This is a genomic window from Fibrella forsythiae, assembly GCF_017353175.1.
GTDB classification, from domain to species: Bacteria; Bacteroidota; Bacteroidia; order Cytophagales; family Spirosomataceae; genus Fibrella; species Fibrella forsythiae.
Genome location: NZ_JAFMYW010000007.1, coordinates 402,964 through 460,634, shown reverse-complemented (window position 1 = coordinate 460,634; position 57,671 = coordinate 402,964). Strand labels below are relative to the sequence as shown.

General features: G+C 52.6%; 43 protein-coding genes (2 of these 43 only partly in view). 25 read left to right on the top strand and 18 right to left on the bottom strand.

The window, feature by feature from the left end:
• A protein-coding gene (locus tag J2I46_RS22930; RefSeq protein WP_207331393.1) for a M23 family metallopeptidase crosses the window boundary here: on the top strand, nucleotides 1-677 show its 3' portion. Its footprint begins 676 nt before the window's first position; only the last 677 of its 1,353 coding nucleotides appear in the window; its start codon lies beyond the left edge, outside the window; the stop codon is at nucleotides 675-677.
• On the opposite strand, the gene J2I46_RS22925 is transcribed toward J2I46_RS22930, so the two are convergent.
• From J2I46_RS22925 to atpA, 4 genes are all read right to left on the bottom strand, one after another.
• Nucleotides 671-949: a hypothetical protein gene (locus tag J2I46_RS22925; RefSeq protein ID WP_207331392.1), complete on the bottom strand. Its 279-nt coding sequence runs from the start codon at nucleotides 947-949 to the stop codon at nucleotides 671-673. The genes J2I46_RS22930 and J2I46_RS22925 overlap by 7 nt on opposite strands.
• Nucleotides 950-1,050: 101 nt before the next feature.
• The gene (locus J2I46_RS22920; protein WP_207331391.1) at nucleotides 1,051-1,635 is read right to left on the bottom strand and encodes a DUF4136 domain-containing protein; all 585 of its coding nucleotides are present in this window, start codon (nucleotides 1,633-1,635) and stop codon (nucleotides 1,051-1,053) included.
• Nucleotides 1,636-2,111: 476 nt separating this feature from the next.
• The gene (atpG, locus tag J2I46_RS22915) at nucleotides 2,112-2,996 is read right to left on the bottom strand and encodes an ATP synthase F1 subunit gamma (RefSeq protein WP_207331390.1); all 885 of its coding nucleotides are present in this window, start codon (nucleotides 2,994-2,996) and stop codon (nucleotides 2,112-2,114) included.
• A 108-nt stretch (nucleotides 2,997-3,104) separates the two neighbouring features.
• Nucleotides 3,105-4,679, bottom strand: coding sequence for a F0F1 ATP synthase subunit alpha (atpA, locus tag J2I46_RS22910; RefSeq protein WP_207331389.1), 1,575 nt, complete (start codon nucleotides 4,677-4,679; stop codon nucleotides 3,105-3,107).
• A gap of 449 nt (nucleotides 4,680-5,128) precedes the next feature.
• Between atpA and J2I46_RS22905 the strand changes: the two genes are divergently transcribed.
• The gene (locus J2I46_RS22905) at nucleotides 5,129-5,518 is read left to right on the top strand and encodes a hypothetical protein (RefSeq protein ID WP_207331388.1); all 390 of its coding nucleotides are present in this window, start codon (nucleotides 5,129-5,131) and stop codon (nucleotides 5,516-5,518) included.
• On the opposite strand, the gene J2I46_RS22900 is transcribed toward J2I46_RS22905, so the two are convergent.
• From J2I46_RS22900 to uxuA, 8 genes are all read right to left on the bottom strand, one after another.
• On the bottom strand, nucleotides 5,499-6,329 hold the full coding sequence (locus tag J2I46_RS22900) for a ThuA domain-containing protein (RefSeq protein WP_207331387.1): 831 nt from the start codon (nucleotides 6,327-6,329) through the stop codon (nucleotides 5,499-5,501). The two genes, J2I46_RS22905 and J2I46_RS22900, sit on opposite strands and share 20 nt — an antisense overlap.
• A 278-nt stretch (nucleotides 6,330-6,607) precedes the next feature.
• Nucleotides 6,608-7,405 (bottom strand): alpha/beta fold hydrolase, encoded by a 798-nt coding sequence (locus J2I46_RS22895; RefSeq protein ID WP_207331386.1) that lies wholly within the window; start codon nucleotides 7,403-7,405, stop codon nucleotides 6,608-6,610.
• A 25-nt stretch (nucleotides 7,406-7,430) separates the two neighbouring features.
• Nucleotides 7,431-8,546, bottom strand: coding sequence for a Gfo/Idh/MocA family protein (locus J2I46_RS22890; RefSeq protein WP_207331385.1), 1,116 nt, complete (start codon nucleotides 8,544-8,546; stop codon nucleotides 7,431-7,433).
• A 23-nt stretch (nucleotides 8,547-8,569) separates the two neighbouring features.
• On the bottom strand, nucleotides 8,570-9,940 hold the full coding sequence (locus tag J2I46_RS22885) for a putative oxidoreductase C-terminal domain-containing protein (RefSeq protein WP_207331384.1): 1,371 nt from the start codon (nucleotides 9,938-9,940) through the stop codon (nucleotides 8,570-8,572).
• A gap of 80 nt (nucleotides 9,941-10,020) precedes the next feature.
• A complete protein-coding gene (locus J2I46_RS22880; RefSeq protein WP_207331383.1) occupies nucleotides 10,021-11,430 on the bottom strand; it encodes a Gfo/Idh/MocA family protein in 1,410 nt (469 codons plus the stop codon).
• Between the two features lie 47 nt (nucleotides 11,431-11,477).
• Nucleotides 11,478-12,809, bottom strand: a complete 1,332-nt coding sequence (locus J2I46_RS22875) for an MFS transporter (protein ID WP_207331382.1) — start codon at nucleotides 12,807-12,809, stop codon at nucleotides 11,478-11,480.
• 108 nt (nucleotides 12,810-12,917) lie between these two features.
• Nucleotides 12,918-14,354 (bottom strand): glucuronate isomerase, encoded by a 1,437-nt coding sequence (uxaC, locus tag J2I46_RS22870; RefSeq protein ID WP_207331381.1) that lies wholly within the window; start codon nucleotides 14,352-14,354, stop codon nucleotides 12,918-12,920.
• 21 nt (nucleotides 14,355-14,375) lie between these two features.
• Nucleotides 14,376-15,563 carry a mannonate dehydratase gene (gene uxuA / locus J2I46_RS22865; protein WP_207331380.1) on the bottom strand — a complete coding sequence of 396 codons (1,188 nt, stop codon included), beginning with the start codon at nucleotides 15,561-15,563 and terminating at the stop codon, nucleotides 14,376-14,378.
• 360 nt (nucleotides 15,564-15,923) lie between these two features.
• Between uxuA and J2I46_RS22860 the strand changes: the two genes are divergently transcribed.
• Entirely contained in the window at nucleotides 15,924-16,925 is a 1,002-nt protein-coding gene (locus J2I46_RS22860; protein WP_207331379.1) for a LacI family DNA-binding transcriptional regulator, read from the top strand.
• Between the two features lie 12 nt (nucleotides 16,926-16,937).
• Here J2I46_RS22860 and J2I46_RS22855 read toward each other — a convergent pair whose 3' ends face one another.
• The 3 genes from J2I46_RS22855 to J2I46_RS22845 form a co-directional block, all read right to left on the bottom strand.
• Nucleotides 16,938-17,936 carry a LacI family DNA-binding transcriptional regulator gene (locus J2I46_RS22855; RefSeq protein WP_207331378.1) on the bottom strand — a complete coding sequence of 333 codons (999 nt, stop codon included), beginning with the start codon at nucleotides 17,934-17,936 and terminating at the stop codon, nucleotides 16,938-16,940.
• A gap of 95 nt (nucleotides 17,937-18,031) precedes the next feature.
• Complete coding sequence (locus tag J2I46_RS22850; RefSeq protein WP_207331377.1) at nucleotides 18,032-19,732, bottom strand: RagB/SusD family nutrient uptake outer membrane protein; 1,701 nt, start codon at nucleotides 19,730-19,732, stop codon at nucleotides 18,032-18,034.
• 51 nt (nucleotides 19,733-19,783) lie between these two features.
• Nucleotides 19,784-22,843: a SusC/RagA family TonB-linked outer membrane protein gene (locus J2I46_RS22845; protein ID WP_207331376.1), complete on the bottom strand. Its 3,060-nt coding sequence runs from the start codon at nucleotides 22,841-22,843 to the stop codon at nucleotides 19,784-19,786.
• Between the two features lie 317 nt (nucleotides 22,844-23,160).
• On the opposite strand from J2I46_RS22845, the gene J2I46_RS22840 reads away from it, so the two are divergent.
• Nucleotides 23,161-23,979, top strand: a complete 819-nt coding sequence (locus tag J2I46_RS22840) for an SDR family oxidoreductase (protein ID WP_207331375.1) — start codon at nucleotides 23,161-23,163, stop codon at nucleotides 23,977-23,979.
• A gap of 87 nt (nucleotides 23,980-24,066) precedes the next feature.
• Here J2I46_RS22840 and J2I46_RS22835 read toward each other — a convergent pair whose 3' ends face one another.
• Nucleotides 24,067-26,589: a TonB-dependent receptor gene (locus J2I46_RS22835; protein ID WP_207331374.1), complete on the bottom strand. Its 2,523-nt coding sequence runs from the start codon at nucleotides 26,587-26,589 to the stop codon at nucleotides 24,067-24,069.
• Nucleotides 26,590-27,138: 549 nt separating this feature from the next.
• Here J2I46_RS22835 and J2I46_RS22830 point away from each other — a divergent pair.
• From J2I46_RS22830 to J2I46_RS22780, 11 genes are all read left to right on the top strand, one after another.
• A complete protein-coding gene (locus tag J2I46_RS22830; RefSeq protein WP_207331373.1) occupies nucleotides 27,139-27,762 on the top strand; it encodes an RNA polymerase sigma factor in 624 nt (207 codons plus the stop codon).
• A 152-nt stretch (nucleotides 27,763-27,914) separates the two neighbouring features.
• On the top strand, nucleotides 27,915-28,991 hold the full coding sequence (locus J2I46_RS22825; RefSeq protein ID WP_207331372.1) for a FecR family protein: 1,077 nt from the start codon (nucleotides 27,915-27,917) through the stop codon (nucleotides 28,989-28,991).
• A gap of 95 nt (nucleotides 28,992-29,086) precedes the next feature.
• Nucleotides 29,087-32,608, top strand: coding sequence for a SusC/RagA family TonB-linked outer membrane protein (locus J2I46_RS22820; RefSeq protein ID WP_229379895.1), 3,522 nt, complete (start codon nucleotides 29,087-29,089; stop codon nucleotides 32,606-32,608).
• A 30-nt stretch (nucleotides 32,609-32,638) separates the two neighbouring features.
• Nucleotides 32,639-34,507, top strand: a complete 1,869-nt coding sequence (locus J2I46_RS22815; RefSeq protein WP_207331370.1) for a RagB/SusD family nutrient uptake outer membrane protein — start codon at nucleotides 32,639-32,641, stop codon at nucleotides 34,505-34,507.
• Between the two features lie 31 nt (nucleotides 34,508-34,538).
• Nucleotides 34,539-35,276 (top strand): DUF3823 domain-containing protein, encoded by a 738-nt coding sequence (locus J2I46_RS22810; RefSeq protein ID WP_207331369.1) that lies wholly within the window; start codon nucleotides 34,539-34,541, stop codon nucleotides 35,274-35,276.
• A 73-nt stretch (nucleotides 35,277-35,349) separates the two neighbouring features.
• Nucleotides 35,350-37,428, top strand: coding sequence for a CehA/McbA family metallohydrolase domain-containing protein (locus J2I46_RS22805; RefSeq protein ID WP_207331368.1), 2,079 nt, complete (start codon nucleotides 35,350-35,352; stop codon nucleotides 37,426-37,428).
• A gap of 34 nt (nucleotides 37,429-37,462) precedes the next feature.
• Nucleotides 37,463-41,056, top strand: a complete 3,594-nt coding sequence (locus J2I46_RS22800) for a PVC-type heme-binding CxxCH protein (protein WP_207331367.1) — start codon at nucleotides 37,463-37,465, stop codon at nucleotides 41,054-41,056.
• 135 nt (nucleotides 41,057-41,191) lie between these two features.
• Nucleotides 41,192-41,965, top strand: coding sequence for a ThuA domain-containing protein (locus J2I46_RS22795; RefSeq protein WP_207331366.1), 774 nt, complete (start codon nucleotides 41,192-41,194; stop codon nucleotides 41,963-41,965).
• A gap of 73 nt (nucleotides 41,966-42,038) precedes the next feature.
• Nucleotides 42,039-43,151: a Gfo/Idh/MocA family protein gene (locus J2I46_RS22790; RefSeq protein ID WP_207331365.1), complete on the top strand. Its 1,113-nt coding sequence runs from the start codon at nucleotides 42,039-42,041 to the stop codon at nucleotides 43,149-43,151.
• A 101-nt stretch (nucleotides 43,152-43,252) separates the two neighbouring features.
• Nucleotides 43,253-44,104: a sugar phosphate isomerase/epimerase family protein gene (locus J2I46_RS22785; RefSeq protein ID WP_229379894.1), complete on the top strand. Its 852-nt coding sequence runs from the start codon at nucleotides 43,253-43,255 to the stop codon at nucleotides 44,102-44,104.
• Nucleotides 44,105-44,487: 383 nt separating this feature from the next.
• Entirely contained in the window at nucleotides 44,488-45,108 is a 621-nt protein-coding gene (locus J2I46_RS22780; protein WP_207331364.1) for an HAD family hydrolase, read from the top strand.
• Between the two features lie 182 nt (nucleotides 45,109-45,290).
• On the opposite strand, the gene J2I46_RS22775 is transcribed toward J2I46_RS22780, so the two are convergent.
• On the bottom strand, nucleotides 45,291-46,319 hold the full coding sequence (locus tag J2I46_RS22775) for a LacI family DNA-binding transcriptional regulator (protein WP_207331363.1): 1,029 nt from the start codon (nucleotides 46,317-46,319) through the stop codon (nucleotides 45,291-45,293).
• Nucleotides 46,320-46,648: 329 nt separating this feature from the next.
• Between J2I46_RS22775 and kduI the strand changes: the two genes are divergently transcribed.
• The 4 genes from kduI (at nucleotide 46,649) to J2I46_RS22755 (ending at nucleotide 51,721) form a co-directional block, all read left to right on the top strand.
• Nucleotides 46,649-47,500, top strand: coding sequence for a 5-dehydro-4-deoxy-D-glucuronate isomerase (kduI, locus tag J2I46_RS22770; RefSeq protein ID WP_207331362.1), 852 nt, complete (start codon nucleotides 46,649-46,651; stop codon nucleotides 47,498-47,500).
• Entirely contained in the window at nucleotides 47,501-48,682 is a 1,182-nt protein-coding gene (locus tag J2I46_RS22765; RefSeq protein ID WP_207331361.1) for a glycoside hydrolase family 88 protein, read from the top strand. It abuts the gene before it with no gap.
• Between the two features lie 127 nt (nucleotides 48,683-48,809).
• Nucleotides 48,810-50,690: a heparinase II/III domain-containing protein gene (locus tag J2I46_RS22760; protein ID WP_207331360.1), complete on the top strand. Its 1,881-nt coding sequence runs from the start codon at nucleotides 48,810-48,812 to the stop codon at nucleotides 50,688-50,690.
• 257 nt (nucleotides 50,691-50,947) lie between these two features.
• Entirely contained in the window at nucleotides 50,948-51,721 is a 774-nt protein-coding gene (locus tag J2I46_RS22755; protein WP_207331359.1) for an SDR family NAD(P)-dependent oxidoreductase, read from the top strand.
• Nucleotides 51,722-51,812: 91 nt separating this feature from the next.
• Here J2I46_RS22755 and J2I46_RS22750 read toward each other — a convergent pair whose 3' ends face one another.
• Nucleotides 51,813-52,793, bottom strand: a complete 981-nt coding sequence (locus tag J2I46_RS22750) for a DUF1028 domain-containing protein (protein WP_207331358.1) — start codon at nucleotides 52,791-52,793, stop codon at nucleotides 51,813-51,815.
• Nucleotides 52,794-52,929: 136 nt separating this feature from the next.
• Here J2I46_RS22750 and J2I46_RS22745 point away from each other — a divergent pair, with 136 nt between their 5' ends.
• The 6 genes from J2I46_RS22745 to J2I46_RS22720 all read left to right on the top strand — a co-directional run.
• Nucleotides 52,930-53,889: a nitrilase family protein gene (locus tag J2I46_RS22745; protein WP_207331357.1), complete on the top strand. Its 960-nt coding sequence runs from the start codon at nucleotides 52,930-52,932 to the stop codon at nucleotides 53,887-53,889.
• Between the two features lie 40 nt (nucleotides 53,890-53,929).
• Nucleotides 53,930-54,787, top strand: coding sequence for a dienelactone hydrolase family protein (locus J2I46_RS22740; protein WP_207331356.1), 858 nt, complete (start codon nucleotides 53,930-53,932; stop codon nucleotides 54,785-54,787).
• Nucleotides 54,788-55,098: 311 nt separating this feature from the next.
• Entirely contained in the window at nucleotides 55,099-55,626 is a 528-nt protein-coding gene (locus J2I46_RS22735) for an RICIN domain-containing protein (protein ID WP_207331355.1), read from the top strand.
• 74 nt (nucleotides 55,627-55,700) lie between these two features.
• Nucleotides 55,701-56,702, top strand: a complete 1,002-nt coding sequence (locus J2I46_RS22730; protein WP_229379893.1) for a family 43 glycosylhydrolase — start codon at nucleotides 55,701-55,703, stop codon at nucleotides 56,700-56,702.
• A 109-nt stretch (nucleotides 56,703-56,811) separates the two neighbouring features.
• Nucleotides 56,812-57,216, top strand: coding sequence for a MarR family winged helix-turn-helix transcriptional regulator (locus tag J2I46_RS22725; RefSeq protein WP_207331354.1), 405 nt, complete (start codon nucleotides 56,812-56,814; stop codon nucleotides 57,214-57,216).
• Nucleotides 57,217-57,236: 20 nt separating this feature from the next.
• Nucleotides 57,237-57,671, top strand: the 5' portion of a protein-coding gene (locus tag J2I46_RS22720) for a DinB family protein (protein WP_207331353.1). It continues 21 nt past the right edge of the window; 435 of the gene's 456 nt are visible here — the first part of the coding sequence; the start codon lies at nucleotides 57,237-57,239; its stop codon lies off the right edge, out of view.

Genomic DNA, 57,671 nt, shown 5'->3' with positions numbered 1-57,671 from the left:
CGCGTGTGGGCGTGAATGAACTGGGGGGAAATGTCGTGTTCCTGACGGACGCTGACCGACAACAACGCCTTTACTACGCTCACCTCGACCGATTCAATGTTACTGACGGGCAACGGGTTAGTATTGGCGACACGGTCGGTTTCGTTGGCAACACCGGTAACGCCCGAACGACAGGTCCACATCTTCATTTCGGTATCTATTCGTTCGATGAAGGCGCTGTAGATCCGTTGCCTTATGTACGTCTGGGACCAGGACAGGCCCGGCAGGAGTTTCCTTCAACTAGTTTATTGGGCGACTCTGTGCGGGTGCTAACCACAAAGGGGTTCCTACGACTGGCTCCAAACAGTGATTCCCCAATCTTAACGGAGTTGTCAAGAGAGCAGTTCGTAACTATTCAGGGTGGAACGGCCAAGTGGCTCCGGGTAGCTTTGCCGAACGGACTGGCAGGCTATTTGGCACAGGGAAGTTATGAGCCGATCAGCAAGGCAATTAGACACGAGGCCCTAAACGTACCTACGCCTTTGCTCGACGAGGCCCACCCGCAGGCGGCAGTGATCACCACGCTGAACGCAGGAACAACGATACGGGTACTGGCCCGATTACCAAATTTCCTGCTTGTTCGCGGCGAAAACGGGCAAACAGGCTGGTTAATACGCTCGTCAGGCAAAGCTCAGTGATCCCACCCATCGGAGATCGTTGCTTTGGGCTCTGTAATCTTTACTTTTGGCTTACTTAACAGATTACTGTCTGCGCAACAGTCGCGAAGTTGTCGACGGAGCTGAGCTACATCATGATCACGGCCATTTAAATGAAGACGTAAGTCGTTCAATTCATCGGTGTGCCGTTCAATGCGCCGGTTATCGACCCAGAGCAGAGCTGCGCCACACAGAATAAACAGCCCGAATCCAATCAGTAACGCGTAAATTATTTTAGTCGATGAAGTTGTCATTACCGTTGCAGGCGGCAGTATCCGAGCACTAAGCATATAAAAAAATACCCCTTGCTCTTATGACGAGAACAAGGGGTATCGGTTACTATATGTTACGCTATTTATCTAGCGGCGCCATAATCCTGCCCGGCACTCTGCGGGAAATTCTTCATGATACTGGCGACCGTTTCGCGGAAAGCAAGATCCCGGTTACGTTCGTTCTTCTTCGTATTCAGCTGGCCGGTAGCCCAGCCCTGCCAAACGATGTTGTTGGTGCGGCTATCATAGATGTTGATAACGACCCGATTTTCTTCATACTGGCGTGAATAGACCTGGTTACCATAGCCGTAGCCACCCATACCCCAGCCACCCCAACCGTAGGGGCTACCCATACCAGTCGACTGAACCTGCTGACGGTCTTTCGAATCAGTAAAGAAGCGAACAACCAGGTCTGCACCGATGTCTTCGGTAGGTTTATAACCTAGTCCCTGCAACGATTGGTCCAGGGCTTCGGCAATCCGGCGCTGATTCAGGTTGCTACCCACAATAGGGTCTGCGTTACGCTGCCGGTCAGCCTCAATCCGGTAGGTGCTGAACTGGCGTACATTCACTTTAGGGTCGTAGTCGTACTTAACGGCAATCGACGGTGCACAGGAAGCGAGCAAACCCGCTACGAATAAACCCGCTACTAAGCCTTTGATATGCATGGTTATGTGTTGTTAGAGAATCAGTCGTCTGCCCGACGCAGGGTAAGGTCCCACAGGTAATAACTTCATCGTAGACTACCAATAAACGGTACGCCGGATGTTGCTATTGTGTGGCATTGGTATAACTAAAAAAAGCCGTGTATAGTTCGTATTTCAATAACCAGCAGAGGGATAGGGATTACAGATAACGTACTGAAAATTAATTGTTTATAGTAGTAAACAGCTTGCTGTTTACTAAGTAGTTACACACGTTTCTAATCAAACTATAATCTGGAAAAAGGAAGGTTATTTTAAAGACTCCTTTCCTATCTGATTCAATAGTTGATGGATTGGTTGTAAGCTATTCATGTTTTAATTGACTACTGCCAGCCTCACCACGGGACGTACCTGGGAATCAGGAAATTAACAGAACAACATAAAAAAATCCCACGGCATTATCGCCATGGGATTCGAAGCATATTGGTGTTGTGTACCTGTTATTCGCCAGCAAGTGCTTCTGCACCACCAACGATTTCAAGGATTTCTTTGGTAATAGCCGCCTGCCGAGTCCGGTTGTAGACCAGTTTAAGGTCTTTCAACAACTCACCAGCGTTTTCTGTTGCTTTATCCATAGCGGTCATCCGGGCACCGTGCTCAGATGCATTCGATTCCAGTACAGCTTTGTACAATTGAATCTTCAACGTTTTTGGAATCAGTTCCGTGATGATCTCGTCTTCATTCGGCTCAAACGTATAGTTAACGTTCGTCGTCACGCCAGCCGGAGCGGGCGTCGACACGATTGGCAACATCTGCTCAGCGCGGATAATCTGGGTCGCTACGTTTTTGAATTCGTTGTAGATGATCTCAACTACATCAAATTCGCCGTTAACGAACTGCTCCATTGCTTCTTCAGCCGCTTCGCGAACGGTTGAGAAACTCAGTGAACCAAAGGCATTGACGTGGTTGGTATTCACTTTAAAACCGCGACGTTGCATGGCTTCAGCTCCTTTTTTGCCGATGGCCATCACCTGTACCGTACCCCGCCGAGCCTGCTCAGCATATTGCTCGTTAATACGGATCATGGCTGCCTTCACCACGTTGGTATTGAACGCTCCACAAAGGCCACGGTCAGACGTTACAAGGATCAACAGGACGTTCTGTACGGGCCGAACCTGCTTGTAGGGACTATCGGCGGCGGTTTCGGCACCGGCTGAAACAGTACCGAGCATTTCGCTCAATTTCTGGGCGTATGGACGCATCTGGGTAATAGCATCCTGCGCGCGCCGCAACTTGGCCGCCGCCACCATTTTCATGGCTTTGGTAATTTGCTGCGTCGAGTTTACCGATACAATCCGATTGCGTACTTCCTTTAAACTGGCCATGGGAGTAAAATAAGTCGATAGTCGATAATCGGTAGTCACGTTACTGAAAATCGACTCGTACTACGGCAGCGCGACTATCGACTATCAACTATCGACTATTGACTTATTTTAATATTTCGCTGTCAAATCAGCAACTACTTTGCGGATGGCGGTGGTGGCCGTATCGCTCAGGTTACCTTTCCGAAGGTCGGTTAATGCATCGGCATACTGCGATTGAAGCAGCATGTTGAATTCCGACTCGAATTCTTTCACTTTGTCAACCGGCACTTTATCCAGCAAACCGTTGGTCGACGCGTAGATGATGGCTACCTGCTGCTCAACCGGAACGGGTGAGTATTGGGGCTGCTTCAGCATCTCCTGGTTCCGACGGCCACGGTCGATGGTCAGTTTCGTTGAGGCGTCAAGGTCAGAACCGAACTTGGCGAAGGCCTCCAGTTCGCGGAACTGAGCCTGATCCAGTTTCAACGTACCTGCCACTTTCTTCATCGACTTGATCTGGGCGTTACCACCCACGCGAGATACCGAGATACCTACGTTGATAGCAGGACGGATACCGGCGTTAAACAGGTTCGACTCCAGGAAGATCTGACCGTCGGTGATCGAGATCACGTTGGTTGGAATGTAGGCTGATACGTCACCCGCCTGCGTTTCAATGATCGGCAGGGCCGTCAGTGAGCCACCACCTTTCACTTTACCTTTCAGGCTTGGTGGCAGGTCGTTCATTTCGCGGGCGATGTCGTCGTTCTGGTTGATCTTGGCGGCCCGCTCGAGCAGACGGCTGTGCAGGTAGAATACGTCACCTGGGTAGGCTTCGCGTCCTGGTGGGCGACGCAGCAGCAGCGATACCTCACGGTACGATACGGCTTGCTTAGACAGGTCATCATACACAACCAGGGCAGGGCGACCCGTATCGCGGAAGTACTCACCAATGGCGGCACCTGTAAACGGAGCAAAGAACTGCATGGGCGATGGATCTGATGCCGCAGCGGCTACGATCACCGTGTACTCCATGGCACCCGCTTTGCGCAGCGTAGCTTCGATCTGCTTGATCGTCGAGGCTTTCTGACCGCAGGCAACATAGATACAGTAAACAGGCTCCCCTTTTTCGAAGAACTCGCGCTGGTTAATGATCGTATCGATGGCTACGGCAGTTTTACCTGTCTGACGGTCACCGATGATCAATTCACGCTGACCACGACCGATGGGGATCATGGCGTCGATTGCTTTGATACCCGTCTGGAGGGGTTCAGTTACCGGCTGACGGTAGATAACGCCGGGAGCTTTACGCTCCAGAGGCATCTCAAAGGTCTCGCCCTGAATGGGTCCGTTACCGTCGATGGGTTGGCCAAGGGTGTTAACAACGCGGCCGAGGATGCCTTCGCCTACGTTTACATAGGCAATTTGGCTGGTGCGCTTAACAGTATCGCCTTCTTTTACCTCCGAGTAGTCGCCGAGCAATACAGCTCCGACGTTATCTTCTTCAAGGTTAAGAGCGAGTGCCTGCAAGCCATTGTTGAAGGCGAGCAATTCACCGGCCTGTACTTTAGACAAACCGTAGATACGCGCCACACCGTCGCCGATTTGTAGCACCGTACCCACTTCTTCGAGTTCAGCCTCGGTCTGCGCTCCAGCTAACTGGGCACGAAGGATAGCTGATACCTCATCGGGTCTTACGGACACCATATAGTCTGAGAAATCGTTAGTTAGAGATTAATTTTCGGGCGCAAAGGTACGGTTAAAATTCGATAAAACACGGATTAAGGCTCAACAAAGCGACGATTCCTTAGATTATTCTAAGATTTTACACGTAATCGGTAGCTTATTCGTTTGGGTACGTTGCCAGCAGTATCCCGACCGGCTGAATAGTGTGGAGAGGTATAAAAACAGTACAATATTTCGGATCGTTGCATCTTTCCGAGTCAATATGGTTGCACAGGGTCTATTTTCAGTTTGGCTGATAAGTCTCTCGTTCGAATTGGTATATCTGGTAGGAAGTAGTACGTATGCGCAGCAGCCGTCTGTTGTAATGTACCGTGCACATGTGACTACCTACACGGCTTCTCATTTCCGGGGGGCTCGAAGAAGTAGACAGTGTAGTGATAACTGTAGGCGGTCGATACATTCCTCCTGCATTGGCTCACCAAGGTTGTCATTCGTCGGGAAATAAGAAGAAAGCCCGGATCATAGGCGCAATTGTAGGCGCTGCTGCGCTGACCTATGTCGCTAATCAGGAATTTATAAATAGCCCTTCCCGAAGTGCCGGCGTAACGGTTCGGAAGATGGGGCTGTCGGCCCTGGGTGGCGGGCTTGCTGGTTTACTGGCTGGATCAGCAGTAAGCCATGTGAGTTTTAATGCACGTGTGATCCGGCCAATGGACCGGTCTGGCTCTACAACCAATTTATTTCAACAGCTAAAGCCATTTTCTGTGAAATATCAGCAGGAAATGATCAGCCGAGTAGCTGAAAAGGACCGGCGATTTATACGGCAAGCACTAGTCCGTGTTAGCGTATCGCCTCCGTAGCTGTTTGTGCGTAGGCCTTTGAATAGTTGATCGTTTTTACCTGACCAACAACGTACCTGAGCCCCTGAAAGAGATGGTTAACGAAAGTAGGGTCGGCGTAATCTTTTTTATCATGACCCAGGGCCGTGCACCAGGTATGCCCGCCATCGAACTCGTAATACCAGGCGGCAGGATACAGTTCATTGAATGCGCCGGCTGAGGTCTTGATCTTCTCGGCCTCCTCCGTACCAAGCGTTGTGAGGTCATGGGCCAGCACCACCGTTGGGCCGGGTGATAGCTCTTTCATGAAATAGCATTCATCTGCTTTCGACCAGACTGTAGGTACGTTCGTCATTGATGCATGTTGCGCGGCCAGTACGCGTAGCTTATACGGCTGGAAGCGGGGATGCCATAGAAAGGTGCCGCCCATCATGCGTTTGAACCAGGGCCAGTTACGCTCGGTACCTAATACCGAATGAATACCAACAAAGCCACCGCCCGACTCGATATACCGCCTCAGTGCCAGTCGCTGCGAGTCCGAATCGAACACGTCGTTGTTAGTGCTGGCGAAGATCAGGGCCGTATACTGGCCTAGGTTCGCTTCACTAAACGCATCGGGCTTCGCCGTGGTATCTACTTTAAAGCCGTGTTCCTGCCCCAGTTTCTGGATGCACGCTACCGCAAACGGGATGTTATCATGAACGTACCCTTTGCCATTCTTCGTGTACACCAGCACCTTCACCCGCTTCCAGTTAACACGATCTGACTGGGCGTGGATGTTCGACCAGAGCGATAGGCAGAAGAGCAGAGTGAGCAGGCTGGCTTTGTACATGGTGGGGAAGGGTTTTTATAATTTCTTGCGTAAGGCTTTGGAGAACAGTTGATTATTCCGAATTATGGGTAAACATCCACTGTGTAACCCCGAAGGGGTGATATGTTAATAGCGGTGCTCTGAAAACGGCTTAGTCCCGGCAGGGGCGATATAACCAATTGCCCGTCAGACAAACATATCGCCCCTGCCGGGGCTTTGTGCTTGCTAAGGCGATTTGTTTCTATTGACGTATCACCCCTTCGGGCCTGCAAATTGGATGATCACTGCAAAAACCAGAACTACTTAAATCGAAAGAATTCACTGACCTTATTATTGAATTCGTCGGCACGGTCGATCAGGGTGGCGTGGCCGCAGTTGGGCACGATCCAGAGCCAGGAGTTAGGTAGGTGCTGGGCGATGGCTACGGTATGGGCTGTCACGATCAGGTCACGGTCACCGGCCATAATCAGGGATGGCGACTTTATGGCGTGTAATGCCTGAAGCGGAATGTTTGGTTGAAGTACGTCAAGCGCGAAAACTTTCCAGTCGTTTTTATCTTTCGGGCTGGTGCGGGGCTTGTCTTTCTTCTCGACGTATTCTTTCTGCATCTGCTTCCAGAGCGAAGGCACGAGCGCCGTCGAATCGGGCCATAGATTGGCGCCGGTAGCCACCAGTTTCTTTACTTTTTCGGGATGCTGCATGGCCAGCAACAGGGCGTTGATACCCCCGTCGCTCCACCCGATCACGTAAGCCGAATCGATCCTGAGCGAGGTCAGCAAGGCGGCAAAGTCATCGGCCATCAGCTCGAAAGAGAGCGTATCGCCGGGGTCTATCGATTTGCCGTGAGCGCGGCTATCCACCGCAATCACCCGGTAGTTTCGGGCGAAATAGGGGATGTTCTTGCTGAACGAACTGATGCTGCCACCGTTGCCGTGAATCAGCAACAGCGGTTTACCCTTGCCATAGGTTTCGTAGTATAGCCGAACGCCATTAACCAGTTGGTACTTACCAGCGACGGCATTATTTCCATACGGGATAGCCTGCCCGCGAACAGACAGGCTACACACCAGCAGGAAGAGCATACAGCTCGTCTTCATAGAGCAGTGTCAACGGGGCTAGCCATTAAGCGATAGTCAGCTTCTGGGCGTGCTTCTGGGCTTTCAGGGCCAGCTCGGTCGCCAGGAAACAGTGGGCCTGTGTCATGGCGGTTTCGGTACGGTTCAAAATATCATCGACCAGTTGTGTACCGTAGGGGAGGTCCTGCTTGCTGCAATCAATGTAGCGCGTTTCTTTCTTATCGACCAGAAACAGGTGACTGCCGCCGGTTCGGCCGGCAATATCCACGTTCTTCCGGATCTCGATATAGCCATCTGTTCCCAGAATTGTTAACCGGCCATCGCCCCAGGTGTTGAGCCCGTCGGGGGTGAACCAGTCGACCCGGATGTAGCCCGCGCCTTTATCGCCGCGTAGCGTCAGGTCGCCGAAGTCTTCAAAATTGGGGTACTGCGGGTAATGCACGTTGCCCGTTTGCGACGATAACACTTCGCCTTTGGTTGAGCCCGTGAAGAACAAAAACTGATCGACCTGGTGCGAGGCAATGTCGCAAATGATACCGCCAAAGCGTTTTTTGTCGAAAAACCATTCTGGCCGCGACGTTAAACTAATGCGGTGTGGACCCATTCCGATGGTCTGGATAACCTGCCCGATGGCACCCGCTTTGACCAGTTCACCGGCTTTTACGGTAGCTCTGTTCTCGAACCGTTCGCTGAACATGATCGAATAAATGCGCTTCGTTTCCTGCTGCACCTTGCGTACCTGAGCCAACTGCTCGAGGGTGGTTATGCCCGGCTTGTCAGACATAAAGTCTTTACCGGCTTTCATGGCCCGAATACCCAGCCCCGCCCGTTCGTCGGGGATACCTGACGTCAGAATGAGTTGAGTACTCTTGTCGTTCAGTACTTCATCTTCCGAACGTGCCTGTTTGACTTGTGGATACCGTTTGGCAAAAGCCGCCGCCAGATCAGGTTCTTTGGCATAGAATGAAACCAGTTCGCCACCGCCACGGATCGTTGCTTCAACCTGACTGTATATGTGGCCGTGGTTGATGCCCACGACGGAAAACTTGATCCGTGGAGCCAGATAAGGGCTGGCTTGCAGACTGGGAGCAAGGGCCGACAGAGCAGCAATGCCTGTGGTCTGTTTGAGGAAGGTACGCCGGTTAGATGATAGAAGAGTCATGAGAGAGTTCAGGAAGAAGAGGCCTAACGTACCTGGCTTTTCTTGGCCAGCGCTAACGCCTGAGTGGTTGTATAATATTTGGTCAGCATGTTGGGGACTTCCCAGGCGGGGAGTTTACCTGCTTTCAGGTACGTCAGGTAATTCTGCATAACCCGTCCGAAGTGAGCCTCGTGCCCTTCGTTGTAGTGTTCAGGTACGTTCACGATCCAACCTGTGGCTGTCTGCTTAATATCGACACCCGGAAACTCACGCTGGATGGCGGGCAGCACGTCTTTCAAGGATGTTTCTAATTTATTGCCAGCAACAGGCTCAATGTACAGCGTTGGCTTATACTGCTGTTCGGCGCCCTGACGGATGATCAGGTTGGCTTTTGTGCCGCGCATGATCGAGTAGTGCGTATCACCGCCGCCAGCCGGCGCTGCGTAGGCCCAGATTACCGACACCTTGGCGTGAATGCCTCTCAACTGATAGTTGATTTCGCCGTTGCTGTACACCCGCAATACGCTATCCTGTACCACGTCTTTCTTCAGGTAATCCGGGAAAGCGGGCAGTTTGGTGATGGCTTTAAACTGGCTAAGCCGCATATCGGTGGTCCAGCGGCGGGCCGATGTGAGGCGTACATCTTTCCTGTAATCAAGGGTTTGGTTGGGGAAGCATTCCCACTGCACCAGATCAACCAGGTGGGTTGTTACGTCAACGATACCTTCGCCCTGCTGGGCCACATCCATAAACCAGGCGGGCCGGGTCAGGATGCTGCCCGATACGTTTTTGTAGAAGTGGTGCACACTTTCCTTCGTCACGGCCGGGTTCTCCGGTGTTCCTTTTTCGAGCGTGCCGAATAGAGATGCCTGGCGCGAGAAAGCCCGTTGCAACATGGTCGTGATCTCGTAGCGCTCGGTCATGATGTCGTAGAGCAGCACGTTCTTCTTTGCCGCAGTCGCAAATGATTCCTGCAACTTGCCAAACTCCGACCCGTTGATAACCATTGGTTTATCGGCCAGTACGTTAAAACCTGCGCCAACTGCCTGGTGAATGTAATCGGTTTTCAGCTGGTTGTTTCCCGCCATTACGACCACATTACCCGCCCGCTCAGCCATCATTTTCGCCATAAAGTCAGGGCCACGGTATACCTCCTCCTGCCAGTTCGTTGGCTTATCGCTTCGGGTGTTATAAGTACGTATGCGGTCGAGGTGCATCTGCACATCGGGGCCATCGGGCGCATACACATGCACCTTAGGATCAACACCTTCGTACATCGATTTCTGCACCAGCGCTGCATGAAAATGGCCGGGATCAAGTGTGATCAGTTTGATGGGGCCAATGGCATTGGGCCCGCGAAAAGCAACCAGCAAGGCAACTCCGATGGTAAGGGCAATGGGAAAAGCAATTTTCATATCAAGCAAGTTGTACCGAAGCTCCAGCTTCGGGAGTCAAGGCTCGTTTTGCACTGCCGAAGCTGGAGCTTCGGCGCTACTTACGCTTTCTTTGCCGGCTTCTTTGAGTTTGAGGCGACGATGGCGTACTCTTTTCGTTGTGGACGTGACAGTAGCTTGTTGGCTTCCGGGTCATTGATAAACTGCTCCTTGTCTGGATTCCAGTAAAGCTTCCGGTTCAGTTTCATGGCCGCATGATGGAGCAGACAGGCTGAACACGAGCGGTGGCCAATTTCGACCGGGGCGATGGGCTCTTTACGGCTCACGATGCTATCCAGCCAGTTGCCGTGGTGTTCTTTACTGATAGGCAGGTTTATCTCGTTCGGGCCAATCACCGAGGTAATGATTTTTGGATCGCTGGCGTCGAGTGCTTTAGCTGCATTCTGTTTGGCAATGGGGTCGCTGGCGGTAACCGAGGCATCGCCCCGCGAGACGAAGATCCAGCCTTTGGTGCCTTCGAACTTGATGCCGTTCGGAATCTCATTGCTGACTACCATCTTCACCCCGTTTTTGTAAAGCGCTTCGGTCTGGAAAATACCGTGCACATTCCAAAGGCCGCTCTTCGGAAAATCGGCTTTCCCCCAAATCTCTACGGGGCCAGTGTGTTCCGTATCCATGGCCCAGTGAGCGCAGTCGATGTGGTGTGCACCCCAACCGGTGATCATGCCGGCGCCAAACTGTTCACAACGTAACCAGCCCGGCCGGTCGTAGCCCATCTGTGGATGAACGCGTTTTTCGGTATAATAAACCTCTGGTGTTGTGCCGAGCCACATATCGTAGTTCAGATTTTTTGGAACCGGCATCTGCGGCTCTTCATCCCCTCCGGGATCGCCGGGTAGGCCGACATACACCGTTTTCAAGTCGCCGATCCGGCCATTACGAACCAATTCGGCGGCATACCGGAATTGCTTCGACGATCGCTGCTGACTACCCACCTGCACGATCCGGCCCGATCGTTTTACGGCATCAGCCATCATGCGTCCCTCCGAAATGGTCAACGAAGCCGGCTTCTGCATGTACACGTCTTTGCCCGCTTCAACCGCATGAATAACAATTGGGGCGTGCCAGTGGTCGGGCGTGCTCACAATGACCGCGTCGATGTCTTTATTCGTCAGCAATTCGCGATAGTCGGTATAGACTTTAACGCCGTCATAGTCTTTGCCTGTCTTCTTCGAATAGAAGTCATTGACCAGCTTTTTGGCATCATTGGCGCGGTTACTATCCAGGTCGCAGACCGCCATGATGTTGGCGTTTTCGTATTGCCAAACGCCGGGCATATCGTGCCCACGGGAAATTCGCCCTGTACCAATCGCGCCAATGTTTATCCGGTTACTGGGGGCATTCTTGCCAAATACCGATGCAGGCACAATGGTTGGAAAGCCTACGGCAATCGCCGCTGCTTTGGCCGACAGGTCCAAAAACGTTCTACGGTTAATTGATTGATTCGACATGAGTAAGGTATTTAGGAAGTTCAGACTAGTTTTTCAGGTACGTTGCCTTAAGCCAACCGCGCCTTTTTGCGAGCTGGATTGAACACAAAAATGTAGAGCATCAACCAGGCGCAGAGATAGGCCACGCTGGCAATATTGAACACCACATTGTAACCACCCGGCAAGTCGCCGAGACCTTTGTAATGGTCGAGAATACGGCCAACGATCTGCGGGAAAAGACTGCCACCCAACGTGCCTGCCATTGTACCGAAACCGACCACCAGGCTCAGGCTACGCTTTGGGAAGACGTCGGACGCGACGGTAAACACGTTGGCCGACCAGGCCTGATGCGCGGCTACGGCCAGGCTTAGAATGCCGATAACGGGCCATATGGTATTGAACTGGCTAATCGAGAGTACGGGGACCACACACACGGCAAACAGCAACATAGTATACTGGCGGGCCTTGGTAGGTGACCAGCCCCGGCTGATCAGCTGCGATGACAACCAGCCACCGCCCACACTGCCGATGGTTGCGGCTGTGTAAATGATAATCAGTGGCGCACCCAGTTTTTTAAGGTCGAGGTGATACACGTCTGACAGGTAGGCGGGCAGCCAGAACAGGAAAAACCACCAGATAGGGTCAGTAAAGAGCTTCCCGAACATGAATCCCCAGATAGCCCGTTTACGGAAAATAGACTGCCATCCTTCCCGAATTTCGGGGATCACGTCGTCGGCTGTTTCAACATCGCTGTTAATGTGCGCCAATTCAGCGGCGCTCACGCGTTTGTGTTTGGCTGGAACTTCATAGAAATACCACCAGAAAATGATCCAGATAAAGCCGGTCAGACCCGTAATGATGAATGTCATGCGCCAGCCAACGGCAATGGCCAGGGCGGGCACAACGGCGGGGGCCACCACCGCACCAATGTTGGCGCCTGCGTTGAAAATGCCGGTTGCCAGCGCCCGCTCTTTTTTGGGAAACCATTCGGCAACTGTCTTGATCGAGGCCGGGAAGTTGCCCGATTCACCAATGCCGAGTAAGCCACGGGCAACCATGAAGCCGGTTGTTCCCCCGGCCATTGCGTGTACCATCGCTGCCAGGCTCCACACAATGATCGAGATCGTGTAACCGTTCTTGGTGCCGATCCGGTCGATAACGTACCCGGCCAGCAGCGTGCTGATGCCATAGGCCATGGTAAAGGCCGTAACAATATTGCCGTAGTTCGATTCCGTCCAGCCGAATTCCGCCGTCAGCAATGGTTTGAGTAAGCTGATAACCTGCCTGTCGAGGTAATTAATGGTGGTGGCAAAGAAGAGCAGGGCGGCAATCACCCATCGGTAATTGGTCTGGCCCTGGTTCGTATCCAGCGTAGGAGCAGCGGGAGCGGTATTGAGCATAGGAGTTAACGAATCATTCGTAGTGAGTGGGCTACGCGGTTGGGTGATGGTTGGTTAAGGAATAAGGATCTGGAGGCGAATAGCTATCTGTACGAGCAGCGCCCCAATTTATTTAATGGTCCAGCCGAAGTAATCTACTGTATTATAGTACGATATATTAGCCGCCAGTTGCCCCAGCCAGGGCAGGTCGTTTGGCACTAGTCCGCGCTGAATATCCTGGCCGATCACGTTGCAGAGGATGCGGCGGAAATAATCGTGACGGGAGAACGAGAGGAAACTGCGCGAATCGGTCACCATCCCGATGAAGCGGCTCATCAGCCCCATATTCGAGAGTGTGTTCAGTTGTTTCTCCATCCCGTCTTTCTGATCGAGAAACCACCAGCCGGAGCCCCACTGAATTTTGCCCGGCACACTCCCGTCCTGAAAGTTGCCAATCATGGTGGCAAACGTCTCGTTGTCGGCCGGATTCAGGTTATATAGTACCGTTTTGGCCAATTGTCCGTCCTGATCAAGCGCGTCGAGGAAACGAGCCAGTCGTTGTGTCTGGCTCCAGTCGCCCATCGAATCACCGCCAACGTTTACACCCAACTGGTTGTAGAGGCGGGTACTGATATTCCGTAGGGCACCGAGGTGGAACTGCTGAACCCAGCCGCGTTTCGCGTATTGACGACACAGTTCGAGCAGGACGTACCCCTGCAACAGATCAATCGTTTGGGCATCGGGTGCAGTTTCGCCAGCCAGTAATTGTTTACAGGCCGTTTCCAGGGCAACCGTCCGCAAGGAAACCGGTGGCAGGCGTTCCAGACCGTGATCAGATGCCCGGCAACCCAGCTCATGAAAGGCGTCGATTCGGCTAACCAGGGCTTCGAGCAGTGAATCGAGGTCGGTTACCGCAATGCCCGAGACGGCTACCAGCCTGGCAACCTGCTGCCGCCAGGCGTCAGTATTGGCAGGAAGCAGCGTGTCGGGCCGAAAAGTCGGGTACATTTTCAGGGCCTTACCCTCTGCTGCGTATTGGCTGTGATACTGCAAATCGTCGGTTGGGTCGTCGGTAGTACAAACGACCTGTACTTTATGCGCCTCCAGCAGGGCGCGGGCTGTTAGCTTGTTCTGAAGCTGTTCGTTGCAGGAATCATAGATGGCCCGTGCATTTTGTTCGGTCAGCAGATCGTCGATCCCGAACGGGTGCTTCAGTTCCATCTGGGTCCAGTGCTGAAGCGGGTTACGCATGGTGTAGGGAACCGTCTTCGACCAGGCCAGAAACTTCTCCCAATCATTACGATGACCCGTGATCAGTTCTTCGGGCACGCCGTTTGCCCGCATGGCCCGCCATTTATAGTGGTCGCCTTTGAGCCATATTTCGGTCATGTTGGCGTACCGTTTATCCTCGGCTATTTCATTGGGAGGCAGGTGATTGTGGTAGTCTACAATCGGCAGATCGCGAACGAAGTCGAAATACAGTGCCCGGGCGGGGTCGCTTTCAAGAACAAAGTTTTCCGAAATGAACGGTTCGGTGATTGTATTGGCTTGATAATCAGTGTACATAGTGTTAGTGTTGTTGTCGGTTTATGATTGCCAGCCTTCGGCCCGGCTGATGCCCAGCTCGAGCCCCCGCAACTCGGCCAGCCCACGTAACCGGCCAATGCAGGAGTAGCCGGGATTGGTGCTTTTGTGCAGGTCGTCGAGCATCTGATGGCCGTGGTCGGGCCGGAAGGGGATGGGTTCGGCAACGCGTTGTTGAATGGCCAGCACTTCACGCATGACGGCATACATATCTACATCACCATCGAGGTGATCAGCTTCGTAGAAATTGCCATGCTCATCTTTCCGAACGTTGCGCAAGTGAACAAAATGAATTTTCTCGCCAATCCGACGGGCTAATGCTGGCAAATCGTTGGCCGGATTGGCCCCCAGTGAGCCGGTACAGAAACAAACACCGTTGCTGTCATTGGGTACTTTCGTCAGCATGTAGTCGTAATCGTCGGCCCGCGACATGATACGTGGTAAGCCAAAGATCGGAAATGGCGGATCGTCGGGGTGGATGGCCAGTTTGATACCCAACTCGTCGGCAAGAGGGGCTACGTCGGCCAGAAAATCGGTCAGGTTCGAGCGAAGGGCATTGGCGTCAATGTCGGCGTAGGTAGCCAGTTTGGCCCGCATGCCTTCAAGCGTCTGTTTGGCTTCGCCGGGAATACCGAACATCACGATATCGGCCAGGTGTTCGCATTCTTCCTGGCTGTACAACGCAAACCGGCGTTCGGCTTCGGCCTGAACGGCAGGCAGATAATCGCCGGCGGCGTTGGGGCGTTTCAACAGGTGAATATCAAAAACAGCCAGATCGAACCAGTTGAAATAAAGCGCTTTAGAACCATCAGCCATGGGGTAGTTCAGATTTGTGCGCGTCCAATCGTTGACCGGCATGAAATTGTACGTCACAACCTTGAGGCCACACTCAGCCAGATTGCGCAGGCTCTGTTTGTAATCCTCTATATGTTGGCGGAATGCGCCTGTTCGGGTTTTAATGCTCTCTGAAACGGTCAGGCTTTCCACTACGGCCCAGTGCAGGGGAGAGGCACCCGGTGCAGCGGCAGAAATTTCGGCCTGGCGGGCTTTAATAGCCTCAACGGGCCACACCTCTCCGTGCGGAATCTGATGCAGTGCAGAAACAATACCGCTGGCGCCTGTCTGACGTATATCGGCGAGAGTTACCGGATCATCTGGCCCAAACCAGCGCCATGATTGAAGTAGATTCATTACTATAAAAGTTGACAGTATAGACTTGGCAATGCTTTTCTACAATGTAGGAGGAGGGCTATATCCTACTCACTTGTTTGTCTTTCATTGCCATTTTCATTTTTCATTACAGTCTGTTCGTGGATCATTCCTACTTGGTGTGTTGGGCGGGTACTGACCCTAGTCGGGTCAAAATGAGTTAGTCACGCATCGGAAGGGTGAAAATGTACGTACCATGAGTACCGGTTGAACGGGAAAATCGGTTTTGTGCATCAATACTGTTGTCTGTGAACAAATTTGTGGCCCTTTAACTGATTAACTACTTTCATCATTTTGAACTTTATCAGTTTGCCTTAGCGCCAAACGATTCAACCGCCAATCATGAGACGAAGCGTTACGCTCAAAGACCTGGCAAAGGAACTGGGACTGTCTGTATCGGGCGTCTCCAAAGCCCTTCGCAACGATCCTGGTATTGGGGATGCTACGGTGGCCCGTGTTCGGCAATTGGCCGAAGAGCGTAACTATGTTCCGAATCTGGCGGCTATACATCTTAAACAAAAGCGCAATTTTAAAATTGGAGTCATCATTCCCGATTTGTTTGATCAATTCTACGGGCTGGCCTTGCGTGGAATTGAAGACACCGCCGCCCGAAACCAGTATTCCGTTGTATTTACCCAAACCCACGAACAGCCCGACCGCGAACGAGCGTTAATCGAGACGATGATCCGCAACCGGATCGATGGGTTACTCATTTCAATTACTACTCAAACCGACCAAACCGACTTCGTTGATCAACTGGAAGCCATCGGCATTCCGGTTGTCTTCTTTGTCCGTGCACCCCGCGACCGGCCGAGTTACAACGTCACGGCCGATTCGTTTGAAGGAAGCCGGGAGGCCATAACATACCTGATCCGGAAGGGACACCGTCGCATCGCTCATTTACGGGGCCCCACGTTGCTTTCGCTCAGTCAGGTACGTTACGATGGCTATCTTCAGGCCCTGTACGATCACCAACTACCGTTCGACGCCAATCTGGTTAAACAGCCCACCCCGGAACCAGACTCTGTAGACAATCTCATGCGGGAACTGATGCAGCTTAACGATCCGCCTACGGCTGTGTTTACATTTAAAAACTACCTCACCCTGGATGCGATCTCGTATATGCAGCGCAACGATTCCGCCAGAGTCAGTCCACTCGACTTCATCGGATTTGGTAACCTGCCTTTACTAAAACACATCGACTACCGCCCCCTGGCTGCCGTAGATGCTGATCCGTTTGATCTGGGTGCTGAGGCCTTTGACCTACTTCATCAGCGTATGGTCAGCAGCTCGGAACCGGTTATCCAGCAGGTTAAAATTCCCTGCCAAATGACCATCTATTAGGATACTGCGCTGCTAGTGAACCACTAATTCACCGGGTACTTCAATATGTGTCGACTCTGCTGGCTTGTCACTTATCAATTGCATCAGCAATCGCATTGCTTCCTGACCCATCAGGCCAGGGTTTTCTTCAATCGAGGCCGCAGGTTTATGAGACAGGTGTTTGAGCAAGGGTAGGTTGCCGAAGCCAACAAACTCTATCTGGTCTAATCGCTCCGGGTACGTTCGTTTCAGGTAGGTAATAGCGTCAATTGCCATGTAGGTTTTGAAAGCCAGTATTCCGGTTGGGTAGTCAGCTCGGGCCATCGCTTTTGCCATGATGGCATCGGTATCCGCTGCTGTTAGACTATTTGGTTGGTATATGGTCCCATCTGCCAAACGGTGCCGATCCTGCAATGCCTGTTCAAAGCCTGTTCGACGCTGCTGACTGGCATTAACGTTGGTTGGTCCATTTATGTAAGCTAACTGCTGATGCCCCCGATCGAGCAGGAAATTCGTGGCTATCCGGGCCGAATCTGTATTTAACAACGTTACCTGAGCACAGGCCGGATCGTTCAGACTTCGGGCGATATAAACAACCGGAATGCCCGCTGCTTCCAGTTGGCGATAGGGGGTAAGGTTGGTTGTGTTGGGCGTAATAGTGGCAATCAGGCCATCCACGCCGTCGAGTCGCATCAGGTCCAGAATAGCGTTTGAACGGGACTCAACATCGAGGGTTTGGCTCACCAGCACGCTATACTGCTTGGCGGTCGCTACTTCGTCAACCCCATTGATGGCCTGCACAAAAAACTGATCCAGCACATTGGGAACAATCAGACCGATGGTCAGGCTTCGCCGCCGCTGAAAATTACGGGCAACCTGATTAGGAATGTAGTGGCGAGCCCTGGCAAGATGTTCAACCCGTTCGCGCGTGTAATGCCCGATCGTCGGGTCATTATTCAGTGCTTTTGACACGGTTGAGACCGAGACCCCCAATTCCAGCGACAATTCTTTCAGTGTGACGAGTTTTTTCATAACTGAATTGGCCTGATACTAGTGGAGGTGGCCAGCCTATGTCACATACGCGACACCGTCTGACCACCTCCGGCAAGCCTGCGAAATGGTACTAATTAAAACCCGGGATTCTGCGGGAAGCCAGGTGACCCATCAGCGGCTTTTTCGGTCCGGTCGATCTGGGTTTGTGGAATCGGGCGTAGGTTATGAATGTCTTTCACGTTGGCAGCACCATCTGGGTTATACAGTTTAACCCGCTCTACCAGATTACCCCAGCGCTTCAGATCCATCCAGCGCATTTGTTCGCCAGCCAGTTCGCGGGCGCGTTCCTGCATGATCATTTCCATGTCCAATTGAGCCGCCGTAATTTCCATAGCTGTCTCTTTGCCTGAATAAGCTGCCCGGCGACGAACCGCGTTGATGGCGGCTACCGCTTCGGTTGTTTTTCCCTGTTTGAACTGGGCTTCGGCCAGAATCAGGTACGTCTCAGCCAACCGGAACGCCAGGTAGTCGCGGCTACCCTGTTCGTAGGTCAGATCGGGCCGAAGCGGGTCGAGGAATTTCTGGAGCGTTGGAAACAATGCCGCAGAGTAGGCGCTAGGGACAAGCACCTGATACGGTTTTGCGGCCCGCTGTGCTACCGTCCATTCAACACCTGGAATATAGATAGCCGTATCGCCGGCTTTCAGGGTCATTTTAGACTTGCTGTTATCAAACGACGTGTTCAGGTTGGTGCCTGGGTTGTTGCTCAGCCAGGTATCCTTGAACGTCTTTTTATAGCGCGAGTCGTTTACCCGGTCTTTGAAGACCGTTTCGAGCAGGTACGTTGTTGGGCGCAGCCGTTTGAAGGGGCGGTCGTTGGCGATGTCGCGCTTCATGCCGGGCTGTACGTCATACTGCATACCAAAATACAGGTGGAGCTTGTTACCATCCCCGTTGTTGGTATTGGCCGTGTTCATGTTCGTCAATGGGTCTGACGTGTACTGAACGGCAAAAATGACTTCGTCATTGATTTCACCCGCCCCTTGCGAGAATACGCTGGCAAAATCGGGCAACAGTTTGAAGCCGTAGTTGGCAATAACACTCTGCGCGTTGGTCGCTGCTTTTGCATAATCATCAGCTGCTTTGGCCGATGAGGTTGCCTTGGTTAAGTACACACGCGCCAGCAAATGCTCGGCAGCGCCCTTGGTAGCCCGACCGTAGTCAGATGATCTGATCTTCGTGTCCAGATCCGGGATAGCTGATTCCAGGTCTGAGATGATGGTCTTATACACATCAGCTTCTGAGGCGCGTTTGGTGACTTTTGTGGGCCCGAGCGTTTCTGTAAGGCGCAGGTCAACACCGCCAAATTGCTGAACCAGAATAAAGTAGTAGTGAGCCCGGAGGAATTTCATCTCCGCGACACGCAGTTTTTTAGTGGCATCTGAAACGGTAGCAGCCGGAGCCCGTCCGATTACAGCGTTGCAGGTGTTGATACCCTTGTATAACTCCTCCCAAACTTGCTGAAGGATGTCAACGAAGCTATTCATCTGGGTGTCGTAAAAGTGAAACCCTTTATAACTGCCATCTGCTCCGGTCGTGTAGATATCCGTGCCATACTCGGTCATGGTCAGGCCACGCTCAGATGCGTAGAAGTTTCTCAGCGACGAATAGGCGGCTTTGCTGGCATCTTCAAAGCCCTTAGGCGTATTGATGTAATCGTTACCAATTGCAGAAACTACTTTTTCGTCCAGGATATCCTTGCAGGCCTGACCGCTGAGCATAAGGGCGGCAAGGGCAAGAACACGGATTGATTTATGTGCAAATTTTGATTTCATGTTTTTTTAATCGTTAGATGGCTGTACACACATCAGGCAAAACAGATTTGCTTAGAATTTGACGTTTAAACCAAAGGTCACTACCCGGGTAGCTGGCGTAACACCGTTGCTAACCGTTCCGTCGCTTGTTTCGGGGTCAACACCGTTGTATTTCGAGCGGTATGACGAGAAGATGAATGGCTGCTGAATGCTGCTGAACAGACGCAGTGATTGAACGTGGATTTTCGACGTGATGCTGGTTGGGAACGTATAACCAAAGTTGATGTTCCGCACTTTAACAAATGAACCGTCGAAATAGATGATTGCTGAGTTGTAAACCGGGAATTCCTGGCTCGAGTTTGGCCGTGGGAATTCGTTAGTTGGGTTGTTCGGTGTCCAGTAATCAACCTTGATCTGCTGATAACGACCGGCCAACTGGTTGTTATCCCGGTGGAAACCGCTCAGGATAGTCTGACCAATACGGGCATAAATAAAGAAGTTCAGGTCAAATCCTTTATAGGCGAACCGGTTGGTAACACCACCGCTCCAGGTTGGAATATCAGAACCCAGGAACACCCGGTCGTCGGCCGTGATTTTGCCATCACCGTTAGTATCCTGCACTTTGATCTGGCCAACGGCGCTCTGGTACGATTTGGCTGCATCGGCTTCGTTGGTCTGCCAGATACCTGCTTTCTTGTAATCGAAGAACTCCGTCAGTGGGTAGCCGATAAAGCGTTTGTTCCCTACGTCGTCAACCGGTCCGTTGAAGAGGGAGACGATGGCTTCAGTGTTCTTCGAGAAAACGAAGTCAGACGTCCATTTGAAGCCTCCTTTGTTCATGTTTACTGTCGAGACGCTAACCTCGATACCTTTATTACGCGTTTCACCGATGTTGCGGGTTACTGCGTTGAAGCCAACCGATGTTGGCAGCAGGTCGGACAGCAGCAGGTCGGTTGTGTTGGTCAGGTATGCTTCGATAGCACCCGTTACCCGGCCACGCCAGAGGCTGAAATCAAGCCCTATGTTTGTGGTTGTCGACGTTTCCCATTTCAAATCAGGGTTGCCGATTGTGTTTGGGCGGTAGCCGTAAGCCGGGTTATTTCCCCAGGCGTACACCGTACGATCAAGTAATCCCTGCGTTTGGTATGGCGCTACCCCCTGGTTCCCTACCGAGCCACGGCTAGCCCGCAGTTTCAGGAGGTCAACCCAGGTAGACCCTTTCATGAAATCCTCATTGCTGATGTTCCAGCCCAACGCAATGCCCGGGAAATTACCATACTTGGTGTTTACCCCGAACCGGCTTGAACCATCCCGACGAATCGTGGCCGTCAGCAAATATTTGTCTTTGTAGTCGTAGTTGATACGACCCATGTACGAGTTGATCGTCCACTGCACCAGGTTACTGCCTACACCCAGTACTGAACTGGCGTTGCCTTCATTGTAGAACTGCTGCGATTCGGCCGGAACACCCTGTACGGAGATGTTATTCTGCTCGAAGTTATCGCGCTGAACAGACCACAGACCTGTGATACCGAAGTTATGATCGCCAACTTTTTTGTTATACGTAACTACGTTTTCCAGCGTGTAGTTGAAGCCAAATGCGCTGGCTGTTTGTGCCTGTGGGTCACCTCCTTTACGGGCGTTGGTTTGGGCGCCAATGAAGCGGCCATAGCGGTTTATCGTGAAATCAGGACCAAAGTTGACCCGGTATTTTAGACCATCCAGGATGTTTACTTCAGCGTAGATGCTGTTGAATATCCGGTATTTCTTCCGCTCTTCAATCTGTGCACCGGGCACTACTTCGGCCAGTGGGTTAGTCAACAGGGCGTCGTTGGTTGGCGAGAAAATCAGGTTTCCGTTGTCGTCGTATGGCCGTCCGAGTGGGTTTTGCTGAAGGGTAAAGTTGTACGGGTTCAGGCCTTCACCATTGCGGAGGCTGTACATCAAATACGTTGACAGACCAACACGCAGCACTTTATTGATCTGGTGATCAACGTTTGCCCGCAGCGAATAACGGGTAAAGTCCAGGCCAGGCATGATGCCCTGATCTTTGAAATAACCAGCCGAAATGTAGAACTGCGTTTTGTCGTTTCCACCCTGAATACCCAGTGAGTGGTTCTGCTGGAAACCTTGTTTCAGGATTAATGACTGCCAATCTGTGTTCCGGTTAGCGGCAAGCCCGGCTGCTACGTTCGGGTCACCACCAAGTACGGCCACTTTCGAGTCGGCGTAGGCATCTGCTACACCCGTTGGTACAGGATTACCGTTCGCATCTTTGTAGTTATTCGTAGTCCGATAAGCTTCGCGTACATATTCGGCAAACTCCGCACCAGTAAACAAATTAATTTTGTCAAGGGCGGTAGTAACACCCGCGTAGTTGTCGTAACTGATCGTCGTTTTGTTGTTGGCAAGCCCCCGTTTGGTTGTAACCAGTACAACGCCGTTGGCACCCCGCGCACCATAAATAGCGGTGGCAGTGGCGTCTTTCAGGATTTCCATTGAGCCAACATCATTCGGGTTGATATCTTCATAACCGGCCGACAGCGGGATTCCATCTACTACATAAAGGGGATCATTACCCGCGTTGAACGAACGGCGACCACGAATACGGATCGTTGGTACGGAACCTGGGCGGCTACCCGACTGTGCAACATCGACACCTGCTACCCGGCCCTGCATGGCCTGACCAATGTTGGTGATCGGTTGCTCGGTGATTTGTTTAGGGGTAACCGATGAGATAGCGCCTGTTGTCTGGCTCTTTCTCAGGCTACCGTAACCAACCACCACCACTTCGTTCAGCGCACGCTCGTCATTGGCCAGCGTTACGTTAATGCTAGAGCGATTACCAACAGTTTGCTCTTGTGAGGTAAAACCTACCGATGAAAACACCAGAACAGCTCTGTCGTTTGGTACGCTAATGCGATAGTTGCCTTCTGCATCAGTTGTGGTACCACGCGTGCTTCCTTTAACGGTTACGGTTACGCCGGGTAACGCAATCTGCTCGTCGCTGACGCGGCCAGTGATCGTGCGTTCCTGCGCAAAGGCCGAAGCCGTACACAGACAGCATAGCCAGAAAAAGGCTACTGCGAGTTTCCGCCGATACTGCGGCGCATTGAGGTAGTAAGGGATCATAGATTGGAAGGGTATTATTTAAACATAGAGTTTAACTAAATGAACTTATGCTGGTGAATACTTCACTATTCGTGGCAAAAGTTTACCTTTTGCCAGAATCTACTTGTCCTGATGTAGGGTAATCCCTAGCCAATGCTAGATTTTACGGGTTGAATGACCTACTACACCGTTTTCGTAAATTCCCGGTTCGATAAAATACTTTTATACTATGGTTTGGGTATCCGTATTTATCGATAATGCCCCCTTTAAGGCGGTATACGCAAACCGATCAGGCGTTTCGCTGGTTTACGTGCGAACGAATTGAACAAAGGGAAGCTATGAGTAAGGGTATAATCATCACCGGGGCATCGTCCGGAATCGGTAAAGCGGCCGCCATCGTGTTTGCCCGGCGAGGTTGGCAGGTTGCCGCAACCATGCGCCATCCGGAAAAGGAAACAGAGTTGACACAATATCCGGGCGTCAGACTATACGCGCTGGATGTGACTCGGCCTTCCAGTATTGAGCAAGCGATAAAGCAGGTACTACAGGATTTCTCACAGATCGATGTTCTGCTCAATAATGCAGGCTACGGACTGGTTGGTCCGTTGGAGACAGCTTCGGAAGAAAAGATTATGGAGCAATTTCAGACAAACCTGTTTGGGGCCATGCGCATGATTAAAGCACTGACGCCACACTTCCGGGAAGCAGGGGGCGGCACAATTATAAATGTCACCTCAATTGGCGGATTGGTTGGCCTGCCGTTCAACGCCATTTACCACGCCACAAAGTTTGGGCTGGATGGCCTCTCAGAGTCACTGAACTACGAACTCAGCCCATTCAATATCCGGGTGAAGGTGGTAGCACCCGGCGGGGTAGTGACCGATTTTGCAACCCGTTCGCTGAAACAGACAACGGATGGTGCCAGCGTATACGACGAAAGCCTGCAGAAGGTATTTGCCGCGTTTGCCCGGCGAGGTGGCAACTACTCGACCGGGGAGCAGATTGCCGAGGTGATCTACGGGGCTGCTACTGATGGAACGGATAAACTCAGGTACGTTGCCGGTCTGGATGCACAGCGACTGTATGACCAATGGAAAGCGCTAACCAACGAGGAATTTTTTACCATGATTCAACAGGGTTACGGTCTGGCTGAGTAGGCGCTACCACAAAGTTCCAGGTACGTTGATGATGTGTAATGCCGAAGCTCCAGCTTCAGTAGTACGAAACTGGCAACGTACCTGCAATTACTCCGCTTTCTTGTCGTCATTGGCAATCTTTTTCTTCTCCCGATTAGGCGTTGCGCTCATTTTGCCGAACCGCCAGTTAAGCGTCAGGCGGATGTTCCGAATCACCGTGAAATTAGTGCCGTCGGAAATGAAGGTGGCCGTACGCTGTTGCGCGTTTATGATGTTATATTCCCGAAATGGGTTTTCGAACGTAGCCGTAACCGTAATGTTCTGCGGTTTTATCTCTTTCCGGGCAGAGAAACCGTAATAATAAAAACCCGATGACTGACCCTGCAGTTGAATTCGGCGCGAGGTATACGACCCATTGGCCTGAACACTGTAATTCTTTGGCAACTGCACCGAGGTGTTGATATTCATCTGATAACTCCAGTTTCGGTTGCTGGTCTGTAAAGCCGGGCTATTTAGAATGTTGTAGTTTACCCCAATAGAGCCACTCACGTTCCACCCTTTGGTTGGTTTCACCGCGCCAAACAGATTGGTGCCGTATGTCGAATTGCGGGCAATGTTTCGGTACGTGCTATTCGATATTCCGCTTGAATCGACGGTGGTGATGCGCTCGATGGCATTGTTCGTCTGCCGCCCGAAAACCATCAGGTTAACGGTTGTGCCATTTTTCAGGAAGGTGCTGAATGACGCTTCCACCGAGTGGGCCAGTTCGGGGTCCAGAAACGGGTTGCCCGACTGAATGTTCTTCGGATCCACCGAATTGACGTACGGGTTCAGAAAGGCAATGGATGGTCGCTGAATACGCTGGCTGTAGTTTAACCGCACCCGCTGTTCCTTTCCAAACCGTTTGGAGACACTTACGTTGGGCAAAAAGTTGTTGTAGTCATCGTTGAATTTAGTGCTCGTCGATCTGAAATCGGCGTTTATCATCGTTTTCTCGTACCGCCCGCCAACGCTAAAACCCCAGCGATTGTCGGTCCGCATGCGGAATGAAGCGTAGGTAGACCAGATCGATTGCTGGTAATTGAACACATTGGCGCGGCGCGGGTCTTCCCGGAAATTCAGTGACCCGTCGGGGGCATTCTCCAGATGGTAATCGCTACTTACATCGCGCCGGATCAGCTTGCTTCCAACTTCCAGCAGGCGCTGTTTCTTCGTCGAGAACGGATGCGCGTAATCGGTCTGGATGGTCAGCTCGTTCTGTTGGTTGATGTTCCGGTTCTGTTCGCGGTAGTTAATCAGGCCGTTTTCAGGTAAGACAAACTGATTCAGCACGTACCCGCTTTGGCCATCGTTCTGGTTATACTGGGCCAGAAACGTGTATTCCTGATCAGCGCTTCGCTTGAACGTCTTCGTATAATTGACGTTCAAATCCATGTTGCTGTTCCGATTTTGGCTGTCGGTATATCGGCGAAACGCTTTCACGGTGTCTACGCTCTGTCGGGTATCGCGGGTGGAGAAGGTATTCCGGTTATCGCCGCCGAAATTGGCATCAACACCGATCCGGTTGGTCGAGTCAAGGTCGTAATCGAGGCTAAACGAGCCAAACGTTGAACGCCCCTGGTTGGTAAATACGTTGGATTGAGCAATAATGCTGGCGACCTGCCCGCTGCGCAGATTTTGCCGAACATTACTGGAGCTTCCGTATGAATTTGTCCAGTTTTCACCACCAAAGGCCGTTATACTGAGCTTATCGCGCTTCAGATTAAAATTGCCGCCGAGGTTATTCCGGCGCGTACCCAGCGTTCCGGTAAGGCCGCCGGTCATTCCCTGCAATCGGCTTTTAGTAATAATATTGATCACGCCCGCCGTTCCCTCCGAATCATATTTGGCTGACGGAGCCGTGATAACCTCCACCGATTTGATCAGTTCAGCCGGGATCATCTGCAAGGCTTCACCGATGCTTCGGGCCATAATGCTCGATGGTTTGCCGTTCACCAGCACTTTAATGCTACTACTACCTTTCAACTGAACGGTTCCGTCTGGGTCGATAGTGAGAAGCGGGACTTTTTTAAGCACGTCGATGGCTGTTCCACCTGTGTTGGTCAGGTCTTTTTCGGCGTTGTAGACCAGCCTGTCGTCTTTGTCTTCGATCAGGGCTTTTTCGCCCGTCACCACCACTTCATTCAGTGTTCGGCTGTCGGTGCGCATCGAGATAACGCCCAGCAGAATAGGAGGGGAGCCGCTGGTTATCAATACGTTTTCAAGGGTCTTCGTTTCATAACCCATGAAACTGGCCACCACCCGATACGTACCTGGTGCAACGTTATTGATCGTGAATTTGCCTTGCTCGTCAGAGGTGGTGCCGCCAATCGGTTTGTTTGTCAACGGATCATAGAGCGCTACTGTGGCAAACTCAACAGGCTTATTCAGACCGCCATCGACCAGACTTCCGCTGATACGGCCGTTGCCGGAAAGTACTGGTCGGGCTTTGGGTACTGGTACAGGGACGAGTGAGTCGGGCTTTGCAAACACCAGCGAATCGGCGGGGGGGGCGGTTTTAACGGAATCAGGTGTTTGCGCCTGCAGACAGATGGGTAGCAAGGCTAAGATGACCAGGAAAAGATGATTCATACGTTGGCGGAGTAGGCGAAATGGAAGCCCATGAAGTCAAACCCAAAGTTACTTCCGACTATCCCTGCTTACTCCATATTCGAAATCTATTCAGAAAGTGGTCAATGAGCCTGTTCGTAATGAATTGATTATAAATAGATAAATGGCAAGGTAGCCGGTTATTGGGTTGGCCAAAACGTAGGCTATTGCAGCATGAATTGTTATTACGGTACAATATTTTGTCTGATTATTTATAAAATGACTAAGGGATACAAGACCTTTTTTTGACTACTACATGAATGGCCTTACGATCGATCAACACGTACCTGTATCATGTACCTGAGTGGTTATGTATGGCTATATGACAATAACTGCTCAGTAAAGCCAGAATTTATTCGTCCTGCGAAGGGACAATTTTACGGAAAGCTTGTTTTAGCCTCTTATGCGATCAATTTGCCTTACAGGATAAATTGTAGAAAATGTAATGATAATCAAAGAGGGATGCCGTTACGCCTTCTTTCACATTGGTTTGACCCTTTTTCAACTAGCTGTTACTACTCTCAACTACGTATGAAGTTTACTAACTACGCGTCGATGCCCGATGCCCAGTTGTGGGAAGAGGCATTAAACGGTGATAAATTGGCTTATTCGTTTCTGTACGAAACCTACGCTCCAATTCTCTACAACTATAGTTTTCGATTCACCAGCGACAGAGCATTCACAGAAGATTGTGTGCAGGAGTTGTTTCTACGATTACTGGAGCGCGGTAACCAGTTGTCGAAAACAGATTCAATCAAGTTTTATCTGTTCAGATCAATACGCCGGGAGATTGTCAGGCGGTTGGAAGCCCGCGACCAGCAAACGTTACCCCTGATGGAACGTGACGTGGATTTTCGGGTCGAGTTTGCCCATGAATCATCCTGGCTGGATAACCGAATCAGCGATGAGCGGTCCAGTGAGTTACTGATGTTATTGAATGAATTGCCAGCTCGCCAGAAAGAAGCCATTTTTCTACGGTTTTACGATGAACTTCCGTACGAAGAAGTGGCCCAGATCATGGGTATCAATCAGCTGTCGGCTTACAAAACCATTTATAAAGCTCTCGCCAACCTGCATCAGAAAATGCCCGCCCGGTCGGTTATGCTGTTGCTGGCAGCCATGATGTCAGCGTCTAAATCGCTCGCACACGCATAAGTACAGGCCATTTTACGCCAATCAGAAAAGCCGGACCGCAACGTCCGGCTTTTCTGATTGGCGTAATCGTGAATTTAGAATTAATAGAATATTCTGAGGGATAATTTATCGGATTCTCAGATTTGGCTTGTCACAACCAACGACGGCCACTCATGGACATACCTGATTACAGCGAATACGGCTTCGAAGATTTCCTGATGGACGCTGATTTTCGGACGTGGGTAACCCAGCCTACGCCGGATACCGATGCGTTCTGGCGTCGATTCGTAGCTACTCACCCCGAACTTCGGAAAACCATCAGTGAAGCAATCTGGGCGGTTGAGCACCTGACCATACAACCGTATCGGCTATCTGCAGGTAGCCAGGAGCGAATATGGCAGCGGCTAGATGCAACCTACGATCGGGTAATTGCCGAGCGAAGCGCGCTGGTTGATGATGAATCTGATTCAGTTGTTCGCCCTATGCCAATGCTGGGACGTACCTGGTTCCGGGTAGCCGCCTCATTGACGGGCGCATTGCTGATGGCTGGTGCTGTCTGGTACACGACACGCCCGCCCGTACAACATACGATTCAAACGGCGCTGACCGAAATGAAACGGGTTACCCTGCCCGATGGGTCGGTGGTGACGCTAAACCGTAATTCGTCGCTTACATACACCGATAACTGGAACGAGGATCGTCCCCGCGAGGTGTGGGTAGACGGGGAAGCATTCTTCGCCGTACAACGGCACGCCGCGACGAACGCGACCCAGCCAACCCGCCCATCCGACGCTTTCATCGTGCACACGAACATGATGAATGTGGAGGTACTCGGCACCAAGTTCGACGTAAACACCCGGCGCGGCAAAGCTCGGGTGGTGCTCAACGAAGGTAAAGTAAAGCTGACCCGCCAGCGCGAGGGCGTTGAAGAAAGCATGATGATGCGGCCGGGCGATCTGGTCGACGTGATTCCGGCCAAAGAAGGATTCGTTAAACGCCGGGTAAAGGCCGACAATTACGACGCCTGGAAAAGTGGTCAACTGCAATTCGATCAGACAACCATCGCCGAGATCATTGATGTGCTTGAAGATACGTACGGCTGGCAGGTAACCCTCAATGCCCCCAAACTGGGCAAACAAACCTTTTCTGCTACAGTACCCGCCAGTCAGCCCGATCTGCTGCTGGCCCTGCTGACCGAGTCGTTCGGTGTGAAAATTCGTCGGCATGGCAACACGGTAACCATTGATTAGTAACCCTACTTCCATTTTATCACAGTGTAAACTAGTCTCTTCCCAATATGTGTAGAACACTACTCTCCTTAAGAAAAGCAGCCTGTTTGGTAGGCATGTCTCTGATAGGTGGTGGCGCAGGAACAGCCTCAGCGCAGGATTTTGCGCTGGCATCTGATAAGCCACAACTACAGCAATCAGCGCCAGCATCGAGCCGAAGGAGTAACGTACGCCTCCTGCGCGACTGGCTGGATCGGCTGGCCAGGCAACATAATGTTCGCTTTGCCATCAATGATCAGATGATCGCAAATAAGTATGTTGATGGGAGTACGATACGCCTCTCGAATCTGGAGAGTGCGCTTGAGGCCCTGTTGACGCCGCAGCACCTGACCTACAAGAAGGTGGCAGATTATTACGTCATTCAACCTATAAATGAAGCACCAGCCGCCCCGCATCCCGAATCACGCACGAAAGCATCCTCAGATCTAGGTGATGCCATGTTTCTGTCGCCTGTTGGGTCGCTTCAGGGAGCTGATGCCAACTCGATGACGGTGCGTGTAGTGGCACCAAAAGACAAGACCGTGCGCGGAACCGTACGGGATGGGGCTAACAACGAAGGCCTGCCTGGTGTAAGCGTTGTTCTGAAAGGTACCCAGCGCGGCACAACAACCGACGCCAACGGTAATTTTCAGATCGACGTACCTGACGCCAACGCTATCTTAACCTTCAGCTACATCGGTTTTATCAATCAGGAAGTTACGGTTGGGTTGCAAACAACGATCACGATCGACCTGAAACCCACCGATCAGTCGCTGAATGAAGTGGTGGTTGTCGGGTATGGTACCCAGAAGAAAGAATCGCTGACGGGGGCTATTTCGGCTGTGTCATCGAAAGATATTGGCCGGGTACACGCCACCACGGTGACAGGGATGCTGGCGGGAAAAATCCCCGGCGTTCAGTTTCGTCAGCCAGATGGTCGTCCGGGAGCTTCTGCCAATATCCAGATTCGGAACATGGGAGGTAACCCGCTGTTCATTATCGATGGCGTTCCCAAAGACAAATCGCAGTTCGATAACCTGGCCCCCAACGACGTTGACAACATTACCGTACTGAAAGATGCCTCGGCGTCTATCTATGGGTCACGGGCGGCCAACGGGGTGATTATCGTTACCACCAAACGGGGTGCAACCAACCAGAAAAGCACCATTAACCTGGACGCTTACTATGGCGTTCAGAACTGGATGCGCTTTCCAACGGTACTCAACGCCTACGATTGGAACGTAGCCAAGGCTGAAGCTGAAGTCAATAAAAACGGCACGACCAGCTATACGCAGGCTGAACTCGACAAGTATAAGGCGGGCACCGAATATGGCTACCAGAACTTTGACTGGTACGACTATATCGTAAAGAATAATTCACCGCAGTCGAACATTAACCTGAGTGCCAGCGGAGGATCGGATAAAATCAACTACTATGTGTCTGGTACCCGACTGGATCAGAACTCGGTATTGGGGCGGGAATTTCTCTTCAACCGGACCAACTTCCAGGCCAACGTCGACGCGAAAATTACCGACCGTATCAAGATTGGCGTTAACGTAGCGGCCCGTCAGGAAACGCGGAAGAACCCGGGCGTACCAGGTGGTGATGACTACTTCGCCCCCAAATTCGCCATTTTCCGGAATCGGCCCAGCGAACGACCTTTTGCCAATGACAACCCGGCGTACCTGAACACAATCAGTAATCCCGCCTCAAACTGGGGCTATCTGAACTACAAAGCAGCCGGTTTCTTCGAGGAAACGATCAACTCGGTTACGCCGCAGCTGACGGGCGAGTACCAGACGCCAATTGCTGGTCTGACGCTAAAAGGGCTGTACTCGTATATGTTCCGTGATCTACAGCGCGACATCTTCGAGTATACCTACGATACCTACACATATAACCCGACCACGCAGGTGTATAACCTGACGGGTGGTAGCTCGAACCCTTACCGCGAACGGGCAAAAAACAACATTAACGAGTCGATCAGCCAGATTCAATTAGTCTACAACCGGAGCTTTGGTAAGCATAACATCAGCGCACTGGTGCTAAACGAGCGCCTATTGCGTCGTGAGCGCGATGTGTTTGTGCACTCGGTACCAAAAACCAATGTGCTGCCGTTGATCCAGTTCGCTGATACGGACACGTATAATGATAACGACAACACCCAGGCTCGGGTTGGGTACGTTGGTCGGTTCAACTACAACTACGCCGATAAGTACTTCCTGGAAGTAGCCGCCCGGCGAGACGCCTCGTGGAAATTTGCGCCAAGTAAACGCTGGGGTACGTTCCCGTCTGTTTCGGCAGGATGGCGCATCTCTGAAGAGGCCTTTTTCAAAAACATGATGGGTACCAGCCAGGTGCTGACCGACCTGAAAGTGCGGGCATCATACGGTCAACTGGGTGACGACAACGTTCAGCCAAATGGAGCCAACCTTGATCCATACGCGTATATCGCCGGTTACGGTTACAACTCGGGTATTGGTATCATGTCGGGTAATACAACGGTAGCTGCTCGTGACCGGGGTGTTGCCAATGACCGTCTCTCGTGGTTAACCGCCAAGGTGACCGACGTAGGCATGGACTTCGTTATGTTTGGTGGTAAACTGAGTGGTACGGTCGATTATTTCAAACGCGTTCGTGATGGCTTACCGGCCGTAAAAAGCGACATTTTTGTGCCTAGTGAACTGGGCTACAGCCTGCCACAGGAAAACCTGGAGCGCGATGCCGTTTCGGGTGGTGAAGCCTCTCTGGCTTACAACGGTCGCCTGGCCAATGGGCTGCGGTTCACGGTTGGTGGTAACGTGTCCTACGCCCGTCGCCGCTTCCTGTCCCCTTACAATCCGAAGTACGGTAATTCGCTACTACAATACCGCGATTCGCGCGAGAACCGGTATAGTGATATTTTCTGGGGTTACCAGGTTGTTGGCCAGTTCCAGTCGCTGGACGAGATCAATGCCTATACGATCAATAACGACGGTCAGGGTAACAAAACCATGCTTCCCGGCGACCTGAAGTATAACGACGTGAACGGTGACGGGATCATCAATGACCGCGACGTTCGGCCGATTGGCTATCCGATCAACCAGACGCCTATTCTGTCGGGTGGTTTGTTCTTCACCATTTCCTACAAAGGCTTCGACTTCGCCATGGACTTCTCGGCCGGTTCACTGATGGGCTTCAACCGGACCAACGAGCAGCGGAATGCGTTCCAGAACACGGGTAACGTACCCCATTACCTGTTCGATGACCGCTGGCACCGGCAGGATCCGCTCAACCCGGATAGTCCCTGGATACCGGGAAAAAACATTCCGCTCCGGTACAATGAAACAGGGCATAGCAACCTGAACCGTAACTCAGACTGGTGGCTGGTGAGCGTGTCGTACTTCCGCAACCGGACCAACGAAATTGGCTACACACTGCCTCAAAGCCTGACCAGCAAAGCGAAGATTCAGAAGTTGCGCATTTTCGTCAATACCTATAACCTGTTCTCGATCGACAACGCCCGCTCGTATGGTCTCGACCCCGAAGTGCAGGATGAAAACGGCCTGCAATACCCGCAAAACAAGCTGGTTAACGTAGGTCTTAATTTAGGTTTTTAAATCAACTGTCTAATTTTTAGATAATTAGCGATGAAAAAGTATATAGGTGTGTTGATCGGTGCGCTCACTCTGGGTAGTGGATGCTCGAGCGACCAGGATTTTTTGAATGTAAAGCCAACGACGATTCTCCTGCTGGATGACGTCTACTCTGACTCCCGGTTGGTGTTATCGGCGGTAACGGATTTATACAACCGGATTCCTGACCTGGTAAAGCCTAGTAACATGGGTTTGTACGCCAGCTTCGATGAAGCGTTTGCCTCGGGCGATTACGGGCGGCACCAGAACCGGGAATACAGCTACGACGACTGGGGCTACTGGGATTACGGCTATATCCGCGAAATAAACCTGTTCATTCAGCGGGTTGAAGCGGCCACTAAGCTGACCCCCGCCGATAAAGCCCGGTTCTCGGCAGAAGGCCGGTATCTGCGTGCCAATGCCTACTTTGAGCTGGTAAAACGCCACGGTGGTGTTCCGCTCATTACGGAACCGTTGACCTACGATTACAGCGGCGATGCCACACCACTCCGGAAAGCGCGGGCCAAAGAATCGGAGATTTACGACTATGTGATCAGTGAAATGGAGGCCATCAAATCCATTTTACCGAACACACCCGGCGAAAAATCACGCGCTACCTATGGGCTGGCGGTAGCCACTAAAGCGCGGGCAGCCTTGTATGCCGGGTCTATTGCCAAGTACGGCGTAAACACACCGTCGGTATCATTGCCAAACGGTGAGGTTGGTATACCGGCCTCAAAGGCAACGGCCTATTACCAGACGGCACTGGCGGCTTCGCAGGAACTGATCAACTCAGGCTTGTATTCGCTCTATCAGAAACGGCCTGATCTGTCTGACAATTTCGCGGCGCTGTTCCTCGATAAAGCGAACAACCCCGAAGTGATTTTTGTGGAGGATTTCAAGCTGAAAAGCGGTAAGGTCCACGGCTTTGCGCTGGACAATCAGCCTCGAGCCATCACCGAAGAGGGTGAACGGGGCGGCCGTCTGAACCCGTCGCTGAACCTGGTGCAATCGTACGAGAAACTAGACAACACGTTTGCGCCGCTGCCGATCAACAAAGGCAACGCCAACGATTACATCTACTACGATAAGCAGGAAGACCTGTTTGCCGGCCGCGATGCCCGCCTGCGGGGTACAGCCCTCGTGCCGGGGGCTACGTTTAAAGATCGCTCAATCGACATCTGGGCCGGACTGATTCTGGGTGACGGCAGCATTCTGTCGGGCGATAAACTGGGTCAGTTGAAAACGGTTAATGGCGCATCGGTGCAGGTGGTTGGTCTGTCTGGTCCCATTGAAGGGTATGATGGATCGGCGCAGGGCGGTTTCTACATGCGTAAGTACAATGACCCGGCGGTTGGTTCCGGCCAGATCGGTACGCAGAGCGAGGTATGGCAGGTACGTTATCGCTACGCCGAAGTGCTGCTCAATGCGGCCGAAGCAGCGTTCGAGCTGGGCAACAATGCGCTGGCAGCCTCTTACATGAAACCCGTTCGTGACCGGGCTGGCCTGGTGATTCCCCTAACGGCGGGAGACATCACCTTCGATCGAATCGTGCACGAGCGCAAAGTAGAACTGGCGTTTGAGAACCATGAACTATGGGATTACAAGCGGTGGCGCATTGCCCACATCGTGTGGGATGGTAGTACATCTGACCTGACCACGCAACCCGGCAAAGCTACGGAGCCAAGCACAAGGGTATTCAGCCTCTGGCCCTACAAAGTGTATAATCCAGGCGGGGCCAATAACAACAAATGGGTCTTCCGTAAGGTGTTGTCGGGTCGGGTAACGCAGAGCCACATTTTCCGGCTGGGTAATTACTATTCGCGCATCAGCGATGCCATTGTGAACAATAACCCGCTCATTGTCAGAAATCCTAACCAATAAGATGCTCACTACAGCACAAGACTTTATGACCATGAAAACGTTTAGCTTCCCCGCACTGGCCCTTCTGCTTCTCGGATTAGCCGCCTGCGATAAAGATAATTTCGAGCCCCCAAAATCGACCTTTGCCGGTCGCATCGTGTATAAAGGTGAGCCCCTGCTGATGCAGAGCGCCAACGTGGCCACGGGTAACGTATCTGACTTTCCGGTGTTTATCGAGCTCTGGCAGCAGGCCTACAATAACCGGAGTTCCATCCGGGTTCCTGTTGCGCAGGACGGCTCGTTTACCTCCTTGCTGTTTGATGGCGATTACAAGCTCATTGTACCAAACGGACAAGGTCCTTTCCTCTGGAAACGTACCGCTGCCAACAACCCCGATAGCCTGACGCTGAACCTGCGGGGTAGCCAGCAGATGGACATTGAAGTGACGCCTTATTACATGGTGCGTTCGCCTCAGTTCACGGTGAGTGGCCGTAAGGTGGCGGGCAGCGTGAAGCTGGAGAAAGTGATCACTGATGCTGTCAACGGCAAAACGGTGGAGCGTGTGTCGCTGTACGTGAACAAATCGCAGTTTGTCGATGCGGGTAACAGCATCCTGGCGGCTAACCTGGCCGGATCAGCTATTACGGACTTAAACACCGTAAACCTGACCACGGCCGACGTACCTGCCCTGGTACCGTCGCAGAGCTACGTATATGTACGCATTGGCTTGAAAATCACGGGAGTTGAAGATATGATCTACACGCCTGTTCAGAAGGTTACATTGCAGTAGCCTACGCAAACCAGGGGCTTTATGTGGTGCACATGGAAGTCCCTGGTTTTGTCTTTGTTTGCCCCTTCTCACGATGAAAAATTGTCTTTTCCTGTTCTGGTTTACAGTGCTGACCGCATCGGCACAAGTGCCCGTCGATCTGTCCAGGTACGTTAAAACTAGCCCGACCAGCGTTAGTCGACAGGGAAGTGAACTGGTATTGAGTTGGCCCGCGGCAGGTAAAGAAACCGGGCGTCTGGTCGTTAATCTGGCCGCTGAAAAACCACTCTTTAGCCACGTGCAATTGTCGAAAAGCGGGCGCTTCGTCGAATTGGCAACCGACCTCAATCCGGCCTTTGTGTTAACGATCGGCAAACGGGATCTGATCTCGCAGAATGGCTGGAACATCTTCTTCGACAAAACCAACAAGCTGCCGTCGAAGGCCCACGCCGTTGAGCTGACCAAACGCCAGGCCAGCGTAACCACGGTGGGCACCCGAACCGTGCTGCGCATTGGCGACGCACACGCGGCCACATTCAACGGAGCCATCGAAATTACGGTGTATCAGGGTAGCCCGCTCGTCAATGTGGCGGCAGTGATGGCTACGCAGGTCGATTCCACGGCGATTCTGTATGATGCTGGCCTGGTGGGCAAAAGGCCGGGCTGGACAACGCTTTCCTGGTCCGACACCGACAATAAGCTTCAGCAGATGCCCGTCGATCTGAAGCAACTTAACAAAGCACAGGCCGTAAAATACCGGACCATCATTGGCAGTACTGCCAACGGTAGTCTGGCCGTTTTTCCGGCGCCGCACCAGTATTTCTATCCGCTCGACGAAGCCTATAACCTGGATTTTACCTGGTTTGGTACCAATTACCGGAGCCTGGTGCCTGATTTCGGTATCGGTATTCGCCAGGATCTGATGGGTGATAAACGCTGGGTGCCGTGGGTCAATGCACCGCCGGGTACGCAGCAACGGCTCAACTTTTTCTGTCTCCTCAGCACCGATCAACCCGCCGTTGCGCTGGCCGAGGTGAAAAAATTCACCCATAACGACAAGTATCCGGAAGTGGCAGGCTATAAAACCATGTCGAGCCATTTTCATAACGAGCATACCATGAACACCGTGCTGGCTGGAAAGCCGGTGCCAGAGATACCCAACTTCGTGAAGGTGTTCAAAAATTCGGGCGTCAACATCGTTCACCTGGCCGAATTTCACGGTCCGGGTCATCCGAAAGGGCCCGATGAGCAACGGCTGCTGGAGTTGAAGACGCTGTTCGGTGAATGCGAGCGGCTATCAGACAAGGACTTTTTGCTGCTGCCCGGTGAAGAACCAAACAACTTTTTCGGCGGCCATTGGCTCGACTTCTTTCCCAAACCTGTCTACTGGATTATGTCGCGCAAGGCCGAGATGCCGTTTGTGACGAATGATCCACGGTACGGAAAAGTGTATCGGATCGCCGACAAGACCGATATGCTGCACCTGCTGGAAGCCGAGAATGGCCTTGCCTGGACCGCCCACGCCCGCACCAAAGGATCAACGGGTTTTCCGGATAAATACAAGGACGAGGACTTCTACAAATCGGACCATTTTTTCGGCGCTGCCTGGAAAAACATCCCCGCTGATCTGTCGTTGCCGCGCCTCAGCCCGCGTGTGCTGGACCTGATGGACGACATGGCCAACTGGGGGTATAAAAAGCACGTCATTGCTGAGTCGGATATCTTCTCGATGGAGCCGGAGAATGAGACGTACGCCCACCTGAATGTCAATTACCTACAGCTCGATAAATTACCCGATTACAAGCAGGGCTGGCAACCCATTCTGGACGTGATGAAACAGGGCAAGTTTTTTGTCACCACGGGCGAGGTGATGTTGCCCACCTTTACCGTGAATGGAAAGGGTGCGGGTGAAACACTGAACGTACCTGCCGACGGAAAAGCAGCGGTGGTGCTCGACATCAACTGGACGTTTCCACTCACGTTTGCCGAGATCATTTCCGGCGATGGGAAACAGGTCTACCGTGAGCGTATTGACCTGACCAATACCCTTCCATTCGGAAAAAGACAGTACCGGTTTACGACCAATCTTAAAAACAAAACCTGGGTACGCGTCGAAGTATGGGACGCGGCCGTAAACGGGGCATTCACTCAACAGGTCTGGCTTCAACCTTAACCGACAATCACCTTTTCTTTCTGACGAATCGCTTATGAAATGGTCTATTTTTCCCCTGCTGCTGGCGTTCATGCTGTACCAGGGCTGCACAAATACTGCCCGAACTAGTCGGCAACCCGCTAATCAGGGCACAAACCTGAGTCAATCGGGTGCGACAGGCCCCCGGCGGGGCGAAGTACTTTTTCTGGGGAACACGGGCAAACACCACGATTCGGGTAAGTACGCGCCCTGGCTGGCTATTTCGCTCTTCAAGAAGGGCGTAAACCTGACGTACACGACCAATCTCAATGATCTGAACGAAGAAAATCTGAGTCACTACGACGGCCTGATTATCTACGCCAACCATGATAGTTTATCGCCGTCGCAGGAGATGGCCATGAAGAGTTTTGTGGAAGGAGGAAAGGGCCTGATTCCGCTTCATTCGGCGTCGGGTTGCTTCAAGAATTCGGCCTGGTATATCAAAACGATCGGCGGTCAGTTCAAGTCGCACAAAACGGGGTCAATCGCGGCGGTTATCGTCAACAAAAACCACCCGGTGATGCAGGGGCTGGCTCCGTTTACTACTTCCTGGGATGAAACGTACGTGCACCAGAACCTCAACCCCGACATGACCGTGCTGACGGCCCGGAAGGAGGGCGACCGGCAGGAACCATACACCTGGGTACGTACCCAGGGCAAAGGGCGGGTCTTCTACACGGCCTACGGGCATAACGACAGCACCTGGACTAACCCCGGCTTCCGGGAGTTGGTGAACAACGGCGTGTTGTGGGCCCTGGGTGAACCGGTTAAGAAACAGATTGCCCAGCTGACCATTCCGAAAGTGGACATTTACGACGCGGCGGGCATTGCTATTGGCGATTATACGAAACGGTATATGGTACCAAAAATGCAGGAAGCCCTGAAGCCCGAAGAATCGGTGAAGCTCATGCAAGTGCCGGTTGATTTCGATATTCAACTGTTCGCGGCTGAGCCCGATATCACAAATCCGATCGCCATGTCGTGGGACGAACGCGGTCGCCTCTGGATCGTAGAGTCGGTCGATTATCCAAATACGTTTCTGGAGACGGACGGCGCGGCTAACGACCGGATCAAGATCTGTGAAGACACCAACGGCGATGGGAAAGCTGACAAATTCACGGTCTTTGCCGACAAGCTGAATATTCCGACCAGTATGGTTTTTGCCAACGGTGGCGTGGTCGTTGCTATGGCACCGCATCTGGTTTTCCTGAAAGACACCAACGGCGACGATAAGGCCGACGTGCGGGAGAACATCATGAGCGGCTGGGAGAAAAACGACACGCACTTCGGCCCGTCGAACCTGCAATACGGCTTCAACAACAAGATATGGGGCGTGGTTGGCTCGGGCTATAACGGCACCACCCGCGATGGTAAGCTGATGAACTTCCGCACGGGCGTGTATAACCTGAACCCGGATGGAACGAACGTCGATTTTCTGGCCAATACCAGTAACAATACCTGGGGACTAGGCTTTTCGGAAGATAATAACGTGTTTATCTCAACGGCCAACAACACCCACAGCGCGTTCTATTCAATGCCTTCACGGTATATGCAGCGCAATTTGCCCGGCTCAACCATGCAGGCCGTGCAGAAGATTGACGGGCACTACGATTCGCATACCATGACGCCGAACATGCGGCAGGTCGATGTAGTGGGTGGTTTCACCTCGGCCGCGGGGCATCATTTTTACACCGCCCGCAGCTTCCCGAAATCCTACTGGAACCGGGTTGCGTTTGTCTGTGAGCCAACTGTACGGGTCATTCACAACGCCGTGGTTGAACCGAATGGAGCCGGATTTGCGGAGAAGGATGGCTGGAACTTTCTGGCCAGCTCCGACGAATGGGTTGGGCCTGTGCAGGCCGAAGTTGGACCGGATGGTGCTTTGTGGGTAGCCGACTGGTATAACTTCATTATCCAGCATAACGTGTTTGTGGAGCGGCAGGCCCCGTCGCAGATGGTGCTTCCGTTCAAAGAGCAACCACGTGGCCAGGGTAACGCCTTCGATAGTCCGCTTCGCGATATCAATTTTGGCCGCGTATACCGTGTCGTTTACAAAAAAGCGCAGCCCTACAAGCCAGTAACGTTATCGAAGAATGACCCCGCCGGTCTGATTGCCGCCCTGAAAAGCGACAACATGTTCTGGCGGATGACGGCCCAGCGCCTGATCGTGGAATCGAAGAATACGGCTCTTTTGCCTGATCTGTATCGCATCATCGCCAGCCCTGAAGTAGACGCCATTGGCCTGAATAGTCCAGCTGTGCACGCCATCTGGACGTTGCACGGGCTGGGTACGTTGTCGGGCTCGAACAACGAGGCAATCCAGGCGGTGTCGGCGGCTCTGTCGCACAAGGCGGCTGGTGTACGCAAAGCGGCCATCGATGTGTTACCGCGTACCGGCCAGACGCTGGATATACTCCAAAAAGTAGGTCTGATGAACGACCCAAATCTGAACGTGCGGATGGCCGCCATGCTGGCCCTGGCGGCAATGCCTCCGTCTGATGCGGTTGGCGCTGCTCTTTACCGGGCGTCGCTGCAGTCTGAGAATGAGGCTGATGAGTGGATTGGCCGGGCGTTGTTTGCTGCTGCCGCCGTTCACCGCGAAGGTTTTCTGGCCGAAGCCACCAGGAATCCGGGTGCTACCACATCCGAAAAAAGCCTGAACCGTCGGTTGTTGTCAGGTATCAATCAGGAAGTATATGCCCTGCAGCGCCGCGCCACCATCGCGCTGCCTCCCGACGTTACGGGTCGCGAGATCATCGTGAAGGGGTCTGCCGCCAAAGGAAATCGGGACATGGAAGGCTTCATCGTTGGACAAGGCGGCCAGGATGCTGGCTATGGACTATACATGAAAGATGGTCACCTGACAATGGCTGTGAAGCAGAACGGGCAGGTCTATACCGCCGCCACGACGGACCCACTACCCGAGAAATTCGACTTCGAAAGCCGCTTTGTGAACAACGGCGACATGATTGTGCTGGTCAATGGAAAGGAAATGGCGAAAGCAAAAGCACCGTCGCTCTTCACCAAACCACTGGCCGACGTGATTCGCTCGCAGCGTGACGTAACGACAGAAAACTCGATCGGTGCGTATGCGGGTGCTTACACAACGCCGTTCGACTTTGTAGGGAATGTGCAGAATGCCACGCTTGAAGTGAGAAAACCAACGGGTGCTCCGCCGGTAACAACGGCAAAAGCGGTAACCAATGACAAAGCAACCGTACTGACGATCAGGGTGGTGGAAGAACAGATGAAGTACGATACGAAGATGATTACGGTGAAAGCCGGATTGCCCGTTGTGCTGACGCTCGAAAATCCCGATATCATGCAGCATAACCTGGTGATCTGCAAGCCCGGTATGGCCGAAAAGGTCGGTAAGGCAGCTGATGCGTTGTCGCGTGACCCAAAAGCCGTTGAGCGGAACTACGTGCCACAAATGCCCGAAGTGCTGGCCTCTACCAAACTGGTGAACCCCGGCGAATCATTCACGCTGGAGTTTACGGCACCCACCCAACCCGGCGATTATCCGTTCGTTTGCACGTTCCCCGGCCACTGGAGTATCATGCGCGGCGTGATGCGGGTAGAAAAAGCGCCGGCGCCAGCGAGCAAATGATCAGTTGTGTTCGCGTTGTTTCGCGTGTATTGCTGGCGCCTAGCCTGTCGAAGGGCTAAGCGCCAGCAACACAAAGCAACACAAAGACACTAACACCCTTTCAGCATCTAGTCCCTAATCTAATTTCCAATCGTCATGAATAAACAATCGTTTCGCATCGTGCTCGGTACAATTCCCCGCTCGTTATTGCTGAGTGGACTGCTACTGGGTTTCGCGTTGTTGCTCACTCAGTGCAAAACAAGTTCGGCAGGCTCGTCGACATCGGGTAAACCCATCCGGGTGCTGATGGTAGGCGGCGGCACGTCGCACAATTTCGGCATGTGGTACCGAAACGTAGATGGACAAACCCTTAGTCGCGATGGGTTCGCTACAGTCAATTACGTGGGCGACCCCGACTCGATCATGACGTACCTGCCCCAGGCCGACGTACTGTACCTGAGCAACAACCGCCCGATCACAAACCCGGCTATTCGCCAGGCAATCACCGATTTCGCCGACGCTGGAAAAGGGATGATCATTGCGCACGCTGCCATGTGGTACAACTGGAAAGACTGGCCTGCCTACAACCAGAACATTGTCAGCGGCGGTTCGCGCGGGCACGATCGCTATGGCTCGTTTGAGGTGACGGTAAACGAAACGGGCCACCCGGTGATGAAAGGCGTTGAGCCTAAATTCACCCTGAAAGACGAGCGGTACTACTTCATCCCGGATCCAACCGGTCCGGGTGTCGAAGTGCTGGCCAGTTCGAGCGTAGCCACTTCCGACAAGATCTTCCCATCTGTTTTCGTGGTGAAACACCCCAAAGCCCGCATTGTAGGGCTGGCATTGGGCCACGATGCCGAGTCGCACAACATTGCCAATTACCAGGCCATGCTGCTCAACTCCGTGAAGTGGGTTGCTAAGAAGTAAACGGCGTAGCCACAGCAGGGCTACGCCAACCAACATTTCCTATTTATCAATTCATAAATCGACTGCATTCGTCATGAGTGATCAGCAAATTACCGTCGTCATCGTAGGCATGGGATTCGGCAAAGAATTCATTCCCATCTACCAGAGTCATCCCAATATTAAGGCCGTAGGTATCTGTACCCGCAACCGGAAAACGCTGGATGAACTGGCGGCAAAATTCAATCTCGACCCTGATCTGTGTTTTGAAAATTTTGAGGACGTACCTGGCCGCGCCGACGTTGACGCCATCCACGTGGTCACGCCCGTTCCCGACCACGCCCGCATGGTGCTGGCATCGCTGAACGCCAATAAACACACGGCCTGCACGATCCCGATGGCCATGACGGTTGAGGACTGCAAAGCCATTGTTGAAGCCAAGCGGAAGGCTGGAAAAGTGTACATGATGATGGAAACTGCCTTATATACCCGCGAATTTCTGTACGGTCTGAAACTGGCGGAAACGGGGGAGCTGGGTCGTATTCAGTTTGTTAGAGGCTCTCACATTCAGGATATGAGCATGGAAGGCTGGGGAGAATACTGGAAAGGCTATCCGCCGATGCTTAACGGCACCCACGCCATTTCGCCGCTGCTGCGGATCAACAACACGACCGCCGAAACCGTTGTCTGCCACGGTTCTGGCCGCCTGAGCGACGATCTGGCCAGCCGCTACGGATCTCCCTTCGCCGTTGAAACAGCCACGTTTACGCTGAAAGATTCCGACGTTGTGGCCGAAGCTACTCGTTCCCTGTTCGACGTGGTGCGGCAGTACCGCGAGAGCTATGATGTGTATGGCACCAAGATGTCGTTCGAATGGGAGCAGCTTCAGGACGAAGAGCATGTTATTTTCGACGGCGGTGAGAATGCCAAACGTATCAACGTACCCGACACCGACGAACTGCTGATTGATCCGATCAAGCACTTCACCAAGCGCGAAAAGATCGATGATCCCAACCACGTATCGTTCCTGCAAGGGGCTGGTCACGGCGGATCGCATCCGCACCTGGTGCAGGAATTTGTAGCCGCCATCGTAGAAGGGCGCGACTCCGCTGTTGATGCTGAACTTGCTGCCAACTACACTCTCGCCGGTATCTGTGCCCACGAATCAGCCATGAAAGGCGGCGAGCGCATCACCATTCCCCGGTTCTAACCTAGTAACTAGTTACTTGCTCTCTCGCTGGAATTGCTTTGCGGTCGAAGGGCCCGCACGCAAAGCAATTCCAGCGAGAAGTTCGTATAACCTCAGCACACATGATTCAATTTGGTGTTAGCACCTTTGTCTGGGTATCGCCATTTTCCACGGCGTCGTTCGATCTGCTTCATAAAGTAGCCGATATGGGGTACGATATTATTGAAGTAGCCGTGGAAGATAAAGACCTGATCGACTGGCCACGGCTGAAAAAGCTGGCCAACGAAATGGGGCTCAATGTAACTATCAGCGGTGCGTTTGGCCCGAATCGCGACATTTCCAGTGACGATGCTGCCATCCGGAAAAACGGGTTCACCTACATTGTCGACTGTCTGCGTATTGCCGAAGAGATGGGTAGTCCGATCTTCACCGGGCCGGTCTATTCGGCGGTGGGTAAAACGCGGCTGGTATCCGACGAACGCAAGCTACAGGAACGTACCTGGTGCATCGAAAGCCTGCGCGAAGTAGGCGATATCGCTAAATCGTGCGGCGTTGTGGTCGGTGTGGAGCCGCTCAACCGCTTCGAAACCGACATGATCAATACGGCTGATCAAGCGTTGTCGCTGGTGAATGAGATTGGTCATTCGTCCATCAAAATCTCGCTCGACACGTTCCATAATAACATTGAAGAGAAGAATATTCCGGCTACCATTCGGAAGATCGGGCGTGAGTTGCTGTGCCATGTGCAGGGGAACGAAAGCGATCGGGGGACGCCCGGTACCGGCAACGTAGACTGGAGCGGTATCAACGAAGCGCTCACCGAGATTGGCTATGAGGGTGCGGTTGTGATCGAAACGTTCGGTGCACCGTCCGAAGAATTAGCCAAAGCCGCTTCCATCTGGCGTCCACTCGCCAACAGCGCCGATGAACTGGCCAGCGAAGGTCTCGCTTTCTACAAATCGTTGTTTCGTTAATTGGGCGAATCAAGGGATTGAGTCATCAAGAGATCGGGTAGCCTTTCTGTTAAATGATTAATTTTCAATGATTTATGCGAATGATTGCTCTTGGGGTAACCCCGCAGGGGTGATATATCAATAGCAAATAACAATCCCCAACTCGCTTAGAGCCCCGTATGGGGCGATATGTAGCTCTATTGTAGCGCCCTATACATATCGCCCCATACGGGGCTTTGTTTGATGGACGAAAACCGTTTTCTATTAACATTCCACCCCTTCGGGGTTTTACGATTCATCTTTATGCACTTATTATTGTCAGTGCGATTCCAGATCAACAGATTTGGAGAAGATCATTGCCAAATCAACCACTCAACAAGTAATCGAATTACCCAATCCCTTGCATGATTAAGACCATTATTTTCGATCTGGGCGCGGTGCTCATCGACTGGAATCCGCATTACCTGTATAAAACCATTTTTGCCGACGAAGCTGAACGTAACGCCTTCCTGAACACGGTCTGTACTCCCGACTGGAACGAAGAACAGGACGGTGGCCGCTCCCTGCAGGAGGCAACCGATCTGTTGTTAACCCAATTTCCAGAGCATGAAACAGCCATTCGAGCCTATTACGGACGTTGGACAGAGATGCTTGGCGGGCCCATTCAAGGAACCGTCGATATCTTTTCGGCGCTGAAGGCTACTGGCCAATACAAGTTTTACGCCCTCACCAACTGGTCGGCCGAGACGTTTCCGATTGCCCTGGCGCAGTTCGATTTTCTGTCGTGGTTCGACGGCATCCTCGTCTCAGGTGCTGAAAAAGACCGGAAGCCCTTCGCTTCTTTTTACAACACTCTCCTCGATCGATTTGACATCGACCGGTCAACGGCCCTGTTCATCGACGACAATTACCGGAATATCCTCGCCGCCGAAGCAATCGGTATCCAAAGTATCCACTTCATCAGCCCCGACGACCTACGGTCTCGACTAGCTGATTTCGGCGTAATGCTTGAGAAACGCCTCTAAAAAAAGCACCTCTACAAGGGGCCATCTTTGTGGGAAAGCCCCCGACATTTCGCTCACTGAACTCCATAGGAGTGGCATCGTCTGTACGCGAAGTCATCTTCTGTGGGGTTTTTCGTTGTCAGTTGTTCATTGCAAGCCGCACCTGCTGAACACCAACGCATCATCAGTCGCTCGTCTCGCGCTCACTTCCTCTTCCGCGACGATTCGCGGATGACTAATTCAGTGCTCATCACTTTCGTTTCAGGTACGTAGGCTTCCGTGTCGGCGGCTTCTATTTGTTTTAATAAGAGGCGTACGGTCTCCATGCCCATCTCCTGAATCGGCTGGCTGATGCTGCTTAGCGATGGCGTCAGAAAATCGCACAGGGGCTCGTTATTGAAACTTACCACAGCCAAATCGTCGGGTATTCGAAGCCCTTTTTCTTTCAAGGCGAACAGTGCCACCAGAGCAATTCGGTCGCTGATGGTCAGCAGGCCATCAGGCGGTTCGGGAAGTTTCATCAGGGCTAGGGCTTGCTGCCGGGTACGTTCGGGCGTGAAATCGCAGTGGAGGATATACGATTTGTCTTCGACTAATCCGGCATTGGTTAGGGCAGCCCGGTAACCAGCCAGTCGCTCGTTGCTGATGAGTAACTGGGGCGGGCCTGCCAAAACTGCAATGCGTTTACAGCCGTTTTCGATTAAATGCATGGTAGCATTGTAGGCGGCCTCCTGGTTGTTGACGATGACTTTATCTGCCGCAATTGAATCGGCATACCGGTCGAACAAGACAACGGGAATGCCTTTCCTGACCAGCCGGTCTACGTGTTCGCAATTGTCGGTGTCGCGTGAGAGAGAAATAATGAAGCCTTCTACCTGACTGCGGAGCAGATTCTGAACGTGGGTGGCTTCGCGCAGGTATGATTCATTCGACTGGCAGACGAGCACGCTGTAACCCGCCTGCATGGCGGCCTCTTCAATGCTGTTGAGCATCGCCGAAAAGTAATAGTAGCTCAGGTTTGGCACAATGACGCCAATGGTGCGGGTGCGGCTTTTGAGCAGATTCTTCGCCAGTTGATTGGGTTGGTAATCCAGTTCCTCGGCAAGGCGCATCACTGCCGCTCTTGTATCCGCATGAATCTCCGGCATGCCCCGCAACGCCCGTGAGACTGTTGAAATTGAGATATTCAGAGCCCTGGCAATGTCTTTTATCGTAACCGGCGTGCTTCTCATAAGGGAATTGGTAAATAGTATTATTCCTGGTTAGCTCTTTCGATTCTGTAGCAAGTTAGATAGCCTAATAAATTGGCTATAAGTCCAAAGTAGTCTAGCCCGCATCCAATGTTTAGTTAGAATCTCTCGAATGCAAACGTTTCCGCAAACGTTTGCACGAAGATATTTTCAATCTGGTCAGTAAATAGCTTGGTACGCTCATTTCCTGCATAGACATTCATCGATACAGCTACTTTCTACCGGCTTCTGATGTTGCAGCAATTCTTGACCAAAGTAGAAGTAGATGAACTTGATAATTTAACTTTTCCTGGAAACAGCGCAACCTACCAATGAGCTTACCCATCGCTTCGCTACCTATTCGTCACGCCATTGGCCTGAACGAACTAAAACACTCGACTACTGAAAGCCTGCGTGCTGATTTTTTGATCGAATCGCTGTTTGAGGCCAACACCATACAGGCTGTGTACACCCACTACGACCGGGTGATTGTGGGTGGAGCCCTGCCAACAACAGAGTCGGTTACACTGCCCACCTACGATAACCTGAAGTCGACCTACTTTCTGGAACGGCGTGAGCTGGGTATCATCAACGTGGGGGGCAGCGGCTCGGTTACAGTTGATGGTACAGTTCATTCGCTTAATAAACTGGATGGCCTCTATGTGGGGAAAGGATGTCAGGACGTGTCTTTTCAGAGCGCCGAAGCCGCTGACCCTGCCCGCTTCTTCCTGATGTCGGCTCCTGCCCACGCGGTGCATCCGACCGCCAAACTGGCTAAAGAAGAGGCCAATCCAACCCGTCTGGGTGCCCGCGAAACGGCCAATGAACGCACCATCTACAAATACATCCACGCGGCCGGGCTGGCGAGCTGCCAGCTAGTGATGGGGCTGACGGTACTGGAATCGGGCAGTATCTGGAACACAATGCCCGCCCACGTGCACGACCGCCGCATGGAAACGTACCTGTACTTCGACGTACCTGCCGACCATCGTGTTTTTCACCTGATGGGACCACCCGACCAAACCCGGCATATCGTTGTGGCAAATCATCAGGCCATTTTGTCGCCGCCCTGGTCGATTCACTCGGGTGCTGGTACCGCTTCGTACTCGTTCATCTGGGGTATGGCGGGCGAAAACCTCGACTTTGCCGACATGGATTTTGCACCTATTTCTACCCTTCGATAAATGATCCGTTCTACAACCTTGATTGCTCTTTTGTGTCTAACCCGGCTGGCGTCGGCGCAGACACAAGCTCCCATTGATGTGAAAGGCGCTTTCGCCGTGGCTGCCAGACAGTACGACGGCATGCTGAAAGCGCACCCCGATACCACCCGATTCCCGCAGTCGACGAATCCAGATGGCACACCGCGCGATATGAAATCAGACTGGTGGTGCAGCGGATTTTTCGGCGGTTCGCTTTGGTACCTGTTTCAGGAAGCTGGTGATGCGCGTTGGAAAAAGGCGGCTGAACTCTGGACAGCTGCCGTCAAAAAAGAGCAGTATAATACCGGGACGCACGATCTGGGCTTCATGATCTACTGCCCGTTCGGCAATGGCTATCGGCTCACGAAAAACGAATCGTACAAGCCCGTTATGCTTACCGCAGCCAAGTCACTGGCAACCCGTTTCGATCCGAAAGTGGGGCTGATCAAGTCGTGGAATAAGTTTCAGACGTATAACTATCCCGTGATCATCGATAACATGATGAACCTGGAACTGCTGTTCTGGGCGGCCAAGAACGGCGGTGATAAACGGCTGCGGGAGATCGCTATCATCCACGCTGACAATACCCTGAAAAACCACTACCGCCCCGACGGCAGTAGCTTCCACGTGGTCTGTTACAATCCGGACGGAACCGTCGCCGCCAAAAAAACAGCGCAGGGGTACGCCGATGAATCGGCATGGGCACGAGGACAGGCTTGGGGATTGTACGGCTACACGGTCATGTATCGGGAAACAAAAGACAAGAAGTACCTCGATCAGGCTCGCCGCATCGCCGACTTTTATCTAAATCACCCGAACCTGCCTGCCGACAAAGTGCCGTACTGGGATTTCAATGCACCGGGTATTCCGACCGAAGAACGCGATGCCTCAGCCGCAGCCATCACCGCTTCGGCGCTGCTTGAACTCGGTACGTATGGCGGCCCTTCGGCTAAAACCTATATGCAGGCGGCCGAGCAGATGCTACAAAGCCTGTCGAGCCCAACGTACCGGGCAAACCCTGGCGAGAACAATCACTTCATTATCAAGCATTGTGTAGGCCATAAGCCCGCCAAAAGCGAAGTCGACGTGCCGCTCGTTTACGCTGATTATTACTACCTCGAAGCCCTGCTGCGCTACGATGCGCTGAATAAGAAACGGGGGTAGTGGTAATCCTGTAGTGCTTCGGGCGCTAGGTTGCTGTCGAAGGGCAAGGCGACAGCAACCTAGCGCCCGAAGCCTTCTATGCGCGAAGCAACACACTTGCTCCTTCCAAAACCAAACCAACCTCGTTATGAACCTGAATCGGCTGTATCTCCTACTGATTACGTTACTGAGCAGCCTCTCTGCTTTTAGTCAGGATACCCCATTGGGCGCGGCGACAAAAGTACCCGATCATCCGCGGATATTGCTGTTGAAAGGGGAGGAGCAGACGATTCAGAAAACGATCAACGCCGATCCGACCTGGGCTAAAATGCATCAGGCCATTCTGGCAGAAGCTGACGCATTGCTGAATGCGCCATTGCCCGAACGGACCTTGATCGGTCGACGGTTATTAAGCGTATCGCGTGAGTCGCTTCGTCGCATTTTTATTCTCTCGTACGCCTGGCGACTAACCCAGCGGCCAACGTACCTGAAACGGGGTGAGCAAGAGATGTTGGCCGCTTCGACCTTCACCGACTGGAACCCGTCGCACTTCCTCGACGTGGCTGAGATGACCCTGGCGGTGGCGATTGGTTACGACTGGCTATACAGCGGCTTGTCGGATCAAGCAAAGGCCACGATTCGCGAGGCGATACTGAAAAAAGGCATCGAACCGTCGCTCGACCCGAAGAACACCAGCTGGCTCAAGGCCACCCACAATTGGAATCAGGTGTGCAATGCCGGTATGGCGTATGGTGCGCTGGCTATCTACGAAGACCAGCCTGACCTGGCCCGTACCATAATTAACCGCGCTATCACAACCGTGAAGCTGCCGATGGGTGATTATAAACCGACGGGAGCGTATCAGGAAGGTTACGGCTACTGGGGATATGGAACCAGCTTCAACGTGCTGCTGATCAGCGCCCTCGAAAAAGCATTTGGCCAAGATTTTGGTTTGTCGGAGGCTCCCGGCTTTATGAAAACGGCATCGTTCATGGAGAACATGACGGGCCCAACCGGCACACCGTTCAACTATTCTGATTCGGGTGGGGGTAGCGAGTTGCAGCCCGCCATGTTCTGGTTTGCCAATAAGCTGCATGACCCGTCGCTGTTGCTTGAAGAACGTCGCCAACTACAGCAAGTGCCAGCCACAAAGCACGTCAGGAACCGACTGATTCCGGCCGTTATGCTCTGGAGCGCGGGCCTCAAACTCGACAAGATCAACGTACCTGCGTCGAACGTCTGGGTGGGGAGCGGTACCAATCCGGTAGCCATGATGCGCTCGTCGTGGTCAGACCCATCGGCAATCTATGTTGGCGTTAAAACCGGATCGCCAAGCGTCAACCACGGCCACATGGACGTTGGCTCGTTCGTCATGGATGCCGATGGCGTTCGCTGGGCGATGGATTTGGGCATGGAAGAATACAATCCGCTGGAAACGAACGGCATCAAGCTGTGGGGAATGACGCAGGATTCGGAGCGGTGGACGGTATTTCGGTACAATAACTTCGCGCACAATACGCTGACCATCAATGGGCAGCTCCAGCAAGTAAAGGGTCATTCACAAATCACGTCGTCGTCGGCTAAACCAGACTTTATGAACGTAACCACCGATCTGACGCCCATCTACAGTGAGCAGGTCGTCAAAGCGAATCGGGGTGTTGCCATCGTGGATAAGTCGTACGTGCTGGTACGCGACGAGCTGGAAACGTTGCCCAAAGAGACCACCGTACGCTGGACAATGGCTACGCCTGCCACGGTAACCATCACCGGCGAGAATCGGGCTGAACTGACAAAGAATGGCAAGAAGCTTACGCTGCAGGTGCAGGCACCGGCTAAAGTGATTATGAAAACATGGCCAACGACACCCTCGCGTAATTTCGAAAATCCGAACACGGGAATAACCTTAGTTGGCTTCGAGGTCACGCTACCCGCCGGTTCAAAATCAGCGCTCACCGTGCTATTGCTTCCTGAAAAAGCGGGCAATTCGGGCTCGTTACCTGTTTTACCGTTAGCGCAATGGCCGAAGTAAGCGGTGTGTCTGAATGTTGTTGACATGTAATCACTGCTTCGCGCTTGTGGCCCTTCGACTAGGCGTCCCCGACAGGCTCAGGGTGACAGCCTCACACAAGTTTATCATTCACATTCTTGAGTTTCCTGTCACCCTGAGCGGAACGGTCCGCCGCTGCGGTCGAAGGGCCACAAGCGCGAAGCAACAAGCCTTAACGCAGCAAACACACCCTCAAACAGTATTGATCTAAACGCTACACAAAATCTCTTTCCTCCACAATGACCAACGTACTTCACTCATTTTCATTAGCCGGTAAGGTTGCTTTAGTAACGGGTTGCAATCGGGGTATCGGCAAAGCCATGGCCGAGGCGCTGGCCGAAGCAGGAGCCGACATCATTGGCGTGTCGGCGAATCTGGCCGCTGAAGGCAGCGCCGTGGGCCAGGCTGTTGAAGCGCTGGGTCGTCGTTTCTGTGCCTATCAGGCTAATTTCGGGCAGCGCACGTCGCTGTACGACTTTATCGAAAAAGTAAAAGCCGACCATCCCGTCATCGATATTCTGGTGAACAATGCAGGTACAATCCTGCGCCAACCCGCCGCTGAGCATACTGATGCCTACTGGGACGAAGTGATTGAGGTAAATCAAAATGCCCAGTTCATTCTGACCCGCGAAATAGGCAAACGGATGATTGAGCAAGGGAGTGGCAAAGTCATTTTCACGGCATCTCTGCTGACCTTTCAAGGTGGGATCAACGTACCTGGCTATGCTGCCAGCAAAGGCGCGATCGGTAGCCTGGTGAAAGCATTCGCCAACGAATGGGCATCGAAAGGCGTCAACGTGAATGCCATCGCCCCCGGCTATATCTCAACTGATAACACCGAAGCCCTCCGCGCCGACGCTGCCCGCAGTGCATCGATACTCGGTCGTATTCCGGCCGCCCGTTGGGGTGAACCCGACGATTTTAAAGGCCCGGTCGTATTCCTGGCATCAGAAGCCGCCAATTACGTTCACGGCACCATCCTCACCGTCGACGGTGGCTGGATGGGGCGGTAGGTTTTTAGTTTACCGTTTGCTGTTTACCGTTTTCTGTTGCGCTGCTTGGGAAGGTAATTTAGCCTTAGCAGCGCAACAGCAAACGGTAAACTTATTTGATCAATTGCGCCAACTCGGCAGCTGACACCGTTAATAAACCAACCTTGGGTAATCGGCGCGTGAGTTCGCGCCAGTTCTGGTCTTTAGCGTAAATGCCGCGAAGCATGGTGGCTGCTTTAGGGACCTGCTTGGTGTTGGCGAGCGCAATGGCGGTCCAGTATTGCATTTCCAGGTTTTTTGGGAAGAGCTTCATGGCCGCACCGTAGGCTTCCATTGCGGCTTTCATGTCGTTTTTCTCCGTGGCCAGATCGCCGTTATTCATGAACTCATACGCGCGCTGAGTACGTAACAGACGCCCCATCTCCGTCAGCGGCTGTTCCGCGTCGTCTACCCGCAAGTCTACAAGGTGATTGTCGTTCCAGGGTTCATCCGTTGCTTTGCCTTTCACCACCAGAAGCACTGCCGATTGCCGACCACGAATGTCGCCACCGGCAGCCTGGGCAGCGTTCAGGGCGCTCAATACCCGTTCGGGAAGGGGCAAGGCACCGTTTTTTTCAAACGCTTCGGCCATTGCGTTGGGTACGGTGTTGGTAAGCATCATGTTGGCCTGCACCGAAAAGTTCTTGCCTTTTTTATGCCCGGCAAAGTCGATGCATTTGGTGCCGGTATGCACGGCCACGTTGCCTTTGGCGTCGGCAATGGCTACCTGCCGTACCTCGCGGCCTTCGTCGGTGCGGAGTAATTCATCCAACGCTTCCTGGGCCGTCTTGCCCGATTTGAGCAGTTGAAGCCCCCGTATCCCGAACGATTTATTGGTGAACGATTGGGTGGCGACTACGCCCACACCAGCCTCGCCCCAGGAAACCGACGTACCTACCGAAAACCAGTGGCTCTGAACGCCAACGGCCAGATCACCCGTCTTTTCGTCTCGGGCTACGATGGAAAATGTGTGGGCAAATGGATCGCCCTTCAGCGTGTGTTGGGCGGTGGCAAATAAAGGCAGGCTGATGAAGAGAAGGAAAAGTTTACGCATCGTTTTGGTTGATTGCTTTGGTCAAAAATAAGCGAAACAGACTGGTTAACCGGCTTTTTTGTCCCCCTGCACGGTAACCTGCTCTTGTTTCCCTCTTTTGCGTTCGAGTGCTAAACCACCTACGTTAGACCGGCTTATGCAGAACCTGAAAATTGCGACTGCCCAGTTTGAAAATGCCAGTGGCGACAAGGCCGCGAATCTGGCAATTATCCGGCAACTGGCGGGCGAAGCCGCCCGGCAGGGAGCACAGGTTGTTGCCTTTCACGAATGTTCCATTACGGGTTACACCTTCGCCCGGCACCTCTCGAAAGAGCAGATGCTGGCGGTGGCCGAGTTTATTCCGGCGGGAGAAAGCATCGAATCGCTTCGGCAGATTGCCGAGGAACATGACATTGTCATATTGGCTGGTCTGTTCGAGAAAGACCACGACGATCAACTCTTCAAAGCGTACGTGTGCGTTGATAAAAACGGGCTGGTGGCTAAGTACCGCAAGCTGCATCCGTTTATCAATCCGCATATTCTGCCTGGCAACGAATACGTCATCTTCGACCTGTTTGGCTGGACATGCGGTATTCTTATCTGCTATGACAACAACATCGTGGAGAACGTGCGGGCCACAGCCTTGCTGGGGGCCGACATCATTTTTATGCCGCACGTGACCATGATGACGCCATCAACCCGGCCCGGCGCTGGCTTCGCTGATCCAGCCTTGTGGGCTAATCGGGAGGCAGATCCAACGTCGCTTCGGCTCGAGTTCGACGGGCTGAAAGGACGCGCCTGGCTCATGAAATGGTTACCCGCCCGTGCCTATGACAATGGTATCTACGTCGTCTTCTCCAATCCGATTGGTATGGACGAAGACCAGCTTAAAAACGGCTGCTCCATGATTCTGGATCCGTTCGGCGATATCCTGGCCGAGTGCCGGCAATTAGGCAATGAGGTCGTAACGGCCACCTGTACGCCCGAAAAGCTACAGCAGGCGGGCGGCTACCGCTACCGCAAGGCCCGCCGCCCTGAGTTGTATGCCGATGTACTGGGGCAACCCCATCAATCAGAGCAAAAAGTAGTCTGGCTTACCAACGACGCAACTTCGTAACCTATCTTTCCAATCAACACTAACTAGCTAAAAACCAAGCATGGATCAGCGCATTATAAACCTGTTCGACGAGTACACGCATAAGCCGCTCAAACGCGACGATTTCCTGAAACGACTGGCCAAACTAACGGGCAGCATGGCGGCCGCCCTATCTGTTCTGCCCTTGCTGGAAGTGAATTACGCGCAGGCAGCTACCGTTCCTCATAACGACGACCGGATCAAAACGGAGTCGATCACGTACCCGGGTGATGGCATTACGATGAAAGGGTATCTGGCTCGTCCGGCGGCGGCTGGCAAGTACCCTGCCGTGGTGGTGATTCACGAAAACCGTGGGCTGAACCCACACATCGAAGACATTACTCGTCGCATGGCGCTGGCCGGGTTTGTAGCCATGGCCCCTGATGCCCTGTCGGGAGCTGGCGGCACACCAACTGACGAAACCCAGATGCGGGAGTTATTCGGTAAGCTCGACGCGACAGTGACGCGCAACAACTTTGTCAAAGGGGTCGAGTACATGAAAACCCGGCCCGACAGTACAGGCAAAGTTGGCTGTGTTGGGTTCTGCTGGGGCGGTGCCATGGCCAATCAACTAGCCGTGTACTCGCCAGACCTGAAAGCGGCCGTACCGTTCTACGGTCGCCAGCCTGAAGCGGCCGACGTACCCAAGATCAAAGCGGCCGTGCAACTCCACTACGGTGGCCTCGACGAGCGCATAAACGCTGGTATTCCAGCTTACGAAGCAGCCCTGAAAGCGGCTAAGGTACCCTATGAATTGTATGTGTATGAAGGCGCACAGCACGCATTCAACAACGATACGGCCCCAACCCGATACAACGAAGCCGCCGCAAAACTAGCTTGGGAACGTACCACGAAATTCCTGAAAGAAAAGCTGGTGTAGTTTTAAACAGGCTCTTCAGGATTTATTCTGCGCTGATCCCTTTTTACGCGTGAAGTAACAATCCTGAAAAGCCTGTTCATCGTGTCGGAGAAGCTCACCTAACTATGCCTGCGTACGCGCCTGAAAAGGATTGCTGGGCTGTTGTAGGGATAGTTATGACCTAATCTGGGTTTGTCTAACTGAGAGGGCTTTGCCATAAAACAGAAAACCTTCTAACATTGCTTCGCGCTTTAGGCCCTTCGACAGCAACCTAGCGCGCGAAGCCCAGCGTCAGCAATTTTCAACAAATTCACTGCAAAACACTCGCTGCAATGAGAAAGCACTTGCTTCTTGGTCTCTGTTTGCTTTATGCACTGCTAAATCAAACGACTTTGTTTGCTCAGGCAATTAAAGGCACATACGCCATCAAAAATGTGCAGACGGGGATGTTGCTCCGGGTAGAAGATGCGAACCGGAAAGACGGGACGCCCATTGTGCTCTATAACCCGGTAAACTGGAAGTGCATGACCTGGGATTTCCAGCAGACATCCGTGGTCGATGGCAGTAGCAGCTACAAACTGAAAAACCTTTTTACCAGCAAAACACTCCAGCCCGTCGAGGCCGATCTGAAGGCAGGTGTGGCCCTGGAACAGCGACCACTGTCAGCTGTTGGTGCCAAGCAGGAGTGGGAGTTTATTCCCGTTGCAGCCAATACGTACCTGATCCGGCTCAAAGGAACGCAGCTTTATATCACGCCGGCCGACGAAAAAGGGTCGACCAATTCGCGGGTTATCCTGACGGGTAAACAGACCGGACAGCTTCAGCACTGGACCATTTACGAACAGCATCCAACCTCGTAAACAGCCTTCATGCTTCATCAGGCTTAGAATAAGATGAGATCTTGTAAGTGCGTCGATTTGGTAATTGATTAATTATGAGAAAGCTAGTTGAGGGTGTAGTCGTTGCTTTAGTGCTGGTTGGTGCATTGGTCAAGCCGGCTCAGGCTCAGTCTACAAAGCCAAAAATGATGTTTGGCGATATAGACCACCGGCCGGGAGGCTACGCTAAAGACCCGCACGTTGTCTGGTTCAAAAACCGATACCTGCTCTATTATTCGGTGCCGGTGAGCAAAGATTCGACCGGAGCTGATCGGTGGGGGATTGGCGTGGCCGAAAGCCGGGACTTGACAACCTGGCAGAAACTGGCCGAAATAGCCCCTGCTGCCGACTATGAACGAAAAGGATTGTGCGCGCCGGGTGCCCTGGTCCGTGATGGGAAGGTGAACCTCTTCTACCAAACCTATGGCAACGGTCGTAACGACGCGATCTGTCATGCCGTGTCGACCGACGGTGTTCATTTCGACCGTAATCCGACTAACCCGATTTTCAAGCCAGTCCTCAGCGACTGGTCGTGTGGTCGGGCCATTGACGCAGAGGTGATTCTGTTTAAGGACCGCTACTTTCTCTATTTCGCCACGCGGGACCCTGCCTTCAAAATTCAGCAGCTAGGCGTTGCTGCGGCACCCGCAACGACCAATTTTGATCGTAAAGACTGGACATTACTGTCGACGGATGGGCCAATCCTGAAACCGGAATTGCCGTGGGAAGGCGAGTGCATTGAAGGTGCATCGGTTATTCAACGCGGAAATGAACTGGTGATGTTTTATGCCGGTGCTTACAATAACTGGCCACAGCAGATCGGCGTGGCCAGCAGTAAAGACGGCCTGCATTGGGAACGTACCCAGACCGAGCCTTTTCTGCACAACGGAGCCCCCGGAAGCTGGAACAGCAGCGAGTCGGGCCATCCACACATTTTTACGGCACCCACCGGTAAGACGTACCTGTTTTATCAGGGCAATAACGACAAAGGCAAAACCTGGTTTCTGTCGAACCAGGAGGTTAAGTGGAAGAAGAGTAATCCTGAGCTGAGCAACTGACTAGCGGATTGGTTGCTTGCTGACGAAGTATGGAAGCCACGTTGACCCAGCGCGGCTTTTTTATTAGCCCTAAAGTTGCATATGCAACTTTAGGGCTTACTTTTGCTTCATGACAGACATAAACGTTTGTGTAGCAGGCCAGGTACGTCGGCTGGCGCGGGTGGTTACCAGCCTTTACAATGATGCTTTTGTGGGGGAGGGGGTCACGTTTGCGCAGGCTAGCCTGCTCATGTATATGTTTGCCCAACCCGGTGTTCGGCAGACGACCTTATCGCAGCAGTTGCAGATTGAAAAGTCGGCGCTGAGTCGGGATTTGCAGTTGCTTCAACGCAACGGCTGGCTGACCGATAACATCCGGCAGGGCCTGTATCTCACCGAAGAAGGGCGCCTGCTGGCAAAACGCTGTCACAAGATCTGGAAAGCGCTGAACACGCAGGTACGTGAGCAACTCGGCTCTGAAGCGCTTAGCGGATTAGCCTCACTGTCGGAGGCTATTCGTCAATTACCCCACTAACTTACTAAACCCTTTTTTCAATGACTATTCAGGATATTATGGCCCGGCAGTGGAGCGTCAACCAGCTCACGATCATGGGGCCGATCAGCAAGATGACCGACGAATCGGCCCGGTTTCGACTGACGCCCGAAACGGCTTCGGCTGCCTTTATTGCCTTACACACGGGCGAAGCCATTCACCGCTTTGCCAAAATGATCTTCAATTACGACTCTAGTCTGGAAGCGCAAGCCATGGGCGGCGTTACAGATGATGGGCGGATGCTTGACCTGTCGGTGGTGATGCAGGTTCTCAACAGCGGTTTTGCCCTGATCGCCGAACAGATTAAGCAGACGTCGGACGAGCAATGGACAGAAATTGTGGCGACACCGTTTGGCGAGATTCCGCGGATGGGTGTGCTCCAATTCCTGATGCACCACAATTCATATCACTGCGGCCAAATTTCACAGGCGATCAAG

Bases quoted from the DNA above. Each gene is read 5' to 3' on its own strand.
- J2I46_RS22835 (WP_207331374.1), bottom strand. From the start codon at position 26,589: ATGAATCATCTTTTCCTGGTCATCTTAGCCTTGCTACCCATCTGTCTG.
- J2I46_RS22780 (WP_207331364.1), top strand. From the start codon at position 44,488: ATGATTAAGACCATTATTTTCGATCTGGGCGCGGTGCTCATCGACTGG.
- J2I46_RS22750 (WP_207331358.1), bottom strand. From the start codon at position 52,793: ATGCGTAAACTTTTCCTTCTCTTCATCAGCCTGCCTTTATTTGCCACC.
- J2I46_RS22820 (WP_229379895.1), top strand. From the start codon at position 29,087: ATGTCTCTGATAGGTGGTGGCGCAGGAACAGCCTCAGCGCAGGATTTT.
- J2I46_RS22825 (WP_207331372.1), top strand. From the start codon at position 27,915: ATGGACATACCTGATTACAGCGAATACGGCTTCGAAGATTTCCTGATG.
- J2I46_RS22760 (WP_207331360.1), top strand. From the start codon at position 48,810: ATGAACCTGAATCGGCTGTATCTCCTACTGATTACGTTACTGAGCAGC.
- J2I46_RS22880 (WP_207331383.1), bottom strand. From the start codon at position 11,430: ATGTCGAATCAATCAATTAACCGTAGAACGTTTTTGGACCTGTCGGCC.
- J2I46_RS22845 (WP_207331376.1), bottom strand. From the start codon at position 22,843: ATGATCCCTTACTACCTCAATGCGCCGCAGTATCGGCGGAAACTCGCA.
- J2I46_RS22810 (WP_207331369.1), top strand. From the start codon at position 34,539: ATGAAAACGTTTAGCTTCCCCGCACTGGCCCTTCTGCTTCTCGGATTA.
- kduI (WP_207331362.1), top strand. From the start codon at position 46,649: ATGAGCTTACCCATCGCTTCGCTACCTATTCGTCACGCCATTGGCCTG.
- J2I46_RS22900 (WP_207331387.1), bottom strand. From the start codon at position 6,329: ATGTACAAAGCCAGCCTGCTCACTCTGCTCTTCTGCCTATCGCTCTGG.
- atpA (WP_207331389.1), bottom strand. From the start codon at position 4,679: ATGGTGTCCGTAAGACCCGATGAGGTATCAGCTATCCTTCGTGCCCAG.
- J2I46_RS22735 (WP_207331355.1), top strand. From the start codon at position 55,099: ATGAGAAAGCACTTGCTTCTTGGTCTCTGTTTGCTTTATGCACTGCTA.
- J2I46_RS22860 (WP_207331379.1), top strand. From the start codon at position 15,924: ATGAGACGAAGCGTTACGCTCAAAGACCTGGCAAAGGAACTGGGACTG.
- J2I46_RS22745 (WP_207331357.1), top strand. From the start codon at position 52,930: ATGCAGAACCTGAAAATTGCGACTGCCCAGTTTGAAAATGCCAGTGGC.
- uxuA (WP_207331380.1), bottom strand. From the start codon at position 15,563: ATGAATCTACTTCAATCATGGCGCTGGTTTGGGCCAGATGATCCGGTA.
- J2I46_RS22875 (WP_207331382.1), bottom strand. From the start codon at position 12,809: ATGCTCAATACCGCTCCCGCTGCTCCTACGCTGGATACGAACCAGGGC.
- J2I46_RS22730 (WP_229379893.1), top strand. From the start codon at position 55,701: ATGAGAAAGCTAGTTGAGGGTGTAGTCGTTGCTTTAGTGCTGGTTGGT.
- J2I46_RS22830 (WP_207331373.1), top strand. From the start codon at position 27,139: ATGAAGTTTACTAACTACGCGTCGATGCCCGATGCCCAGTTGTGGGAA.
- J2I46_RS22925 (WP_207331392.1), bottom strand. From the start codon at position 949: ATGACAACTTCATCGACTAAAATAATTTACGCGTTACTGATTGGATTC.
- J2I46_RS22740 (WP_207331356.1), top strand. From the start codon at position 53,930: ATGGATCAGCGCATTATAAACCTGTTCGACGAGTACACGCATAAGCCG.
- J2I46_RS22840 (WP_207331375.1), top strand. From the start codon at position 23,161: ATGAGTAAGGGTATAATCATCACCGGGGCATCGTCCGGAATCGGTAAA.
- J2I46_RS22920 (WP_207331391.1), bottom strand. From the start codon at position 1,635: ATGCATATCAAAGGCTTAGTAGCGGGTTTATTCGTAGCGGGTTTGCTC.
- J2I46_RS22790 (WP_207331365.1), top strand. From the start codon at position 42,039: ATGAGTGATCAGCAAATTACCGTCGTCATCGTAGGCATGGGATTCGGC.
- atpG (WP_207331390.1), bottom strand. From the start codon at position 2,996: ATGGCCAGTTTAAAGGAAGTACGCAATCGGATTGTATCGGTAAACTCG.
- J2I46_RS22895 (WP_207331386.1), bottom strand. From the start codon at position 7,405: ATGAAGACGAGCTGTATGCTCTTCCTGCTGGTGTGTAGCCTGTCTGTT.
- uxaC (WP_207331381.1), bottom strand. From the start codon at position 14,354: ATGTACACTGATTATCAAGCCAATACAATCACCGAACCGTTCATTTCG.
- J2I46_RS22775 (WP_207331363.1), bottom strand. From the start codon at position 46,319: ATGAGAAGCACGCCGGTTACGATAAAAGACATTGCCAGGGCTCTGAAT.
- J2I46_RS22785 (WP_229379894.1), top strand. From the start codon at position 43,253: ATGATTCAATTTGGTGTTAGCACCTTTGTCTGGGTATCGCCATTTTCC.
- J2I46_RS22885 (WP_207331384.1), bottom strand. From the start codon at position 9,940: ATGAAAATTGCTTTTCCCATTGCCCTTACCATCGGAGTTGCCTTGCTG.
- J2I46_RS22725 (WP_207331354.1), top strand. From the start codon at position 56,812: ATGACAGACATAAACGTTTGTGTAGCAGGCCAGGTACGTCGGCTGGCG.
- J2I46_RS22815 (WP_207331370.1), top strand. From the start codon at position 32,639: ATGAAAAAGTATATAGGTGTGTTGATCGGTGCGCTCACTCTGGGTAGT.
- J2I46_RS22850 (WP_207331377.1), bottom strand. From the start codon at position 19,732: ATGAAATCAAAATTTGCACATAAATCAATCCGTGTTCTTGCCCTTGCC.
- J2I46_RS22890 (WP_207331385.1), bottom strand. From the start codon at position 8,546: ATGACTCTTCTATCATCTAACCGGCGTACCTTCCTCAAACAGACCACA.
- J2I46_RS22795 (WP_207331366.1), top strand. From the start codon at position 41,192: ATGAATAAACAATCGTTTCGCATCGTGCTCGGTACAATTCCCCGCTCG.
- J2I46_RS22805 (WP_207331368.1), top strand. From the start codon at position 35,350: ATGAAAAATTGTCTTTTCCTGTTCTGGTTTACAGTGCTGACCGCATCG.
- J2I46_RS22855 (WP_207331378.1), bottom strand. From the start codon at position 17,936: ATGAAAAAACTCGTCACACTGAAAGAATTGTCGCTGGAATTGGGGGTC.
- J2I46_RS22800 (WP_207331367.1), top strand. From the start codon at position 37,463: ATGAAATGGTCTATTTTTCCCCTGCTGCTGGCGTTCATGCTGTACCAG.
- J2I46_RS22765 (WP_207331361.1), top strand. From the start codon at position 47,501: ATGATCCGTTCTACAACCTTGATTGCTCTTTTGTGTCTAACCCGGCTG.
- J2I46_RS22755 (WP_207331359.1), top strand. From the start codon at position 50,948: ATGACCAACGTACTTCACTCATTTTCATTAGCCGGTAAGGTTGCTTTA.